36 protein-coding genes and 4 pseudogenes are annotated in these 46,620 nt (G+C 71.5%); 10 read left to right on the forward strand and 30 right to left on the reverse strand.

Annotated elements, in window-relative coordinates:
- Positions 1-353 (reverse strand): annotated as a pseudogene (locus tag E1294_RS24055) (chorismate mutase); the annotation flags it as partial.
- A 286-nt stretch (positions 354-639) separates the two neighbouring features.
- Here E1294_RS24055 and E1294_RS24060 point away from each other — a divergent pair.
- From E1294_RS24060 to E1294_RS54710, 6 genes are read left to right on the forward strand one after another with little or no spacing between them, the layout of a single operon-like run.
- Positions 640-2,460, forward strand: a complete 1,821-nt coding sequence (locus E1294_RS24060; protein ID WP_165977447.1) for a serine/threonine-protein kinase — start codon at positions 640-642, stop codon at positions 2,458-2,460.
- Positions 2,461-2,470: 10 nt separating this feature from the next.
- Positions 2,471-4,102: a serine/threonine-protein kinase gene (locus tag E1294_RS24065; RefSeq protein ID WP_132511750.1), complete on the forward strand. Its 1,632-nt coding sequence runs from the start codon at positions 2,471-2,473 to the stop codon at positions 4,100-4,102.
- Between the two features lie 10 nt (positions 4,103-4,112).
- Positions 4,113-4,949: an AraC family transcriptional regulator gene (locus E1294_RS24070; RefSeq protein ID WP_246083231.1), complete on the forward strand. Its 837-nt coding sequence runs from the start codon at positions 4,113-4,115 to the stop codon at positions 4,947-4,949.
- A gap of 22 nt (positions 4,950-4,971) precedes the next feature.
- On the forward strand, positions 4,972-5,634 hold the full coding sequence (locus E1294_RS24075) for an AzlC family ABC transporter permease (protein WP_132511752.1): 663 nt from the start codon (positions 4,972-4,974) through the stop codon (positions 5,632-5,634).
- Positions 5,631-5,942, forward strand: a complete 312-nt coding sequence (locus E1294_RS24080; protein ID WP_132511754.1) for an AzlD domain-containing protein — start codon at positions 5,631-5,633, stop codon at positions 5,940-5,942. Before E1294_RS24075 ends, E1294_RS24080 begins: the two co-directional genes overlap by 4 nt.
- Positions 5,943-5,952: 10 nt before the next feature.
- Positions 5,953-7,329: a serine/threonine-protein kinase gene (locus tag E1294_RS54710; RefSeq protein ID WP_246083232.1), complete on the forward strand. Its 1,377-nt coding sequence runs from the start codon at positions 5,953-5,955 to the stop codon at positions 7,327-7,329.
- On the opposite strand, the gene E1294_RS24090 is transcribed toward E1294_RS54710, so the two are convergent.
- The 3 genes from E1294_RS24090 to E1294_RS24100 are packed head-to-tail and all read right to left on the reverse strand — an operon-like array spanning position 7,330 to position 9,186.
- Positions 7,330-8,259, reverse strand: a complete 930-nt coding sequence (locus tag E1294_RS24090; RefSeq protein WP_132511756.1) for an RluA family pseudouridine synthase — start codon at positions 8,257-8,259, stop codon at positions 7,330-7,332.
- On the reverse strand, positions 8,252-8,761 hold the full coding sequence (locus E1294_RS24095; protein ID WP_181958546.1) for a signal peptidase II: 510 nt from the start codon (positions 8,759-8,761) through the stop codon (positions 8,252-8,254). Before E1294_RS24095 ends, E1294_RS24090 begins: the two co-directional genes overlap by 8 nt.
- Positions 8,762-8,796: 35 nt before the next feature.
- Positions 8,797-9,186 carry a TraR/DksA family transcriptional regulator gene (locus E1294_RS24100; protein ID WP_132598841.1) on the reverse strand — a complete coding sequence of 130 codons (390 nt, stop codon included), beginning with the start codon at positions 9,184-9,186 and terminating at the stop codon, positions 8,797-8,799.
- 477 nt (positions 9,187-9,663) lie between these two features.
- Between E1294_RS24100 and ileS the strand changes: the two genes are divergently transcribed.
- On the forward strand, positions 9,664-12,807 hold the full coding sequence (gene ileS / locus E1294_RS24105) for an isoleucine--tRNA ligase (RefSeq protein ID WP_132511762.1): 3,144 nt from the start codon (positions 9,664-9,666) through the stop codon (positions 12,805-12,807).
- 99 nt (positions 12,808-12,906) lie between these two features.
- Here ileS and E1294_RS24110 read toward each other — a convergent pair whose 3' ends face one another.
- The 18 genes and pseudogenes from E1294_RS24110 to mraZ all read right to left on the reverse strand — a co-directional run bounded on the left by E1294_RS24110 (position 12,907) and on the right by mraZ (position 35,117).
- Positions 12,907-15,108 carry a hypothetical protein gene (locus E1294_RS24110; protein ID WP_132511764.1) on the reverse strand — a complete coding sequence of 734 codons (2,202 nt, stop codon included), beginning with the start codon at positions 15,106-15,108 and terminating at the stop codon, positions 12,907-12,909.
- 41 nt (positions 15,109-15,149) lie between these two features.
- The gene (locus E1294_RS24115) at positions 15,150-16,043 is read right to left on the reverse strand and encodes a DivIVA domain-containing protein (protein WP_132511766.1); all 894 of its coding nucleotides are present in this window, start codon (positions 16,041-16,043) and stop codon (positions 15,150-15,152) included.
- 104 nt (positions 16,044-16,147) lie between these two features.
- The gene (locus E1294_RS24120; RefSeq protein ID WP_132331012.1) at positions 16,148-16,435 is read right to left on the reverse strand and encodes a YggT family protein; all 288 of its coding nucleotides are present in this window, start codon (positions 16,433-16,435) and stop codon (positions 16,148-16,150) included.
- 80 nt (positions 16,436-16,515) lie between these two features.
- The gene (locus E1294_RS24125) at positions 16,516-17,016 is read right to left on the reverse strand and encodes a cell division protein SepF (RefSeq protein ID WP_132331010.1); all 501 of its coding nucleotides are present in this window, start codon (positions 17,014-17,016) and stop codon (positions 16,516-16,518) included.
- Positions 17,017-17,155: 139 nt separating this feature from the next.
- A complete protein-coding gene (locus tag E1294_RS24130) occupies positions 17,156-17,848 on the reverse strand; it encodes a YggS family pyridoxal phosphate-dependent enzyme (protein ID WP_132511768.1) in 693 nt (230 codons plus the stop codon).
- A 96-nt stretch (positions 17,849-17,944) separates the two neighbouring features.
- A complete protein-coding gene (gene ftsZ, locus E1294_RS24135; RefSeq protein WP_132511770.1) occupies positions 17,945-19,477 on the reverse strand; it encodes a cell division protein FtsZ in 1,533 nt (510 codons plus the stop codon).
- Between the two features lie 336 nt (positions 19,478-19,813).
- Complete coding sequence (locus E1294_RS24140; protein WP_132511772.1) at positions 19,814-20,482, reverse strand: cell division protein FtsQ/DivIB; 669 nt, start codon at positions 20,480-20,482, stop codon at positions 19,814-19,816.
- Positions 20,483-20,558: 76 nt separating this feature from the next.
- Positions 20,559-21,956 (reverse strand): UDP-N-acetylmuramate--L-alanine ligase, encoded by a 1,398-nt coding sequence (gene murC, locus E1294_RS24145; protein ID WP_132511774.1) that lies wholly within the window; start codon positions 21,954-21,956, stop codon positions 20,559-20,561.
- Positions 21,953-23,032 (reverse strand): undecaprenyldiphospho-muramoylpentapeptide beta-N-acetylglucosaminyltransferase, encoded by a 1,080-nt coding sequence (gene murG / locus E1294_RS24150; protein ID WP_132511776.1) that lies wholly within the window; start codon positions 23,030-23,032, stop codon positions 21,953-21,955. Before murG ends, murC begins: the two co-directional genes overlap by 4 nt.
- A 12-nt stretch (positions 23,033-23,044) precedes the next feature.
- Positions 23,045-24,304 carry a putative lipid II flippase FtsW gene (gene ftsW, locus E1294_RS24155; RefSeq protein ID WP_181958547.1) on the reverse strand — a complete coding sequence of 420 codons (1,260 nt, stop codon included), beginning with the start codon at positions 24,302-24,304 and terminating at the stop codon, positions 23,045-23,047.
- Positions 24,288-25,664, reverse strand: coding sequence for a UDP-N-acetylmuramoyl-L-alanine--D-glutamate ligase (murD, locus tag E1294_RS24160; protein WP_132511778.1), 1,377 nt, complete (start codon positions 25,662-25,664; stop codon positions 24,288-24,290). The genes ftsW and murD overlap by 17 nt, the downstream gene beginning before the upstream one ends.
- Positions 25,664-26,722 (reverse strand): phospho-N-acetylmuramoyl-pentapeptide-transferase, encoded by a 1,059-nt coding sequence (gene mraY, locus E1294_RS24165; RefSeq protein ID WP_132511780.1) that lies wholly within the window; start codon positions 26,720-26,722, stop codon positions 25,664-25,666. Before mraY ends, murD begins: the two co-directional genes overlap by 1 nt.
- Positions 26,723-27,440: 718 nt before the next feature.
- Positions 27,441-28,668: pseudogene (locus E1294_RS24175) on the reverse strand (UDP-N-acetylmuramoyl-tripeptide--D-alanyl-D-alanine ligase); the annotation flags it as partial.
- Positions 28,668-30,197 carry a UDP-N-acetylmuramoyl-L-alanyl-D-glutamate--2,6-diaminopimelate ligase gene (locus E1294_RS24180; RefSeq protein WP_132511782.1) on the reverse strand — a complete coding sequence of 510 codons (1,530 nt, stop codon included), beginning with the start codon at positions 30,195-30,197 and terminating at the stop codon, positions 28,668-28,670. The pseudogene E1294_RS24175 and the gene E1294_RS24180, both read right to left, overlap by 1 nt.
- Before the next feature lie 40 nt (positions 30,198-30,237).
- Positions 30,238-31,968, reverse strand: a complete 1,731-nt coding sequence (locus E1294_RS24185) for a peptidoglycan D,D-transpeptidase FtsI family protein (protein WP_132511812.1) — start codon at positions 31,966-31,968, stop codon at positions 30,238-30,240.
- Between the two features lie 1,004 nt (positions 31,969-32,972).
- On the reverse strand, positions 32,973-33,512 hold the full coding sequence (locus E1294_RS24190) for a hypothetical protein (protein WP_132511784.1): 540 nt from the start codon (positions 33,510-33,512) through the stop codon (positions 32,973-32,975).
- On the reverse strand, positions 33,502-34,467 hold the full coding sequence (rsmH, locus tag E1294_RS24195; RefSeq protein WP_132511786.1) for a 16S rRNA (cytosine(1402)-N(4))-methyltransferase RsmH: 966 nt from the start codon (positions 34,465-34,467) through the stop codon (positions 33,502-33,504). The genes E1294_RS24190 and rsmH overlap by 11 nt, the downstream gene beginning before the upstream one ends.
- A gap of 218 nt (positions 34,468-34,685) precedes the next feature.
- Entirely contained in the window at positions 34,686-35,117 is a 432-nt protein-coding gene (gene mraZ / locus E1294_RS24200) for a division/cell wall cluster transcriptional repressor MraZ (RefSeq protein WP_132511788.1), read from the reverse strand.
- 423 nt (positions 35,118-35,540) lie between these two features.
- On the opposite strand from mraZ, the gene E1294_RS24205 reads away from it, so the two are divergent.
- Genes E1294_RS24205 through E1294_RS24215 form a run of 3 tightly spaced genes read left to right on the forward strand, consistent with a single transcriptional unit; the run spans position 35,541 to position 40,263 of the window.
- Positions 35,541-36,563, forward strand: a complete 1,023-nt coding sequence (locus E1294_RS24205) for an AAA family ATPase (RefSeq protein WP_425465220.1) — start codon at positions 35,541-35,543, stop codon at positions 36,561-36,563.
- Entirely contained in the window at positions 36,560-37,822 is a 1,263-nt protein-coding gene (locus E1294_RS24210; RefSeq protein ID WP_132511792.1) for a DUF58 domain-containing protein, read from the forward strand. Before E1294_RS24205 ends, E1294_RS24210 begins: the two co-directional genes overlap by 4 nt.
- On the forward strand, positions 37,819-40,263 hold the full coding sequence (locus E1294_RS24215) for a transglutaminase TgpA family protein (protein WP_132511794.1): 2,445 nt from the start codon (positions 37,819-37,821) through the stop codon (positions 40,261-40,263). Before E1294_RS24210 ends, E1294_RS24215 begins: the two co-directional genes overlap by 4 nt.
- 60 nt (positions 40,264-40,323) lie before the next feature.
- Here E1294_RS24215 and E1294_RS24220 read toward each other — a convergent pair whose 3' ends face one another.
- The 8 genes and pseudogenes from E1294_RS24220 to E1294_RS24255 form a co-directional block, all read right to left on the reverse strand.
- The gene (locus E1294_RS24220; protein WP_132511796.1) at positions 40,324-40,740 is read right to left on the reverse strand and encodes a DUF3040 domain-containing protein; all 417 of its coding nucleotides are present in this window, start codon (positions 40,738-40,740) and stop codon (positions 40,324-40,326) included.
- A gap of 229 nt (positions 40,741-40,969) precedes the next feature.
- Positions 40,970-42,211: a DNA polymerase IV gene (gene dinB / locus E1294_RS24225; RefSeq protein WP_132511798.1), complete on the reverse strand. Its 1,242-nt coding sequence runs from the start codon at positions 42,209-42,211 to the stop codon at positions 40,970-40,972.
- A 128-nt stretch (positions 42,212-42,339) separates the two neighbouring features.
- Positions 42,340-43,059 carry a methyltransferase domain-containing protein gene (locus E1294_RS24230; RefSeq protein ID WP_132511800.1) on the reverse strand — a complete coding sequence of 240 codons (720 nt, stop codon included), beginning with the start codon at positions 43,057-43,059 and terminating at the stop codon, positions 42,340-42,342.
- A gap of 332 nt (positions 43,060-43,391) precedes the next feature.
- Positions 43,392-43,736 carry an MmcQ/YjbR family DNA-binding protein gene (locus tag E1294_RS24235; RefSeq protein WP_132511802.1) on the reverse strand — a complete coding sequence of 115 codons (345 nt, stop codon included), beginning with the start codon at positions 43,734-43,736 and terminating at the stop codon, positions 43,392-43,394.
- Between the two features lie 156 nt (positions 43,737-43,892).
- Positions 43,893-44,303 (reverse strand): transcription antitermination factor NusB, encoded by a 411-nt coding sequence (gene nusB / locus E1294_RS24240; RefSeq protein WP_132511804.1) that lies wholly within the window; start codon positions 44,301-44,303, stop codon positions 43,893-43,895.
- Between the two features lies 1 nt (position 44,304).
- The gene (efp, locus tag E1294_RS24245) at positions 44,305-44,865 is read right to left on the reverse strand and encodes an elongation factor P (protein ID WP_132511806.1); all 561 of its coding nucleotides are present in this window, start codon (positions 44,863-44,865) and stop codon (positions 44,305-44,307) included.
- A 25-nt stretch (positions 44,866-44,890) separates the two neighbouring features.
- A pseudogene (locus E1294_RS58160) lies at positions 44,891-45,923 on the reverse strand (M24 family metallopeptidase).
- Positions 45,924-45,982: 59 nt separating this feature from the next.
- A pseudogene (locus E1294_RS24255) lies at positions 45,983-46,620 on the reverse strand (hypothetical protein); the annotation flags it as partial.

The following is a 46,620-nucleotide window of genomic DNA, read 5'->3' on the forward strand; positions in this document are numbered from 1 at the left end:
GCGCAGTAGTCCGCCAGCCCCAGCCACTCCTCCAAAGTCCCCAAGGCCCGTCGCTCCACCACGACCGGCAGGCCCAGCCCGGCCGCCGCCCGCACCAGCGGGATGTCGCGCGTCCACGACGAGCCCACCACCACCGCGCCGGCGAGCGCGGCGATCGCCGGCAGGTCGGCCGCCGAGAGCGGCTCCACCAGCAGCGGCGCCGCCCGCGTGGCCCTCTCGCGCAGCACCTCGTGCGCGTCCGCCCGCCCGTGGCGCTCCCGCAGGCTCACCCGGCCGTCGATCACCACGGCGGGCCCCTCGCCCACGAGCAGCCCGCCCACCGCCACCGCGTGCCGTTCCAAGGTCGATGACATCTCGATCCCTCGCTCGGGCCGGCTCTCTGGAACCGGCAGGAAAACCAAAAAGGCAGAGACCGGGCGTCTCTGCCTTTGCCGACTCCAGGTGGTCGCTAGCCGCCGACCGGCCCTCCTGGAGCCGGCTCGATAAACGCGTAGCGACAAGTCATGTCTGAAACCTTACACCCATGCCTCCACCTGCTGGACAATGCTTCTCACATGGCGGACTAGCCCTCCGGCGAGTCGCCGTTGATCCCTGCCTATGGGAGTATTTCTTGGCCTAGAGGAGGGTTTGAGGCCGTTGATGTCGGATCGCAAGCAGGACGGACGCCGCATCGCCGGCCGCTACCAGCTGCAGGAACCCATCGGCAGGGGCGGAATGGGCATCGTCTGGCGTGCCCACGACGAGCTCCTTGACCGCACGGTCGCGGTCAAGGAGGTCAGGTACGCCGCCGCCCTGGGCGATGAGGTGCAGCTGCTGAACCGGCGCACCATGCGCGAGGCGAGAGCGGCGGCGAGGTTCGAGCATCCCAACGTGATCGTCGTGCACGACGTGATCGAGGAGGATGACAGGCCCTGGATCGTCATGCAGCTCGTCCAGTCGCGTTCGCTGGGCACAGTGATCAAGCAGGACGGGCCGCTGCCGCACAAGCGGGTGGCCGAGATCGGCCTGGCCGTGCTCGACGCGCTGCACCGCGCCCACGAGGCGGGTGTGCTGCACCGCGACGTCAAGCCGGAGAACGTGCTGCTCGCCGACGACGGCAGGGTCGTACTGACCGACTTCGGCATCGCCACGCTGGAGACGGAGACGCAGCTGACGGTGACGGGGCTGGCGGGCACCCCGGCCTTCATCGCGCCCGAGCGGCTCAAGGGGCTGCCCGCGCGGCGTGAGTCGGACCTGTGGTCCCTGGGCGCCACGCTGTACACGGCCGTGGAGGGCCGCTCCCCGCACGAGAGGGGGATGGCGCTGGCCACGATGCACGCCGTGCTCACCGACGAGCCCGATCCCATGCCGCACGCCGGCCCGCTCGCCGATGTGATCAGCGGGCTGCTGGTGAAGGAGCCGGTGCAGCGGCTCACGTACGAGGAGACGCAGCGGCTGCTGCGCGCTGCCATCGCGCAGGCGAGTCCGCCGCCGACGGCGCAGTTCCCCGCCGCCCAGCCGCTGGATGTGCCCGCGCGGGCCGGCACGCCGGCCAAACCGCGCAAGGTCCCTTTCCCGCCCGTGTCGGCGAGCAGGCCGCGGCCGGCGCCCGCTCCAGCCGTGGACGAAACCCCGACCGACCCGGCCCTGGTGGCAGCGGCGGCCCAGGCCGTCCCGGAGACCGGTGCCCGGATCTCCCCCATGACGGAGGAGCCCCGGCCGGCGGCGGAGCCGACGGTGGACGCGGCGAGGCCAGGCCAGGTGCGGGCCGGGATGGTCGTCGCGGCCGCCGCGGCCGTCGTTCTCGTCGCCGGCGTGGGCGGCTACCTCGGCCTGCGCTCGGCCCCCGACGACCAGGCGTCGGGCGGGCCGCTCTCCTCCGCGGCCGCGACGCTCTCGCAGGCGTCGCCGAGCGCCTCCCCGAGCGCCTCGCCGTCGGAAAGCCCGTCCGGGGATCCCACGGCGAGTCCCAGCGACAGCCCGAGCTCCGAGCCGGAGCCCACCGAGACGGCGAACGCGCTGCCCGACGGGTGGAAGATGTACAAGGACAAGGAGCTGGGCTTCTCCATCGGCTTACCCAAGGGCTGGGACGTATGGGACCGCGGCGGCAGGCAGGTCAAGTTCAAGGGGCCGGGCGCGGCGTCCAACGCCTATCTGATGATCGAAGAGGCGGCCAAGCCAGGGAGTGACCCGTACAAAGATTGGAAGAAGCAGGAGCCGCGCCTCAAGCACAACTTCGGTGGCTACGAGAAGATCGACATCAAGAAGGTCGACACCGAGAAGTTCGGCTACATGAAGGCCGCGGCCGACTGGGACTTCACGTGGAACACCAACACGGGCAAGACCCGCGTGCGCAACCGGGGCTTCGTCACCGACAACGGACGGGCGTACGCGATCTACTGGCACACCCTGAACAGCCACTGGAAGGCCGACTACGACTTCTTCGAAGGGTTCTGCGCGACGTTCAAACCGGCGAAGTAGGCTTCCCCGCGTGGAGAGGCAGGTCAGCAACCGATACCACCTCCTCGAGCCCCTCGGCGAGGGCGGGATGGGCGTGGTCTGGCGAGCCTACGACCAGCTGCTCGACCGCACGGTTGCGATCAAGGAGGTCCGCTACTCCGGCGTCGGTGACGCCCGGCTGGCCGAGCTCACCCGCAGGACCATCAGGGAGGCCAGAGCTGCGGGCCGCCTCGACCACCCGTCGGTGATCGTCATCCACGACGTCGTCGAGGAGGACGGCCGCCCGTGGATCGTCATGCAGCTGGTGCCCTCCCGCTCGCTGGCGGAGGTGATCCGCGAGAGCGGTCCGCTGCGCGTGGGGCAGGTCGCGGTGATCGGCGGCCGGGTGCTCGGCGCGCTGCGGGCCGCGCACGCGACCGGGGTGCTGCACCGCGACGTGAAACCGGAGAACGTGCTGCTGGCCGACGACGGCAGGGTGGTGCTCACCGACTTCGGCATCGCCTCGCTGGAGGCGGAGGCGGGGCTGACGGCGACCGGCAACGTGGTGGGCACCCCCGCCTACATGCCTCCCGAGCGCCTGAACGGCGATCCGGCCGGGCCTGAGTCCGACCTGTGGTCACTGGGGGCGACGCTCTACGCGGCCGTCGAGGGCGAGCCGCCGTTCAAGCGCGACTCGTGGGCCGCGACGGTGGCGGCGGTGCTGCGTGACGAGCCGGAGCCTCCGATGCGGGCCGGAGCGCTGGAGCCGGTCATCATGGGGCTGCTGCGCAGGAACCCCGCCGCCAGGATGCCCGCGGAGGAGGCCGCCAGGCTCCTGTACGACGCCGCCGGCGCACCCGACCGGCCGGCGACGGCCACCGGCCCCGCGGCGCCGGGCCGGGCAGGCGGCACTGCCGAAGCGCCCGGCCTGGCGGACGGCGCCCGCACGGCGACCGGCGACCGGTTTCCCACCGGGGAACGGCGGCCCACCGTCACCGGCCGACGTGAGCGTGCCCGGACCTGGTGGATCGCAGTGCCTGCGGCGGTGATCGGGCTGGCGGTGCTGGGCACGGCGGGCGTGCTGCTGTCCGACGGATGGACGGCGACACCCACGACCGGGCCTGCGACCGGCCCTCCAGGCGGCGAGCCCCCCGCGACGCCCACCCCCACGCCCACCACTGGGCCGTCCACTGGGCCATCCACTGGGCCGGACCCCACGAGAGCGCCGGTGCCGGAGGGCTGGCGGACGTACACGAGCGCCGCGGGCCGCTTCTCGATCGCCCTGCCCCGGCAGTGGAGGGCCGAGAAGCACGCCACCAGGGACAGCGTCTCCTTCTCCCGACCCGGCGCCGCCGGCACGATGATGGTCGAGTGGACCGTCCCCGACATCCCGTGGGACGACCCGCGCGAGCACTGGATCGGCCTGGAGAAGGAGATCCTGGCCAAGAAGCTGTTCAAGGGCTACGAGCGCATCCGCATCACCCCCACGAGGTTCCTCGGGCTCGAGGCCGCCGACTGGGAGTTCACCCGGGAGCGCGACGGGTTGACCATCCACGTGCTCAACCGCGGTTTCCACACCAGGGACGGCCGCCCGTACGCCCTGTACTGGGAGACCACCCAGTCGCGCTGGCAGCGTGACCGGCACTACTTCGCGGCGTTCGCGAAGACGTTCAGACCCGAATGACCATGCCCTGATGACCATGAAGGAACAGGCACACTTCTGGCGGCACCCGGCGGTGCCGGAGACCGACCTGCTCAAGGCCCGCTACGTCACCCACCGTTTCTCCCGGCACGCGCACGACGGCTACGCCATCGGGGTCATCGTCGGCGGCGTCGAGGAGTTCGACTACCGTGGCACCCTGCACCGGGCGGGCACGGGCGAGCTGGTGCTGGTCAACCCCGACTCGGTGCACACCGGGCAGGCGGGCGCGCCCGGCGGGTGGGCGTACCGCATGCTTTATCCGTCGATCGACGCGCTGGCCGCAATCGCCGCCGAGCTGGGCGCCTCCTCCGCGACGCCGCACTTCCCCGAGCAGGTGGTGCGCGACGACGAGGTGGCGGCCCTGCTCGGGCGGGCGCACCAGGCGGCCGAGCGCGGCGACGCGCTGGCCGCCTCGACGTTGAGCCGCACGCTGTTCGCCCGGCTGGTGACGCGCCACGCCGCGCCCAAGCCGGCCGCGGTCCTGCCCGCCGAGGGCAGGCGGGCCGTGCGGGAGGCGCTCGACCTGCTCCACGGCAGCCTCGTCGACCCGCCGACGCTGGACGATCTCGCCGGCGCGGTGGGGGCGCGGCCGTTCGCGCTGCTGCGGGCGTTCAAGGCAGCGACGGGCATGCCGCCGCACGCCTACCTCACCTCGCTCCGGGTACGCCAGGCGCGCAGGCTGCTGCTGTCCGGGGTACGCCCTGCGCAGGTGGCGGCCGAGGTGGGCTTCACCGACCAGGCCCACCTCAACCGGCATTTCAAGCGTGTCGTGGGCGTACCGCCCGCCGCCTACCAGCGCGCTGCAGGAACGTACAAGACCGGCGCTTGACTCCACTCCTAGCCTCGGCGGCATGGAACAGACAACCCACCGTTCCGCCGCCGTGCGGGACGGCCTCGGTGTGGGCCTGGCCGTGGGGCTGTCCGGGGTCGCCTTCGGTGCCGCGGCGGTCACCGCGGGCCTGAGCGTGCCGCAGGCGTGCGTGCTGAGCCTGCTGGCGTTCACCGGCGCCTCGCAGTTCGCGCTGACGGGCGCGGTGGGCGCGGGCGGCGACCTGGTGGCCGCCACCCTCGGAGCGTTGCTCCTCGGCGGCCGCAACACCCTGTACGGCCTGCGCCTGGCCGACCTGCTGCGGGTGCGCGGGCCGCGCCGCCTGGTCGCCGCGCACGGCGTGATCGACGAGACCGCGGCCGTCTCCCTGGCCCAGCCGACCCCGGAGGCGGCGCGCACCGGCTTCGCGACCACGTTCGCCGGCCTCTACGTCACCTGGAACCTCACCACCCTGGCGGGCGCGTACGGCACCTCGTTCCTCGGCGACCCCGACATGCTGGGCCTCGACGTGGTGGGCCCGGCCGCGTTCCTGGCCATCCTGTGGCCCCGGCTGGCGAAGAGCGCCGAGCTGCGCCTGCTGGCCGCGACGGGGGCGGTGATCGCCCTGTGCGCGACCCCGTTCCTGCCGCCGGGCGTCCCCGTGCTGCTGTCGGCCACGGCGGTTCTGGTGGTGCTGGCCCGATGACGTTGTGGTGGGCCATCGCCGCCCTCTGCGCGGGCTGCTACGCGCTCAAGCTGGCCGGGCTGGCCGCGCCGCGGCGGGTGCTGGAGCATCCGGTGGTGAGCAGGTTCGCCGAGCTGGTGCCCGTGGCGCTGCTGGCGGCGCTGATCGCGGTGCAGATGTTCACGGAGGAGGGCGGGCTGCGGTTCGACCCGGCCCGTACGGCGGGTCTCGGCGCGGCGGTGATCGCCCTGCTGCTGCGTGCGCCGTTCCTGGTGGTTCTGGCGGCCGCGGCGGTCATTACCGCGCTTGTCCGGATTTTTACTGGGTAGTCGCTCGTGCATGACCGATGCAGCGGGGATGGTCGGTGGACGGTATCGGCTGGTCAGGACGATCGGCCAGGGCGGCATGGGCACGGTGTGGCAGGCGCACGACGAGGTGCTCGGCCGGGACGTGGCCGTCAAGGAGGTCCTGCCGCCCCCCGACCTGACGGGTTCCGAACGCGAGGTGTTCGCCGTACGCACCTTCCGCGAGGCCAGAGCCGCCGGCCGGGTGGCGCACCCGAGCGTCGCCGCCGTGTACGACGTCCTGGAGGAGCGCGGGCACCCGTGGATCGTCATGCAGCTGGTCCGCTCACGCACGCTCGGCGAGGCGATCCGCGAGGATGGCCCGATGCCCCCGCTCCAGGCCGCCCGTATCGGGCTGCAACTGCTGGAGGCGCTGCGCGCGGCCCACGCGGCGGGCGTGCTGCACCGGGACGTCAAACCGGACAACGTGCTGCTCACCAAGGACGGCCGGGCGGTGCTGACCGACTTCGGCATCGCGACCACGGAGGACGAGGCCCCGGTCACGAGGACGGGCATCCTGATCGGCACGCCCGCCTACATGGCTCCGGAGCGCGCCGCGGGCGGCCGGGCGGGACCGGCCTCGGACCTGTGGGCGCTGGGCGTGACGCTCTACCTGGCGGTCGAGGGCGAATCGCCCTTCCAGCGGGAGAACGCCCTCGCCACGCTGGGCGCGGTCATGCACGCCGAGCCGGAACCGCTGTCGCGGGCGGGGGCGCTGGCTCCCGTACTGCTCGGCCTGCTGCGCAAGAAACCGGCCGAGCGCATGTCGCTGGAGGAGTCCGAGCAGCGGCTGGCCGCGATCATCGCGGGCGGGGCGCCCGAGCCCACGGGTCCCTTCGCCGCGCCGGGAACGCGCGGAAGCGCGCCGCCCCGGACGGTCCCGGGGACGGCGCGACGGAGGCGCGAGCTGGAGCTGGCCGCGATCGCGGGAGGCGCGCTGCTCGTGGGGCTCGTCACGGGCGGCGCGGCGTGGTTCTCGCACCGGCCGCAGAACGTGCCGGCGCAGCAGCAGCTGCCCGCCGTGGTCACGACCCCCGGCGAACCGACGCCGACGGAGGCACCGTCGGACGTGCCATCGGAAGCGCCGTCGCGGGCGGAGCGATCCTCGGAGAACGCGGAGAAGGACCCCGTCTCCAGGCCGGGCCCGCTCTCCGAACCGGGCGGGAAGACGCCGGCGGCGCGTGAGCACCCGAGGACCCCCGGCGAAGAACGGAACCGCGTCACGCGCGCGCCCACACCCACCGAGTCCGCGGAGAAACCGCGCGAGGACGAGGAGGTGGAGAGCCCCAGCCGGACGCCCGGCCAGGTCGAGGGCTCCGAGGACGGCGGGGCGTCCGCCGACGAGAACCAGGAGAGCGGGACCGGGCCCTGATCAGGACTCGGCGCGGACGATGTCGAGGGCCTTCTGCAGGTCCTGCGGGTAGTCGGTGCTGAACGACATCCACTCGCCCGTCGCCGGATGCTCGAACCCCAGCGCGACCGCGTGCAGCCACTGCCGGGTGACGCCCAGCCTGGCCGCGAGCGTGGGATCGGCGCCGTAGAGCAGGTCTCCGACGCACGGGTGGCGCAGCGCCGACATGTGCACCCTGATCTGGTGGGTGCGTCCGGTCTCCAGCTTGATGTCCAGCAGCGACGCCGCACGGAACGCCTCGACCGTGTCGTAGTGAGTCACCGACGGCTTGCCGCCCGCCACCACGGCGAACCTGCCGTCGCCCGCCGGGTGCCGGTCGATGGGCGCGTCGACGGTGCCCCTGAACGGGTCGGGGTGCCCCTGGACCAGCGCGTGGTAGCGCTTGTCGACCGTGCGTTCCTTGAAGGCCCGCTTGAGATGGGAGTAGGCGTGCTCGCTCTTGGCCACCACCATCGCGCCGGTGGTGTTGGCGTCGAGCCGGTGCACGATGCCCTGCCGCTCGGCCGCGCCGCTGGTCGCGATCGTGTGCCCGGCCCCCATCAGCCCGCCGATCACAGTGGGGCCCGTCCAGCCGACGGTCGGATGGGCGGCCACCCCGATCGGCTTGTTGACCACCACGATGTCGTCGTCCTCGTGGACGATCGTCATGCCCGGCACCGGCTCGGCGACCGGCATGGGCGTGGTGACCGGCGGCGGCATCGTCACGTCGAGCCAGGCGCCCGCGTGCACCCGGTCGCTCTTGGCCGGTTGCCTGCCGTCGACCAGCACCTCACCAGCCCCGATCAGCTCGGCCGCGCGCGTGCGGGAGAAGCCGAACAACCGCGAGAGTGCGGCGTCGAGCCGCTCGCCCTCCAGGCCGTCGGGGACCGGCATGCTGCGCTGCTCAGTCATCCCCGGCCACCTCCTTGGAGCCGTCGATCTGCACGTTGCGCCAGGCCAGGAGCACCGCCAGGATGCCGCCACAGACGATCGCGGAGTCGGCGATGTTGAAGACGGGGAAATAGTCGATCACGGGGAAGTGCCCGGGGAACACCTCGATGAAGTCGACGACGTGCCCCTGGAACTGCGTGGGGCGCCCGATGCCCGACGGGTAGCGCAGGAGACGGTCGGTGAGGTTGCCGAACGCCCCGCCGAGCAAGAGGCCGAGCGTGACCGCCCAGGCCCTGCTGCCCAGTTTGCGGGCGGTGCGCACGATGGCGACCACCACGCCCGCCGCGATGATGGTGAAGATGAACGTCATCCCGGTGCCGATGCTGAAGGCGGCTCCGGGGTTGAAGATCACCCGGAACTGCAGGACGTCCTGGATGACGACCAGCGGCGCCTCGCCCTCGAGCGTGCGCAGCGCCACCGTCTTGGTGACGAGGTCGGCCGCGTAGATCACGGCCGCCAGCACGATGAGGACGGCGAAGAGGCGCCGGCGTGGGCTGCCTACCGGCGTTCCTCCTTCTGCTTGCACTTGACGCACAGCGTCGCCCTCGGGAACGCCTGAAGGCGTTCCTTGCCGATCGGCTTGTGGCACGATTCGCACACTCCATAGGTCCCTGCGTCGATCCTGGCGATCGCACGTTCGTTCTGCGCGACCAGATCGCGCGCATTCAGGGTAAGGGCGATCTCGCGTTCGCGCTCATACGTCTTCGCGCCGGCGTCCGCCTGGTCGTCGCCGGCTCCTTGGGTGACGTCTCCAGAGGCTATCTCGGACTCGTGGCGGAGGATGTCCGCGTTGAGTTCGTCGATCTCGCTCTGCAGCCTGCCGCGTACCTCGGCCAGCTCCTCGTCCGACCACATCGACGGTGTAGCGGTCTGCGTGACTGCCGCCATGCCTGCCTCCATTGCTGATCAAGGTCGTTAATGGTGCGGGCAGCTTAGGATCCGGATAACGGAACGGCAAACGACCCGCCGGACGGTTTACCTCCCCCGTACTATCCCGCCTCGCGCATTCAACTCCTCCTCAGCGGCGTCCATTCCCACAACTTTGTCGCCGTTTACGACTTCAGGACCGACATGTCTGGACATCCTCGGCCGTAACGCGTCCCGCCAGGGAAACCGGGAAGCCTTCGCCCCCCACTCTGCGTTATGGTTTGAACCTGCAAGGCGTTGATGGGGCCCCACTGTGAGGGATATCACCCCGGAGCCGCCGGAAGAACGGCTCACCCGAGCCCATTAGACCCGGCAGCAGAGCGAATGAAGAGGGCCCCGCCACAGCGCGGAGCCAAGAAGGGTGGTACCGCGGAGCCGCACGGCTTCGTCCCTTCACGCCAGCCATCCGGCCGATCAAGCGTGGAGGTCACGCCCGAGATGTCCCCAACATTCCGCTCTCTTCCCGCGCAGGTCGACCTGCCCGCGCTCGAGCGCGAGGTCCTCGACCGCTGGCGGGACGGGAAGATCTTCGAGCGGTCCGTCGAGCAGAACGCCGGCAACCCGCCATGGGTCTTCTACGAGGGCCCGCCCACCGCCAACGGCCTGCCCGGCGTCCACCACGTCGAGGCGCGCGTCTTCAAGGACCTCTTCCCGCGCTACAAGTCCATGCGCGGGTTCAGCGTCCCGCGCAAGGCCGGCTGGGACTGCCACGGCCTGCCCGTCGAGGTCGGCGTCGAGCGCGAGCTGGGCCTGTCCGGCAAGAAGGACATCGAGACGTACGGCATCGCCGAGTTCAACGCCAAGTGCCGCGAGTCGGTGCTGCGGCACGTCGACGCGTTCGAGCAGCTGACCGAGCGCATGGGCTACTGGATCGACCTGTCCCAGGCCTACCGGACGATGGACCCGTCCTACATCGAGTCGGTGTGGTGGTCGCTGAAGGTCGTCTTCGACAAGGGCCTGCTGTTCCGCGACTTCCGCATCACCCCCTACTGCCCGCGCTGCGGCACCGGCCTGTCCGACCACGAGCTGGGCCAGCCCGGCGGCTACGAGACCGTCTCCAGCCCGTCGGTCTACGTCCGCATGCCCGTCACGTCCGGCCCGCTGACCGAGCTGGGCGCGGCGCTGCTGATCTGGACGACCACGCCGTGGACGCTCGTGTCGAACACGGCCGTCGCCGTGCACCCCGACGTGACCTACGTCGCCGCCCGCACCGCCGGCGGCGAGGTGCTGGTGGTGGCCGAGCCGCTGCTGTCCGTGCTCGGCGAGGACGCGACCGAGGTGGCCCGCTACACCGGGCGCGAGCTGGAGCACACCTCCTACTCCCGCCCGTTCGACCTGGTCGACATCCCGGGCGCCCACTACGTCGTGCTGGGCGACTACGTCACCGTCGACGACGGCACCGGCCTGGTCCACCAGGCTCCCGCGTTCGGCGCCGACGACCTGGCCGTCATCAAGCGGTACGCCATGCCGATCGTCAACCCGATCGGCCCCGACGGCCGCTTCCTCGACGACGTGCCCATGGTCGGCGGGCGCTTCTTCAAGGACGCCGACGAGGAGCTGACCGACGACCTGCGCGCCCGGGGGCTGCTGTTCCGCGGCGACCACTTCGACCACAGCTACCCCCACTGCTGGCGCTGCCACACGCCGCTGCTCTACTACGCGCTCCCGTCCTGGTACATCCGCACTACCGCGGTCAAGGACCAGATGCTGGCCGAGAACGCCAGGACCAACTGGTATCCCGACACCATCAAGTGGGGCCGGTTCGGCGAGTGGCTGCGCAACAACGTCGACTGGTCGTTGTCGCGCTCGCGCTACTGGGGCACGCCGCTGCCGTTGTGGGTGTGCTCGGCCGACGAGTCCCACGTGACGTGCGTCGGGTCGCTGCAGGAGCTGGGCGTCCTGGCCGGCCAGGACGTCTCGGTCCTCGACCCGCACCGCCCGTACGTCGACGACGTGACCTTCGCCTGCCCCGACTGCGGCGCGGAGGCCCGGCGCGTCCCCGACGTGATCGACGCCTGGTACGACTCGGGCTCCATGCCGTTCGCGCAGTGGGGCGAGCGCGGCAGGCCGGAGGGCGTCTACCCGGCGCAGTTCATCTGCGAGGCCACCGACCAGACGCGCGGCTGGTTCTACTCGCTGATGGCCGTCGGCACCCTCGTCTTCGGCCAGTCCTCCTACGAGAACGTGCTCTGCCTCGGCCTCATCCTGGCCGAGGACGGCCGCAAGATGAGCAAGCACCTGGGCAACATCCTCGAACCGATCCCGCTGATGGACCAGCACGGCGCCGACGCCCTGCGCTGGTTCATGGCCTGCTCGGGCTCGCCGTGGGCATCCCGCCGGGTGGGACACAACACCCTTGAGGAGATCGTCCGCAAGGTTCTGCTGACGCTCTGGAACACCGCGTCGTTCTTCACCCTGTACGCCAACGCCGAGTCGTGGTCACCGTCCCGGCTGCGGGAGGCCACACCGGCGGCCGAGCGGCCGCTGCTCGACCGCTGGGCGCTGGCCGAGCTGCACCGCACGGTGGCCGAGGTCACGGCGTCGCTCGACGACTACGACACCCAGCGCGCCGGGCGCAGGCTGGCCGACTTCCTCGACGACCTGTCCAACTGGTACGTCCGCCGCTCCCGCCGCCGCTTCTGGCAGGGAGAGCAGGACGCGTTCGCCACCCTGTACGAGTGCCTGGAGACGGTGCTGCGGCTGATGGCGCCCGTCACGCCGTTCGTCACCGACTACCTGTGGGACATCCTCCGGCCGGGGGACGCTCCCTCCTCGGTGCACCTGACCTCGTGGCCCGAGGTGCGTGACGACCTGCTCGACCCGGCGCTGTCGGACCAGATGGCCCTGGTTCGCCGGCTGGTGGAGCTGGGCCGCTCGGCCCGTGCCTCGTCGGGCGTCAAGACCCGGCAGCCGCTCCGCCGGGCCCTGGTGGGCGCGCACGGCTGGCCGTCGCTGCCCGCCGAACTGCGCGGCCTGGTGGCCGACGAGCTCAACGTCCAGGCTCTGGAGGACATGTCCGGCTTCAGCGCCGATCTGGTGTCCTACTCCGTCAAGCCCAACTTCCGGGCCTTGGGCAAGCGCTTCGGCTCCCAGACCAAGCTCGTGGCCGCCGCGGTGGCCGCCGCCGACCCCACCCACGTGGCCAGGGCCCTGCGCTCGGGCTCCACGGTCACGGTGGAGGCGGGCGACCTGGGCGAAGTCACGCTCACCCCCGACGACGTGATCGTCAACGAGCAGCCCCGCTCGGGCTGGGCGGTGGAGACCGGAGCGATCGGCACGGGCACGGGCGAGACGGTCGCCCTCGACCTCGAGCTCACCGACGACCTGCGCCGCGCGGGTCTGCTGCGCGAGGTCATCCGCCTGGTCCAGGAGGCCCGCAAGTCGACCGGCCTGTCCATCACGGACCGGATCGAGCTGTGGTGGACCGCGTCCTCGCCTGACCTGGCCGCGGCGTTGCGGTCGGGCTGGCACGTCGTGGCGGAGGAGGTGCTGGCGACGTCGGTCACGGAAGACACCACGGCCGGCCTGCCGTCCCACACGGACGAGGACCTCGGGCTGACCTTCCAGCTCCGCCGCACCTGACACAGGGCCGGGCCACGTACGGGCCCGGCCTCTGCCCGCCTGTGCCCGTTCCTCACAGGGCCCGCGCCGTGCGCCCATGGGCCGTGGAGGTGTCGGCGGTCAGCTGACCGATTCGCGGTCGTGCCGGCAGACCGAGCAGCTCGTCAGCCCGGCCGCCTCGGCCGCGGCGACCGCCATCGTCTCCACCCCCGACTCGCCCGCACCTCTGATCAGCGGGCAGTTGGTGCTGTGGTAGCGGCGGGTGCCGACGATGACCTTCACCGTGCGCACGTCGCCGCCCGTGGGTTCGTCGCCCGTCTTCTTCTCGGAGCCCTCAGCCGTGGAATCGGCGGCCTGAGCCTTGGAGCCGGCAGCCGGAGTCTTCGCGGGCGGACCCCCGGAGGGCGGCGTACTCTGCCGAGGTTTGCCCGGCCCCTGCTCGCCCTGCCCTTGGCGGGGGTTGCCCGGCTCCTGCTCGCCCTGCCGTTGCTGCTGGGGCCCTTGCTGGGGCTTACCGGCACGCTGGGCACCCTGCTGCGGTGTGCCGGACGGCTGCGGGCGAGCAGCCGGAGAGCCGCCCTTGGGCGTGCCGGTGCCACCGTTGGAGGGCCCTGATGCCGGAGCCGCCCCCTGCGTGCCAGACCTGGAGCCGGTGCCGGACGTCGCGTTCTTCGGGCCGGTGCCGGAGGGCTCGGCCGACGCTGCGGGCGTTCCCGTCTTCGGGGCCGTGCCGGGCTTGGCGGGCGGACCCGAGGGACGACCCTCCGCCGCGGACCTGGCCGTGGCGCCCGTGGGCAGCGGCCCCTTGGGCTTGGCCTCCGACTCGGCCGAGGACGCGGGCCGCTCAGGAAGGATGAGGGTCTGCCCCACCGTTGCGGAGGTGTCGCCGCCCCCGGACGGACGCTCCGACGGCCCGGACGCTCCCGGACGGCCTGGCGTGGCGGAGGAAGGCACCCGGGGCTGGGGCGCGGTCGCAGGACCCGAGGAGTCGTCGTCCTCCGCCCCGCCCGTGGCGCCCTGAGGAGGCTTGGCACCACCCGCAGACTGCCCCGCCTTACCACCGGATCGCTGCGAACTCGCGGCGGACTGCCCCGGCCTGCCCGCGGCCTGTGCCTGTTTTCCCGCGGCCTGATCGGGCTTGTCCGCGGGACGCTCAGGTGCCGGGGGGTGAGGGCGAGCGCCGGTCGGCTGCCCCGACCCGGCACCGGGCTGCTCGGGTGTGCGGGCGGAGTGCGCGGTGCCGGGAACGGGCCGGCCGGACGAACCGGTCTGCGCGGACGTGGGCCGGCCGGACGGGCCGGTGGCCTGCGCGGGGCCGGGCCGGCCGGACGGGCCGGACGTCTTCGCGGGCGCGGACTGGGGTGCGGACGGGCCGGACTGGCCGGACGTTTTCGCGGGGATGCCTGACGGGGTCCCGGTCTTGCCGGAGCCGGGCTTGGCGGGGAAGCCCTTGCCAGGGGAAGGCTTGTCGGTCGACGGCTCGGGCGGCGCGCTGGAAGGCGGCGTCTCGGCCCTGAGCGTGTGCGGCCGGAAAACAGAAGTCTGGGTCTCCGCCTGCTCCTCATCCGAGTCGGGGGCGGCGGAGGTGGGGTGGCCGAACCACCCGGCGCCTTCCTCGTGGGCGACGGCGGGCTCCGGGCTGGGGGTGGAAGCCTTCGTGTCGGGCTTCGGCGGTGCGACCGGCGGACGTAGGTCGCGGGTCTCCGCGGAGTTCTCCGTCCGGCTCTCCGCGCTGATGGCGGAGCCGGGTGCGACGGCGGGCTCGGGGTCGGCGGCAGGCGGCAGCTGCCGTCCGCCGAGCGCTGCGTCAGGCAGGCACGCCGTGCAGGGCGTGAAGCCCTCCTCGCGGGCCTCCTCGTAGGTGAGCTCCTCGTTGGGCCGGCCGCTGAGCTGTCGGCAACCGGGCACGTGATATCTCTTGCGTCCCGGGATCACCAGCACGATCGCATCCGGCGAGATGCCCGCGGCCGCCGGACGGCGCGGGGCGGAGGCGGCGGGAACGGTCGCCGCCCGCTGGGGTGTCCGCGGGTGCGGACGCGGATGCGCTTGGGGTTGCGGGGGTGGCTGGTGAGCCATGGCACCGGTCTGGGTGTACGGCATGCCGGGCGGGGTGAGCCCTTTCGGGGGGGTGGCCGGCGCAGCGGCCTGCCCACCACCGGGAAAAAGCTCGTTTCGCCGCAGGAAGGCCCCGATCACCAGGAACAGCGCGGACAGCACGCTGACCACGATGGACCACATGATCAGGAACGGCTTCGCCAGTACGAAGCCCGCGATCAGCAATACCACTGCCGCGAGCACCAAACCAGCACTGATGAGGATCACAGAGGGCTCTTTCGAGTGACAGGTCCTAGTGACCCTGTACTTTACCGGCGGTCGTTGTGGGGACCGTCACCGCCGGGGAAGGCACCCTGCGGAGCCGCCTCGCCGCCGAACGGGTTGGGGCCACCGGGCAGGGGCTGCTGGCCACTTCCCTGAGGCACGGCGTGCGACATGGCAGGCGCCGCCGCCTGACCCTGCTGGGGACCGCCGGACATCACCGGGAACCCACCGCTGCCCTCGGCCGCGACGTTGAGCTCGGCGAGCTGGTTTTCCAGGTAGAGCTTGAGCCTGCTGCGATATTCGCGCTCGAAGCTGCGCAGCTCCTCGACCTTGCGCTCGAGCTCGTCGCGGGTCTGCACCAGCGAGCCCATCGCCTGGCGGTGGCGCTCCTGGGCGTCGCGCTCGAGCGTCTCCGCGCGGGCCCTGGCGTCGCCGATGACCTGCTCGGCCTGGCGGCGGGCCTTGGTGAGGATCTCGTCGGCCTCGCGCCGGGCGCGGGTCACCGTCTCGTCCGCCTCCCGGCGGGCGTCGGAGATCGCCTGGTCGGCGGTCTGCTGAGCGAGCGCGAGCACACGGGCCGCGGTGTCCATGTTGTCCTCCGTCGGAGGCATGTTCATGGCCACGGGGACCGGCTGCTGCTGCACCGGAGGGGGCTCGGGGGCCCGCATGGGCTCCGGCTGCGGCGGCGCCATCATCTCGGGCTTGGGCTGCTGCTCCTGGACCGGGGCGGAGGCCATGGGCATGTTCATGCCACCCGGCACCTTCCCCCGCAGGCACTCGCCCAGCTTGGCGCGGAGCTCCTCGTTCTCTTGGATCAGGCGGTCGAGCTCAGCCTCCACCTCGTCGAGGAAGGCGTCGACCTCTTCCTCGTCGTAGCCCGGCCGCAACCGGGTGGTACTGAACTGCTTGTTCCGCACATCAGCGGGCGTCAGCGGCATTTTTGGTCTCCTTGGCGCGCTTTGGAGTCTGTCCTGAGGACGGTAACCCGAATCACTTCAGCGCGGACACGAGTTGGATCACGACCGGCACGACATCGGCCCGTTCAGCGAAGCGCTCCTGCGATCTGGATCAGGATCAGCACGACGATGAACAGGACAGTGAAGCTTAGGTCAAAGGCCACCGTACCCAACCGGAGCGGGGGAATGAAACGGCGGAGGAACTTGAGTGGTGGGTCTGTTGCGGTGTATGTGGCCTCCGCCAGCACCAGGACGACGCCCGTAGGGCGCCACTGGCGAGCGAAAGCCTGCACCGTCTCGAAGATCATCCTGCCGATGAGCAGCACCAGGTAGAGAGACAGGACAACGACCAAGATCTGACTGACGATCCCCACGGCCCGGCCGCGCCTCCACTTCTGATGTGCCCTCCCGGTCTCGGCGAGACCTGGTTGGGTGCGATAGACATACAGAGACTCTAACTCTGATTGAAGAACCCGCGTTCCGCGATTCGGGCCTTGTCCTCGGCGGTCACCTCGACATTGGCAGGGGACAACAGGAACACCTTGTTCGTAACACGTTCAATGCTGCCATGTAGGCCAAAGACCAGACCTGCCGCGAAATCCACAAGGCGCTTCGCATCACTATCGACCATCTCGGTCAGGTTCATGATGACCGGGGTGCCGTCCCGGAAGTGCTCCCCTATAGTACGCGCTTCGTTGTACGTGCGAGGGTGAAGGGTCGTGATGCGGGCAAGATCGGTCGTGCGGCGCTCCACGATCGCCGTTGCGGGCCGCGGCGCGGGCACCCCGGCCTCCGCGTCCTCGTCGCGGTCCTGGACCGCGACAGGCCGCTCTTCGCCAGTTCGCTGCACGTCGTCCTCGTAGGCGTACTCGTCCGGGTAGGTCTCATACCTCTCGTAGCGGTCGTCCTCCACGAGACCGAGGTAGACCGCCATCTTGCGCATCGCGCCGGCCATCGCTACGTCGTCCTCCTGCTCATGGTCGCACTCGCTCGGGCCCGTTTCCGGGTGCCGAGGCGGTAGGCGTACCCCCCTGGAGCTCACCGCTGATCGACCTCTACTCGGTCATGGTCCTGAAGACCCACTTGAGGGGACATTACCTGACGAAGGGCTTGCGACGACCGAGCAACGCCGTACCGATCCGCACGTGTGTCGCGCCGTAGGCGACGGCCTCGGTGAGGTCTTCGCTCATACCGGCCGAAACCATCGTCGCCCGTGGATGCTGCTCCTGTAGGCGGGTCGCCACCTCCCGCAACCCGGCGAACGCCTTGGCCGGCTCCTCCCCCAGCGGAGCCACCGCCATGACGCCGCCCAGCCACACGCCGTCGGCGAGCGCCACCTCGTCGGCGAGCGCGAGCACGTCGCCCGGGCGTGCGCCGCCCCTGGCCGGGTCGTCGTCGAGCGCGACCTGGAGCAGGCAGCCGATGGTGCGGCCCTGGCGCACCGCCTCCTTGCTGATCGCCTCCACCAGCCTGAGACGGTCGACGGAGTGGATCACGTCGGCGTACCCGACGACAGAGCGGACCTTGTTGGTCTGGAGCTGGCCCACGAAGTGCCACGTCAGCGGCAGATCGGCGAGCTCACGCGCCTTGGGGGCGGCCTCCTGGTCGCGGTTCTCCCCGACGTCGCGTACGCCCAGCTCGCACAGGATGCGGACGTCGTCGGCGGGTCTGGTCTTGGTGACGGCGATCAGCGTGACCTCGCCGCGATCGCGCCCGACGGCCCGGCAGGCCGCCCCGATGCGCGCCTCGACCTCGGCGAGCCCGGCCGCGATCTCGTCCCTTCTCACTGCCTCTTCCTCTCGTTCCCGATCCTGTGGCACGTCCGCCGTGAACACGACGGCGCCGCTCCCGTTTCCCTTCGGGGAGCGGCGTCAGGCGACCGGCTATTTGAGGAAGTCGGGGACGTCGAGCTCCTCCTCCTGCTCCTCGAAGACCACCCGCGGACGTTTGGCGGGCTCCGACATGCGGGAGGTGATGGGCGTGGGCGGGTTGGCGGGCTCCGGCGTCGGCCGGGGGATGGAGACAGGGCCGGACGGTTCGTCGGCGATGGCCTCCCCGGCGTCCTGCCCGGAGGTCGGCGCGGAGGCCTGCGCGGGCTCCACAGGGCGCACCGGCTCCGGACGGGGCTCGGGGCGCGGCTCCGGGGCCGGCTCGGCCCTGAAGTCGGAACGCGGCTCCGGCCTGAACTCGGCGCGCGGCTCGGGCCTGAACTCCGCGCGCGGCTCCTGCCGCGGCTCAGGGCGGAAGTCGGCACGCGGCTCTGGACGGGCCTCAGGACGGACATCGGCGCGCGGCTCGGCCCTGAAGTCCCCGCGCTGCTCCGAACGCTGCTCAGCACGCGGCTCAGGGCGCGCCGGAGGCGACTCGGACTTCACGCTGGGCGCCGAGACGCTCGGCCGGGTGGGAGACGACACCGGCGGCGCGGCGGGACGCCCCGCCGGACGGGCCGCCGGCTTGTCGGCCGCGGTCGGCACGTCGTCGAAACCCGCCGCGATCACCGTCACGCGCACCTCGTCGCCGAGGGCGTCGTCGATGACCGTGCCGAAGATGATGTTGGCGTCGGGCGCGGCCGCCATGGACACGAGCTGGGCGGCCTCGTTGATCTCGAACAGGCCCAGGTCGGAGCCGCCCGCGATGGACAGCAGCACGCCGTGGGCGCCGTCGATGCTGGCCTCCAGCAGCGGGCTGGAGACCGCCATCTCGGCCGCCGCCACCGAGCGGTCGTCGCCGCGGGCGTGGCCGATGCCCATGAGCGCCGAACCGGCACCCGACATGACCGACTTGACGTCGGCGAAGTCGAGGTTGATCAGACCAGGGGTGGTGATCAGGTCGGTGATGCCCTGCACACCGGAGAGCAGCACCTGGTCGGCCGCCTTGAACGCGTCGAGCACGCTCACCTGGCGGTCCGAGATGGACAGCAGCCGGTCGTTGGGGATCACGATGAGGGTGTCGACCTCGTCGCGCAGCGTCTCGATGCCGGCCTCGGCCTGCGAGGCCCTGCGCCGTCCCTCGAAGCTGAACGGCCTGGTCACGACGCCGATCGTCAGCGCGCCGAGCGACCTGGCGATGTTGGCCACGACGGGCGCGCCGCCGGTGCCCGTGCCACCGCCCTCGCCCGCCGTGACGAAGACCATGTCGGCCCCCTTGAGGACCTCCTCGATCTCCTCACGGTGGTCTTCGGCCGCCTTGCGCCCCACATCGGGGTTGGCGCCCGCGCCCAGTCCGCGCGTGAGCTCGCGGCCCACGTCGAGTTTCACATCGGCGTCACTCATCAGCAGCGCCTGGGCGTCGGTGTTTATCGCGATGAACTCGACGCCCTTGAGTCCCTCTTCGATCATCCGGTTGACGGCGTTCACTCCGCCGCCGCCGATGCCGACGACCTTGATGACCGCGAGGTAGTTCTGCGGTGCTGCCACGACGAGGGGCCTTTCCGCTCGTTGACTTGCCATTTCGGTGCGGATCGTCTCCGCTTTTTGTCAGTTCGGGTAACTCTCAACCTCAGGTTGAGATTTAGATTTATGTCAACCTGAGGATTGATACGGACAGTAGGAGTTACGCTCCAGGCGGGTCAACTAACCGCGCCGCAAGCACGTCCGGCGTGTCGCGGGCTGTCCGTTTCGCTCCGAAGTCACGCCTGGTCGGGGCCCTCCTCTGCCGAACGTCCGGTCTACAGGCTCTCACGTCGCGCCCCCCACCCCGCACAGGCTCGGCGATGCTCTTGCCGGGCGGTTGCCAGACCCTGACGATCACCGTCACTTCAGCGTCACCACGTCCGGGGAGCTCACGTCGTAGCGGGTGGCATCGCGCTCGCGCCGGAGCAGCGAGGTGAGGATGCGCCCCTTCTCCTTGGGCCGGTCGGCGCCACCCCAGATGACGGTACGCCCGTCGGACAGCACGAGGGTGACTCCCTCGGCCGTGCCCGCGCGCACCTCCTTGACCCTGACCGCCACCGACCCCGGCACCACCTGGATGACCTCGAGCGCCGCCATCAGCGCCGGATCGCCCTCGGCGGGGCGGTCCACCTTGATCTGTGGGAGCAGGGGCGGCACCGTCGTCTTGACCTCGATCACCACGCCCTGTTTGTCGACGACGGCCACCTGGTCACCCACGGGGACGGCCGCCACGGGCCTGCGCTCGACGACCTCGATCTTGAGCGTGCCCGGCCAGACGCGTTCGGCCTTCGCCCCGGCGAGCCGCCTGATGCCCCTGACGCGGGTCTCGACGCCCGCCAGGTCGACGGTGGCGAGAGGGTGGAGGTCGGCCACCCCGGCGCGCTGCTTGATCTCCTCGCCGGGCACTGTGACATTTCCCACGATCTCGATCGACCGCACGCCCAGCACGGGAGAGAAGAACACCAGCCACGCCGCCGTGCCCACCACTCCCGCCGTCAGCAGCACCAGGAACGCCGTCCGCGCCTTCATCGCCCTCCCCTGCATGTCGGGACAACCTACGCCGCCGGGTGGGTGAACACCGCACGCCACGCCCAACGGCGGCGGCTCAAGACAGGCGGGCGACGATCTGCGGGCCGAGCTCGGTGATGTCGCCCGCGCCCATGGTGAGCACGATGTCACCCGGCCTGGCTCGCTCGGCGATCATCCCGGGCACCGCCGCCCGGTCGGGCGCGTACGCCACCCGCTCGGCCGGCAGCGGCACCCGCCCCGCCACCATCGCGCCGGACACGCCGGGCTCGGGATCCTCGCGGGCGCCGTAGACGTCGAGCACGATGGCCTCGTCGGCCAGCCCGAGCGCCGCGCCGAACTCGTCGGCGAAGAAGCGGGTGCGCGAGTAGAGGTGTGGCTGGAAGACCGCGATGACCCGGCCGGTGCCGGAGTAGGAGGCGACCACGTCGCGTGCGGCGCGCAGGTCGGCGGTCAGCTCGGTCGGATGGTGGGCGTAACTGTCGAACACGGCGATGCCGCCGGCCTCGCCCTTGGCCTCGAAACGCCGCTTGGCCCCGGTGAAGGCCCCCAGGCCCTGCCTGATCTCCTCGAACGGCAGCCCCAGCTCGTCGGCCACGGCGATCGCCGCGGCCGCGTTGAGCGCGTTGTGCGCCCCGGGGACGGCCAGTCGCACGTCGCCTTTGCCCTCGATGGCGAACACGGTGCCGAACCCGTCGGGCGCGACCCCGGTGACGCGGTAGTCGTCACCCCGCAGGCCGTACGTCTTGACCCGCAACCCCCGCTCGCGCGCCCGGCCGGCCAGCTCGGCCGCCCCCGGGTCGTCCGCGCACACGATGAGCAGCGAGCCGACCCGGTCGGCGAACCTGGCGAAGCCGTCGTGCACCGCCCGTGGGTCGCCGTAGTTGTCGAGGTGATCGGCCTCGACATTGGTGACCACCGCGATGTCGGGCGCGAGCATGAGGAACGAGCCGTCGCTCTCGTCGGCCTCCGCCACGAACACCGTGCCCTGGCCGTCGTCGGCGCCGAGCCCGGTGGTGACGAGCTGGCCGCCCACGCAGTAGGACGGGTCGGCCCCGCACTTCTGCAGCGCCACGGTCAGCATCGAGGTGGTGGTGGTCTTGCCGTGGGTGCCCGCGATGGCCACGGCGGTGCGCCCTGCCATGACGCTGGCCAGCGCCGCGGCCCGCGGGATGATCCGCAGGCCCTGCTTGAGCGCCTCACCGAGCTCGGGGTTGGAGTCGCGGATGGCGGTCGAGACGACCACGGTGTCGACGTCTCTGATGTGGGAGGCGGCGTGCCCGATGTGCACCGTCGCGCCCAGCTCGCGTAGCTCGGTGATCAGCTCGGAGCTGCGCGCGTCGCTGCCCGACACAGGGACGCCCCGCTTGAGCAGGATGCGGGCGATGCCCGACATGCCCGCGCCGCCGATGCCGATGAAGTGCACCCGCCCCAGATCGTCGACGGCGACGGGATCGACCAGCTTCACGAGACTCATCGGGCTATCTCCAACACTTTCCTGGCAAGCATGAGATCGGCGTCCTTGCGCCCCAGCCGGGCGGCGGCCTCCGACATGACGGCGACCCGCTCGGGGTCGTGGAGCATCGGCAGCACGTTCTGGATGATCCAATCAGGGGTCAGGCCCGCGTCGTCGACCAGGATGCCGCCGCCGCCCTGGGCGATGCGCTCGGCGTTCATGCGCTGCTCGCCGTTGCCGTGCGGCAGCGGCACGTAGGCGGCGGGCAGCCCGACCGCGGTCAGCTCCGCGCACGTCAGCGCGCCACTGCGGCACAGCGCCACGTCGGCGGCGGCGTAGGCCAGGTCCATGCGGTCGAGGTAGGGCAGCAGCACGTATTGCGGATCGCCGGGCGGCGGCTCGTGCTCGACGGTGTTCTTCGGGCCGAGCACGTGGAGCACCTGCACGCCGGCCCGGCGCAGGACGGGCGCCGCGGCGAGCGCCGCGTCGTTGACCGACCTGGCCCCCTGCGATCCGCCGAACACCAGCAACGTCGGCCGGTCGTTCTCCAGCCCGAACCAGGAGCGCGCCTTGTCGCCCATGGACAGCCGGTCGAGGTTGACGATGTCGCGCCGCAGCGGCGTGCCGAGGTATTCGGCCCTGGGCAGCAGCTGCGCGTCGGGAAAGCCGGTGAACACGTGGTCGGTCAGCCTGGCGCCCAGCCGGTTGGCCAGGCCGGGGCGTGGATTGGCCTCGTGCACGACGATCGGCAGGCCGCGCCGCTTGGCCGCCAGATAGGCGGGGGTCGCCACATAGCCGCCGAAGCCGACGAGGATGTCGGCCTTGACCCGGTCGAGTATGGCGGCCGTGGCGTTGATGGCGCCGGCCAGCCTGCCCGGAACCGTCAGCAGGCTCGGAGTGATCGACCTGGGCAGGGGCACGGCCGGCACCAGCTCAAGCTCGTAGCCCCTGGCGGGCACGAGCCGCGTCTCCAAGCCGCGTTCCGTGCCCACGCAGGTGATGCCGACGCTGCGGTCAAGATGGCGCAGCGCGTCCGCAAGGGCAAGCGCGGGCTCGATGTGCCCGGCTGTCCCCCCTCCGGCGAGGACCACCCTCATCTCGGTCACTCCCTAACGTGTCACTCGGCCTTTGGTCATAGCCCCCAGGCCCAGCCAGCTTAGGGCCCGGGCGGCGGGCCCGGGGCCACGAGCCGCCAGGGCTTCACGCGCGCCGGGCTCGCGTTTGGCGAACGACAGCAGCATGCCGAGCGCGGCGAGCGTGGGCAGCAGCGACGATCCGCCGTACGAGACCAGGGGCAGGGGGATGCCCGTGATCGGCAGCACGCCGAGCACGGCACCCATGTTGACGGTGGCCTGGCCGACGATCCAGGCCACCATGGCGGCGGCGGCCAGCCTGATGAAGGAGTCGTGGACCCGCACGGCCACCCGCAGCCCGGCGTAGCCGAGCAGCCCGAACAGCGCCACCACCACGAGCGTGCCCATCAGCCCCAGCTCCTCGCCCAGGATGGCGAAGATGAAGTCGCTCTCGCCGTGCGGCAGCCAGCTCCACTTCTGCCGGCTGCTGCCCAGGCCGAGCCCGAACCAGCCGCCGGAGCCCATCGCGATCTGCCCCTGGACGGCCTGGTATCCGGCGCCCTGCGCGTCGGCCCACGGGTCGAGGAAGGAGCTGATGCGCGCCATCCGGTAGGGCTCCACCTTGATCATGATGAGGGCTGCCAGGACCGCCAGCGACAGGATGCCCCCGAACAGCTTGACCGGCGCCCCCACCACCCACAGCAGCGCCAGGAAGATCATGAAGAGCACGAGCGTGGTGCCCAGGTCGCTGCCCAGCATGACCATGACGGCCAGGATCGCCGTGCCGGGCATGAGCGGGATCAGCATCTGCCGCCACTCGATCTTGCCCTGCCGCGCCCGCCGGGCCAGCAGGTCGGCCCCCCACAACGCGAGCCCGAGCTTGGCGGGCTCGGACGGCTGGAGGGTGAACGGACCGATGTAGATCCACCGCTGCGCGCCCAGCTCCGACGAGCCGATGAACAGCACCATGACCAGCGCCAGGATGGACAGCGCCATCAGGGGATAGCCCGCCCAGCGGAAGAACTTCGTCGGCAGCCGCGAGCAGGCCCACATCACCGGCACGCCCACCGCGGCCGACAACGACTGCTTGATAAACCACGAGAACGGGCTGCCGGTCTTCTGCAACGCCTCGATGCTGGAGGCCGACAACACCATCATCAACCCGAGCGCCAGCAGCAGGGCACTGCACATGATGATCAGGTAGTAGGTGGTGAGTGGCTTGTCGAGCAGCTCCTTCAGCGAGCCGAGCTGCTCACGGGCCCAGTTGCCCGGCCCCTCCTCAGCGGTCGCGCTCACGTCGCAGCCTCAGCTCGCGTACGGCACGCGCGAAGGCCTCCCCCCTCGCTGGATAACCGGCGAACATGTCAAGGGAGGCCCCCGCCGGGGAGAGCAGCACGGTGTCCCCTGGCGAGGCCAGCCGCGCGGCTTCGGTGACGACTCTTTCCATCACCCCAGTGTCGCGATCGGCGATGTCCACTACGGGGACATCCGGGGCGTGTCGCGCGATGGCTTCGGCGATCGTGACCCGATCGGCGCCCAGCAGCACCGCGCCGCGCAGCCGTGGGGCCGCCTGACGCACCAGGTCGTCGACGTCGGCGCCCTTGAGCTGCCCGCCGGCCACCCACACGATCGACGAGTACGACGCCAGCGCCGCCGCGGCCGCGTGCGGGTTGGTCGCCTTGGAGTCGTCGATGTAGTCGACCTCGCCGACCCTGTCCACGTGTGACAGCCGGTGCGGATCGGGCACGAAGTCGCGCAGGCCCCTGGCCACGGCCTCGGACGGCACGCCGAGCGAACGCGCCAGGGCGGCGGCGGCCAGCGCGTTGGCGACGTTGTGCGGCGCGAAGGGCCGTACGTCGTCCAGCGTGGCCAGCTCTTCCGCGCCCTCCACCGGGTCGGTGACGAACGCCCGGTCCACCAGCAGATCCTCGACCACGCCGATCTCGCCCCGCTCGGGCACGCGCAGGGTGAACCCGACCGCGCCGGGATAGGGCGCGGCCAGCCTGGTCGCCTCGGGATCGTCGGCGTTGAAGATCACGGTGCCGGCGCGTTCGTAGACGCGGCCCTTGGCGGCGGTGTACTCCTCCATGGAGCCGTGCCAGTCGATGTGGTCGGGGGCCACGTTGAGCACGGCGGCCGCGTGCGGGGCCAGCGTACCCGACCAGTGGAGCTGGAAGCTGGACAGCTCGACGGCCAGCACGTCGTACGGCTCGGCGACCGCTCGCACGACGGGGACGCCCACGTTCCCGACCGCCACGGCCTTCTGCCCGGCCGCGAGCAGGATCGAGGTGAGCATGCGCACCGCCGTGGTCTTGCCGTTGGTGCCGGTCAGCGCCAGCCACGGGGCCGCCTGCGCCGGGCGCAGCCGCCAGGCCAGCTCCACCTCTCCCACGACCTCGACCCCGGCCGCGAGCGCGGCGGCGATCAGCGGGTGGTGCGGCGCCCAGCCCGTGGTGACGAGCCGGGTGACCCCCTCGGGCAGCACCATCTCCCCGAACCGGGTCTCGACGCCGAGCCTGGCCAGCTCGGCCGCCGCGGCGAGCTGCCGCTCCCCCTCAGCCGCCTCCACGACCACGACCCGCTCGCCGCGACCGGCCAGCACCCTGGCGACGGCCGTGCCGGAGACGCCCAGCCCGGCGACACAGGTGAGACTCATCACCTGGGCATCCATTCGACGTAGAAGAGCCCGAGACCGAGCGCCGCGCAGAGCATCGCGATCAGCCAGAACCGGACCACGATCGTGGTCTCCGCCCAGCCTTTCAGCTCGAAGTGGTGCTGCAGCGGCGCCATCCTGAACACCCGTTTGCCGGTCATCTTGAAGGAACCGACCTGAATGATCACCGACAGCGTGATGATCACGCACAGGCCGGCGAGAATGATCAGCAGCAGCTGGGTACGGGTGGCGATGGCCAGCCCGGCCAGCACGCCGCCCAGGGCCAGGGAGCCGGTGTCGCCCATGAAGATCCGGGCGGGCGGGGCGTTCCACCACAGGAAGCCGATGAGCGCCCCGAGCACGGCGGCGGCCACCACGGCCAGGTCGAGCGGATCTCGTACCCAGTAGCAGTTGGGGCCGAGCTGGTCGATGCAGTTGTTGCGCAGCTGCCAGTTGCCGATCAGCACGTACGCGCCGAGGACCACCCCGGTCGCGCCGCTGGCCAGGCCGTCGAGACCGTCGGTGAGGTTCACCGCGTTGGAGAATCCGACGATCATGATGAGCACCCATATGGTGAAGCCGACGATGCCGATCGACGGGCCGATGTCCCGCAGGAACGACACCCTGGTCTCGGCGGGGGTGATGCCGTAGACGTTCGGGTGGCGTACCACCAGGAACGCGAAGACGGCGCCGACGACGAGCTGGCCGAGGGCCTTCGCGCCGCTGCGCAGGCCCAGGCTGCGCTGCTTGTAGATCTTGATGAAGTCGTCGAGGAACCCGACCGCGCCGAGCCCCGTCATCAGGAACAGCACCAGCATGCCCGACACGGTCGGCGTCGAGAGCATGGCCAGGTGCGACGCGCCGTACGCGAGCAGGGCGGCCAGGACGATCACGGTGCCGCCCATGGTGGGGGTGCCTCGCTTGCTGTGGTGTCCGCCCTGCTGCAGCTCCTCGCGGACCTCCTGGCCGTAACCGCGCCGCGAGAACAGCCGGATCGCCAGCGGGGTGCCCAGCATCGAGAGGATCAGGCCCACCGCACCGGCGACGATGATGTTGGTCACTGGGGGGCACCTCCGAGCACGAGCTCGGCCGTCCGCTCCAGACCCATCGCCCTGGGCCCTTTGATCAGCACCGCGTCACCCGGCCGCAGCCACCCCGCCAGCTCGGCGGCCGCCGCCTCGGCGTCGGGCACGTGCACGATCCGCGTCACGTGCTGCGGGCATGCCGCGTCACCGCCCGGGCCCACGGCCGACCCGCCCGGGACTCCGGCCGGAGCAGCGCCGGCGGGGGCACCGGCCGCGGGAGCCACCGGTGGACCGCCTGAGGGGGGACCGGCCGCCTGGACACCCTCGGCGGAGTGCCCGCCCGATGGCGGGGCAGACGCCTGCCACCCTTCGTGCGCTCCGGCCCCGTCAGGCCCATGCCATCCGTGTGCCGGGACACCCTGCGCGGGGGCGGGCCCCTGCCCTGCGGGCTGCGCTGCGCCCCCGCCGCGCCACTCCTGCGCAGCCTCACCCTGCGCGGGAGCCTGCCGGCTCTGAGGACCGATGACCGGGCCCGCGGCGATCTGCGGAAAAGTGATCGGACCGGCGCTCTGAGAGCTCAGGGTCCGCGGGCCGGTGACCGGCCCACCGGCACCCTGGGGACCAGCGGCCTGGGGGGCCATGACCTGCGGACCTGGAAGCGGACCTCCCGCGCCCTGCGGGCCAGGAGTCTGCGGGCCCGCAGCCTGCGGGCCGGGGTGCGGGGGCAGGGCGCGGGCCGTCGTGGCGGCTTGGGCGGCCGCGTGCGCGCCCTGGAGCACCGGCTCCGCGTCAGGGCCCGCCACGATCAGCCCGGCCAGCCCCGCGCCGCCGGCCAGCCGGCCGAGTTCGGCGTTGAGCGCCGGCCCGTCGTCGCCGAGCTCCCGCAGCGCCGCGATGACGGCGAACCGCCGCCGCCCGCGCCCCAGCACCTCGAACGCCTCGAACGCCGCCCGCATCGAATCGGGGTTGGCGTTGTACGCGTCGTTGACGACCGTCACCCCGTCGGCCCGGTCGGTGACCTCCATCCGCCACCGGCTGCGCGGCGTCGCCTCGGACAGCTCGGCGGCGATGGTGGCGACGGGCAGCCCGAGCTCGTATCCGGCCGCGGCGGCGGCGAGGGCGTTCTCGACCGCGTGCTCGCCGAACAGCTGGAGCGACACGTGCGCGCTTCCTGACGGAGTGCGCAGCGTGAAGGATGCGCGCCCGCGGGCGTCGAGCACGACGCCCTCCGCCCTGATGGCCGCGGACTCGCCCCGCCCGAAGTAGGTGACCCGGGCGTCGGTGCGCGTGGCCATCGAGCGGACCAGCGGGTCGTCGGCGTTGAGCACGGCCACTCCGGTGCGCGGAAGCGCCTCGACGAGTTCGCCCTTGGCCTTGGCGATGGCCTCCTTGCCGCCGAACACGCCCAGGTGCGCTGTGCCGACGTTGAGCACCACGCCGATCTGCGGCGGCGCGATGCGGGTCAGGTCTTTGATGTGGCCGATGTTTCTGGCGGCCAGTTCGAGGACCATGAACCGCGTGTCGGCGTCGGCCCGAAGCACGGTGAGCGGGTGGCCGAGCTCGTTGTTGAAGCTGCCGACGGGGGCGATGGCGGGCCCGATGCGGCCGGTGAGCCTGGCCAGCAGGTCTTTGGTGCCGGTCTTGCCCGCCGAGCCGGTCACGCCGATGACGGTGACCTTGGGCAGCGCGCGGACCTGGGCGGCGGCCAGCGCGGCCAGCGCGGCGGCGGCGTCCGGGACGATCACCGCGGGCGCCTCGACGGGCCTGGTGGCCAGGACGGCGACCGCTCCTGCCCTGATCGCCTGCTCGGCGTAGTCGTGACCGTCGACCCGCGCGCCCTTGAAGGCGACGAACAGGGATCCCGGTTCTACGGCCCGTGAGTCGATCACGACGGGCCCGCGCACCACGGAGCGGGGATCGGCCATGCCCGACAGGGCGCCCGAGGTTATCTCGGCGATCCTGGCCAGAGGCAACGGGATCATTAGTGCTTCCTGCTTTCCTTGCGTGCGTCGATCGCTCCGGCGACCACTTCGCGGTCGTCGAAGGGGATCACCTCGCCTGAAACGTACTGGCCCTGCTCGTGGCCCTTGCCGGCCACGACGATCACGTCGCCGCGCCCGGCCCGGGCGATCGCCAGGCCGATGGCGGCCGCGCGGTCGGGCTCAATGATCACATGAGCGCGGTCGTGCTGCGGAACGCGGAGCGCTCCCTCCATCATCGTCGCGAGGATGGCGAGCGGATCCTCCGAGCGAGGATTGTCGTTCGTGAAAATAGCCATATCTGCCAGCTGCGCGGCGATTTCCCCCATGATGGCTCGTTTGCCCTTGTCGCGGTCGCCGCCGCAACCGAGCACGATCGTCAGGGCGCCCGCCGTGACCGACCGCAGCGAGCGCAGCACCGATTCCACGGCGCCCGGCTTGTGGGAGTAGTCCACGAGCGCCTGGAAAGCGTCGTCAGCGCCCGTGATGCGCTGCATGCGCCCGGGAACTTCGGTGAGGGATCCGACGCCGTGCACGGCCGTCTGCAGCGGCACCCCGGCCTCGACCAGGGTCACGATGGCACCGAGCGCGTTGGCCACGTTGAACGGGCCCGGGAGCGCGATCTGCGCGTCGGCCTCGACCCCGCCGGGGCCCACCACCCGGAACGCGCTGCCGTCGGCGCCGAGCCTGGCGTCCATCACCCGCCACTCGGCCTCCTGATCGCCCTCCGCGGAGAACGTGGTCATCGGCACCTTCGCCAGGCCGAGCAGCTCACGCCCGTAGCGGTCGTCGATGTTGGTCACCCCGGCACGGCTGAGCTCGGGCTGGAACAACCGCGCCTTGGTCGCGAAGTAGTCGTCGAAGTCCTTGTGGAAGTCGAGGTGGTCCTGCGAGAGGTTGGTGAACAGGGCCACGTCGTAGAAGATGCCGTCGACCCGGCCGAGCGCGAGCGCGTGGCTGGAGACCTCCATCACGGCCGCGCCGACACCCTCCTCGCGCATCAAGGCGAACAGGCCGTGCAGATCGCAGGCCTCCGGCGTGGTGAGCGTGGGCTCGAAGTGCTCCTCGCCCACGTGGATCTCGACGCCGCCCACCAGGCCGGCCGTGTGCCCGGCCGCCCGCAGGCCGGCCTCCAGCATGAACGTGGTGGTGGACTTGCCGCTGGTGCCGGTGACGCCGAGGATCTGGACGTCGTGGGCCGGCTGGCCGTACACCCAGGAGGAGATCTGCCCCAGCAGGGCGCGCGGGTCGGGCACGATCAGCACGGGCAGCCCCGTCGCGACGGCCGCGTCGCGGCCAGCCCGGTCGGTGAGCACCGCGACGGCGCCGCGGGCCATCGCCTCGGCGGCGAAGTCGGCGCCGTGCACCCGGCTGCCGGACAGCGCGACGTAGAGATCTCCCCGCCGGACGGCGCGGGAGTCGATGGTGACGCCGGTCAGGGCCGCATGGGGCGACCGTGACGTGCCGGAATCGGCATCGATCATGGTCGCGAGCCCGGTCAGCGGGCGGGGCGGGCTGGTCGTGGGACGCATAGACGACGGGGGACGCACGGCGAGAGCGTACCTTCCCTGGTCACTGTCCCGCGCGCGTCCGCACCGGCGGCGCGGCGGAGCCTGTGGGAGGAATCTTCCTGCTCTTGATGGCGAACGTCATCACATCCTTGAACACGGGGGCCGCCAACTGCCCGCCGAAATGGCCGTTCTTCGGGTTCTGCAGGACGGAAAGCACCACGAGCCGGGGGTTGTCCGCGGGGCTGAACCCCACGAACGAGGCCGTGTAACCGTCATAACGGCCGAGCTCGGCATCATAGCGGTTCGCCGTGCCCGTCTTGCCCGCCACCCGGTAGCCGGGGATAGCCGCGAGTTGCCCGGTGCCCTCCTCGCCCACCGCACCCTCCAGCATGGCCGTGATCTCCTTCGCCGTCGTCTGGCTCACCACCCTGGTCTGCTTACCAGCAGGGGCGGGGACGAACCTGCCCGAAGGGTCGGTCGTGCCCGCGACGATCTGCGGGTCGATCTTGACGCCGCCGTTGGCGATGGTCTGGTAGACGCTGGCCATCTGCAGCGCGGTCACCGACACGCCCTGCCCGTAGGCGACCGTGCAACTCTGGCTGCCGGACCACTTCTTGTAGTCGGGCAGCAGGCCGGCCTCGGCGCTGGGCACGCCGCCAACCGGCCGCGTGCCGAACCCGAACGCCTTGAGCATCTCGTGCAGGGCCTCGCTGCCGACCTTTCGCGCGGCCATGATCGTGGCCACGTTGCTGGACTGCGCCATGGCCTGCCGGAACGTCATCGACTCCGTCTTGTGCGCGTGGGCGTCGCGCAGGATTTGGTCGGCGCACCGGATCCGGTCGGGCACCTCGAACACCGTGTCGGAGCGCACCACCCCGGCCTCCAGCGCGGCGGCGGCGGTGATCACCTTGTTGGTGCTGCCCGGTTCGAAGACGTCGGCGGCGGCCTTGTTGACGTAGCTGCTCGCCGGGGCCTTGCGCCAGTTGTCCAGGTCGAGCTCGGGAGCGTTGGCCATGGCGATGATCTGGGCGGTCCGCACGTCCATCACGATCACGGTGCCGCTCTCGGCGCCCGACTCGCGGACCTGCTCGCCGATCGACTTCTGGGCGGCCCACTGGATGTCGCGGTCGATGGTGAGCCGCACGTCACGGCCGTTCACGGGGGCGGTGCGCCGGCTGCTGGTCATGGGGATACGCAGGCCGTCACGGCCGGTCTCGACGCGCATCTCGCCGTCGCGGCCGGCCAGCAGCGAGTTTCTCGCCTGCTCCATGCCGCCCAGGCCCTCACCCTCGTCGCCCACGAACCCGATGAGGCTTCCCGCCAGGTCACCCGCCGGGTAGAGCCGGCGATAGGTGTTCTTCGCCGACAGCGCGGGCACGCGGGCCTGCAGCAGGCGGCTGGCCACGACGGGATCGACGCCCCTGGCCAGGAGCTGGTAGCGGGTGTCCGTCCTGGCCAGCTTGGCGGCGATGTCCTGCTGGTCCTTGCCCAGGTGCTTGGCCAGGACGGCGGCCACGTTGGCGCGCGCGGCGGTCGGCACCTTGGTCGGGTCGATCGACACGTCGCGCGCCTCGACGGTCACGGCCAGCTCGTGGCCGTTGACGTCGGTGATCGAGCCCCGCTTGGCGGGGATGTCCTCGGTGTGCTGGCGCTGGTCGGCCGCCGCGGCGGCGTACACCTTGGTGTCGAGCCCCTGCATCTGGATCAGCCGCCCGGCGAAGATCGACAGCACGAACGTCATGCCGATCAGGCCGATGTTGATGCGCCTGCGCGGGCTGCCCAGCCGCAACATCAGCGGCGGCCTGGGCGGACGCGGCGGCGTTGGGGGCCGGCGCGGCCCTCTGGGTGGCGGCACGTCCCCGCCGCGGCGCGCGGCCACCCGCTCGCGGCCGCCTCGCGCCTGCTCCGGTGCGGTGCCACCGGCCCGCGGCCTGGCTCCCCCCGCCTGGGTACGGCGCGGCGGCCCGTCCTCCTGCCGGCTGGTGCGCCGGGGATCGCCGGCGTCCGGCCGGGCCCCGGCGCGGGGCGGGCGCTGCGCCGCGTCGGGCGCCTCCCGGCGGTCGCCTCGGCCGCGCGAGCGCTCGTCGCGCCCTCTGAGCCGGTCGGCGGCATCGCGGCCCTGCGCGGGACGCCCTCTGGGACGCTCTCCCTCATCGCGCCCCGGCGTGGAACGCCCTCGGGGACGCTCCTCCTCCCGGCCCGGCACGGCCCGGCCGCGGGGACGCTCCCCCTCGTCCCGGCCTGGGGTGGGACGCCCTCTGGGCCCCTCATCACGACCCCGCGCGGCCTGGCCGCGGCGGCGATCGTTCTCCTCACGCCCCTGAGGCGCCCGCCCTCTCGGAACGTCACCACCGCGGCCGCGGGGAAGGCGGCCCCTCGGGCCGTCGCCGTCGCGTGACGCGCGGCTCCTCGGCGGGTCGCTTTCGTCCCGAGGCCGCCGGCGCGCGCCGGCATCGCCCGCGCTGCCCCGGCCCGAGTCACGACCGGAGCCCCGGCCCGAGTCACGGTCGGAGTCACCGGGGCGGCGTCCGCGCGGGGAGCCTGGCTCCTGCGGCGGGCGCTCCCTGCTCGCGTCGTCGCGCCCGAACGGCAGGTCGAACGGGTCGGGCTTGCGTGGCCGGCGGGGCGGCTCGTCCGGTGAGGCCGGGCGGCCCGTGCCCTCGGAACGGGCGGAGCCGCCTTGGCGTCCTCCCCGTCCCGGCCCTCCCGGCGTACGACGAGCGGCGCCTGGCCCTCCCTGAGAGCCGGCGCCGCCAGCGCCGCGGCCGGGTCCCTGCCCCCTGCCGCTGGAGTCCCTCACCGTTCCCTGTCCACCCGGCTGGCCCGGTCTCCTGCGCTGGTCCAGGCGTTGACGTCATCCCAGTCGGCCTGGTGGCCCTGCTTCTCGGCCATCTCGGCGATGACGTTGGGCTGCGTCTTGCGCTGGTATTCCTGGTTGATCTTCTCGTTCTCCTGGCGGGCCACGGCGATCTCCTCGCGCAGATTGGCGTCGGTGATCGCGTCCTTGGCCAGCATGGTGTTGAGCAGCAGCAGGCTCACCAGGCCACCGCAGAGCAGCCCGACCACGAGCAGCACGAACGGCGCGCGCTGCCGGCGCGCGGGCCGCCGTCGCGGTATGGGGCGGCCGGGGCCGGTCTCCGCGCGGGAGCCGTCGGCGAGCCGCTTGACCTCGGGACGCACGCGGCCGGTGACCGCCCCCGCGCCTCCGGCGTGGGGGCGTGCGTCAGGACGGGGCCGCGGCTTGGACTGGTGCTGCGCTCCGGACCGGCGCGTGCCCGTCTTGGGCACGGCGCGGCGGACGGGCGCACCCCGGCCGAACTCCTGCTCAGTCGTCAACACGGATCCTCTCTGCCGCCCGTAGCCGGGCCGAGGCCGCCCGCGGGTTGCGGGCGAGCTCTTCTTCGCTTGGGAGCTCTGCTCCCCTCGTCAGCAGGCGGAACCTCGGCTGGTGCGCCGGCAGCGGGACCGGCAGCCCTGGTGGGCTGGTGTCCTTGGTTCGCGCCGCGAGGGCCTGCTTGGTGAGCCGGTCCTCGAGTGAGTGGTAGGAGAGCACGACGACTCGCCCACCGAGCGCCAGCGCGCCGAGGGCCGCGGGAAGCGCCGCCTCCAGGGCGGACAGCTCCGCGTTCACCTCGATGCGCAGCGCTTGGAAAGTCCTCTTGGCGGGGTTTCCCCCGGTACGCCGGGTCGCGGCGGGGATCGCCTCTCGGACGATGTCCGCCAGCCGCTTCGTCGAGGTTATTGCCTCTTTGGCCCGTTCTCTGATGATCAGCCCCGCGACACGCGGGGCGAATCGTTCTTCGCCGTAGTCACGCAGGATGCGAATCAGCTCGTCCGCGGCGTAGGTGTTGACCACCTGCTCCGCCGTCAGCTCCTGCTCGGTGTCCATCCGCATGTCGAGCGGCGCGTCGTAGGCGTAGGCGAACCCGCGCTCGGCCTCGTCGAGCTGCGGCGAGGAGACCCCCAGGTCGAACAGCGCTCCGTCGACCGTGGCGCGCCCGGCGCGGGCGAGCACCTCGGCCAGGTCGGCGGAGGACGCATGGACCAGGGTCGTCCTGTCGGCGTAAGGGCTCAGCCTGCGGGTCGAGTGTTCGATCGCGAAAGGGTCGCGGTCGATCGCGATCAGATGGAGGGAGGGAAAGCGGGCGAGCAGGGCCTCCGAGTGCCCACCGAGGCCGAGGTTGGCGTCGACGACCGCCGGCGCGGGACCGGACAGCGCGGGACCGAGCAGTTCCAGAACGCGCTCGAGCATCACCGGAACGTGACCGCCCGTGCCGACGTCGTTCTGCATCTCCAACCCCCCTCTCGCGCCCTGCTCGCGGATGACGCGTATCGATCGTCTCGCCGGTCTTCCTGGGTCCCCACCCGGCGCCGCCCGGCCAGGTCCCCATCCGCACCCTCTTCGTGGACGCCTGTCATCTGACACCGGGGAAGGTGCATCAGCTGGCAGACAGTGGTTGCGGGTGGAGACCTCGCCGAACGACATCACCGACGGATCGACCGTGGTCACTACAAGATCCCTGGCAGCACCTCCTCCGACAGATCGGCGAACGCCTGCTCCTGCGCGCTGAGATAGGTTTCCCAGGCCTGCGCGTCCCAGATCTCCAGCCGGGTGTTGGCCCCGATGACAACGCAGTCACGCTCCAGCCCCGCGTACTGGCGGAGGCTCTGCGGGATCGTGATGCGCCCTTGTTTGTCTGGTTTCTCGTCGGACGCGCTGGCGAAGAAGACGCGGCTGTAGTCACGCACCGCCTTGGCGGTGACCGGGGCGGTGCTGAGAGCCTCGGTTATGCGCTGGAACTCCTCCACGGGAAAGACGTAGAGGCATCGCTCCTGGCCTTTGGTGATCACAAGACCCTCCGCCAGCTCCTCACGGTACTTAGCCGGCAGGAACAGCCGTCCCTTGTCGTCCAGACGCGGTTGATGGGTGCCGAGGAACATCGGCCCCACCTCCCGTGCCTCGTGAAGCGCTCAGCGCTGGCGCACCGGGCCCTCCACTGCGCACCACCATACTCCACTTCTCCCCACCGTCAACTGATTCGAACCGTCTTCATCATCAGTTTCCCTTGCGTTACCGCAGGTCAGAGCGGTGGAGTGGGGTGGAGGGGGTGAGCGGCCGGTCAACCCTCATGGGCGTGTCGAGGGTTGAAAAGATCGTGGAATTAGGCGGTGGGCGCTTCACGAAGGCCGCAGTGGGGGAATGTGGGGCGGATCATGGTCCGCCCTGTCACTGGATTCGCACCCCTATGCCACAAGAACAGGAACATCGCCGAGGTTCGCTGGAATATCTACAAATGTCGCTCGCGAACCCACAGCGTCGTAGGGTCGTACACACAATGGAAAAGGAATGGCATGGCTCCCGCAATGGCACCAACGGGACAGCCGTCGCACTTCTCTCATGGAGGCCTGGTGGCAGTTACCCATGACGTCCCTCCCCAGCTCGACGAGCTGGTCTCCACCGCCCACCGGATTCGGCAGGCCATCGAATCGGTGATCGAGGGCAAGAGCGACGCCGTCCGCCTCACGCTGACCGTCCTGCTCGCCGAGGGGCACCTCCTCATCGAGGACGTGCCCGGGGTTGGCAAGACCATGCTGGCCAAGGCTCTCGCCCGGTCGATCGACTGCCCCGTGCGGCGCGTGCAGTTCACCCCCGACCTGCTGCCCAGTGACATCACCGGAGTGAGCGCGTACAACCAGCAGACCAGAGAGTTCGAGTTCAAGCCCGGGCCGGTGTTCGCCAACATCGTCGTGGGCGACGAGATCAACCGTGCCTCCCCCAAGACGCAGTCCGCGTTGCTGGAATGTATGGAGGAGCACCAGGTGACGGTGGACGGGGTGACGTACCAGCTGGATTCGCCGTTCATGGTGATGGCGACCCAGAACCCCATTGAGATGGAGGGCACCTACCCCCTGCCCGAGGCACAGCGTGACCGCTTCTCCGTGCGGATCGCGATGGGCTATCCGGAGCCGAGCGCCGAGTTGGAGATGCTCGACGTGCACGGCAGCGCCTCGCCGCTCGACAAGCTCGAACCGGTGGCGACGACCGCCGAGGTGCGGGCGCTCATCGAGGCCGTCCGCGGGGTCTACGTCTCCCAGGCGGTCAAGAAGTACGCCATCGACCTGGTGGTGGCCACCCGCCACTCCCCCGACCTGCGGCTGGGCGCCTCACCCCGGTCCACGCTCCAGCTCGTACGGGCCGCGCGTGCGCACGCGGCCCTGGCGGGCCGCGACTACGTCATCCCCGACGACGTGCAGGACTTGGCCATTCCCGTGCTCGCGCACCGGCTGCTGCCCAGCATCGAGGCGCAGGGACAACGCCGGCTGCCCGAACAGGTGGTGGCCGATCTGCTCAGGCGCGTACCGGTGCCCGAGTCGCGAGCGTCGTGAGAGCCGGGCTGCAGGCGCTGACCTCCAGAGGCAGATCGTTCCTCGCCTCGGGGATCGCGGCGCTACTGATGGCCGTGCTCCTGGGCGAGAACGACCTGTTCAGGATCGGGGTGCTGGTGACCACGCTGCCGCTGCTGGCCGCGCTCGTGGCGGCGCGCACGCGCTACCGCCTGAGCTGCGCCAGGCGGCTGGATCCGTCAAGGGCTGAGGTGGGCGGCGAGGCCACCGTCACCCTGCGGCTGGAGAACGTCACCAGGCTGCCCACCGGTCTGCTGCTCATCGAGGACACCGTTCCCTACGCCCTCGGCGTGCGACCCCGGTTCGTGCTGGACCGGGTGGAGTCGCGGGGCGTACGCGAGATCGACTACCGGGTGCGCTCCGACCTGCGCGGCCGCTACACGATCGGCCCGCTGTCGATCCGCATCGCCGACCCGTTCGGCCTGGTCGAGCTGACCCGCTCGTTCACCATCAGCGACACGCTGGTGGTGACGCCGCACGTCGCGGCGCTGCCGCACGTACGGCTGTCGGGCGAATGGACGGGCGGCGGCGACAGCCGCACCAGGAGCGTGGCGGCGGCCGGCGACGACGACGTGGCGCCGCGCGAGTACCGGCAGGGCGACGACCTGCGGCGGGTGCACTGGCGCTCGACCGCCCGCCGCGGCGAGCTGATGGTGCGCCGCGAGGAGCAGCAGTGGCAGAGCCGCGGCGCGCTCCTGCTCGACACCCGCAGGCACGCCCACCGCGGCGAGGGCCCGCGCTCGTCGTTCGAGGTGGCGGTCTCGGCCGCGGCCTCGATCGGCGTGCACCTCGCCCGTGAGGGGCTCGGCCTGCGGCTGGTGACCGACCAGGGCGCCGAGCACCTGACCGACACGGGCCTGAGCTGGTCGCTGCTCGACACCCTCGCCATGGTACGGCACAGCCCCGCCCGCTCGCTCGAGATGGGCGTCTCCGCCCTGCGCCAGGGCGGCGGCGACGGGCTGATCGTGGCCGTGCTCGGCTCGATGGACGCGGAGGAGGCGAGGGAACTGGCCAGGCTGAGACACAGCGGCATCACCGGAGTGGCGGTCCTGCTCGACGTGGCGACCTGGGACGACGGCGACCGGAAGGCCGCTGAGGACCTGGAGGCGGTGCAGACCGTCCTGGCCGGGTACGGCTGGCGCATCGTACGGCTGCCCGCGGGCACCTCGATCGCCTCCATCTGGCAGGACGCCGCCAACCACGGCAGGTACGCGGTCGGCCCGGCAGGAGGTGCGGCATGAGGCTCACCGGCGCCTCCGGCGTGGCCGTGTTCACCGCGGCGATCCTGCTCTACCCGCTCTTCCAGGGCGGCGCCTGGTTCTGGGCGTCGCTCGGCGCCGTGCTCGCGGTGATGATCGCGGGCCTGCTCACCAGCCGCCTGTCGTGGCCCGCGTGGGCGGCTCCGCTGGTCGCGCTGGCCGCGACGTGGATCTATCTGACCGTGACCTTCGCCTCGTCCAAGGCGTGGGCTCTGGTGGTGCCGACGAAGGGGTCGGTCGCGGAGCTGGCCCGGCTGCTGGGCGTCGGCTGGGCCGACATCCAGCGGTTCGCCGCCCCCGTACCGGAGACCGACGGCATCACGCTCCTGACCGCGGGTGGCGTGGCCCTCATCGCGATCACCGTGGACCTGCTGGCAGCGCGGCTGCGGCGGGCGGCGCTGGCCGGGCTGCCGCTGCTGGCGCTGGCCACGGTGCCGGCCACGATCTTGGCCGAGCCGATCAGCTGGCCCGCGTTCATCGTCGCCGCGCTCGGGTTCATCAGCCTGCTGATCGCCGACGGGCGCGAGCGGGTGGGGCACTGGGGCCGGGCCGTGCTGGTGCGGCGGACCACCCGCGCCGCGCAGTCTCGTGACGGCGCCCGTTCCACGGCCGACACCAGCGGCCTGCGCCTGTCCGGCAAACGCATCGGGTTCGCCGCGATCGCGCTGGCCGTGCTGGTGCCGGCCGCGCTGCCGGCGATGGAGCCCGTGTCGTTCTTCACCTTCGGCGTGGGCGGCAACGGGTCGGGACGGGGCAACTCGATCAGCATCCCCAATCCGATCGCGAACCTGAAGGGCCAGCTGGAGCTGCCCGAGCGGCGGGTGGTCCTCACCTACAGCAACAACGACGACCAGGCCAGGTATCTGCGGATCTACTCGCTCGACAGGTTCGACGGCCAGCAGTTCGGCATGACCGAGCCGAAGGGCGCGCCGCAGAACAGGACGGACAACGGCCCGCTGCCCGATCCACCCGGGCTCAGCCGGAGGCCGAAGGTCAACAACGTGATCACGAACGTCCAGATCAGTGACGAGATCGCCCGGCTGTCGTTCCTGCCGCTGCCGTACCCGGCCCGGCAGATCCGGGTGGACGGCGACTGGCGGGCCGACGTCGACACGCTCATGGTCTTCTCCACCCGTGACGAGGCCGCCGGCCTGGAGTACGAGGTGGCGACGAGCGAGCCGGAGCCGACGCCGGACCTGCTCGACTCGCTCGACGGGGAGCAGCCGAGGGTCGGCGACCGGTATCTGGCGCTGCCGGACAACCTGCCGCCCGAGATCGCCGCGCTGGCCGAGCGGGTCACCCGTGACGCCTCGACCACCTACGATGCGGCGGTGAAGCTGCAGCGCTTCTTCACCACGGACGGCGGTTTCACCTACAACCTGCGCACGCAGGGGCACGGCAACTCGGCGCTGCGGGACTTCCTGCTGCGTGACCGGGCGGGCTACTGCGAGCAGTTCGCCGCGTCCATGGCGGTGATGGCGAGGCTGGTGGGCATCCCGTCGCGGGTGGCGATCGGCTACACGGGCGGCATGAAGATCGGCGATCGGTGGACGGTCGGCACGAACGACTCCCACTCCTGGCCCGAGCTGTACTTCGAGGGCGTGGGCTGGCTGCCGTTCGAGCCGACTCCTTCGGGATCGATCGGCCAGGGCAGCGCGCGCGTGCCGCCGTACTCGGTGCCCAGGCCGAGCACCACCACGGGCGGGGAGTCGACACCGTCGACGGGAGAGAGCAGCTCCCCGGCCGACGAGCCGCAGGACCCGCAGGCCCGGCGCAACGAGCGGCAGCTGGACCGGGAGGCCCAGGCCGCGACCGGCGGGCTGCCCCCTGACGACTCGATGCCGCTGATCGGCCAGCTCGGCATCGGTGCGGGCGCGCTGCTCGTGCTCCTGCTGATCCCCGCCGGCGTGCGGTTGGTCGCGCGAAGCAGACGCGTGCGCACGCTGAAGGGGAAGGCGCCCCAGCCGTCCGCGACGCCGGCGACGACGCCGGGGAGGACACCGCGCGAGCGTGGGGACACCGTCCCCTGGGTGACGGCCGTCTGGGCAGAGCTCGACGACGTGCTGTACGACTATGGGATGGTCCGCGAGGACAGCGAGACTCCGCGGGCGCTGGCCCGGCGGCTGACCCAGCAGTACGAGTTCGATGCCGACTCCGCGGCGGCCATCTCGGCCATCGCCTCGGCGGTCGAGCGTGTGTTGTACGCCAGGGAGCCGGGCCCGATCGCGCCCATGAGCAAGGACCTGCGCCAGGTGCGGCAGGCCCTGGCGGCCACGGTGTCACGCGGCAGGCGGATCAGGGCGGTGCTGCTGCCTCCGTCGACGCTGCGCCGGTTGCGGCGCATGGGCGAGGGCCTGCTTGACGGGTTCGACCTGCTGGAGAACATCAGGTTGCGGCGGACGGCGGCGCACAAGGGATCATGACCGCATGAGCCAGCGTGCGGCCGCTCCCCTCGTCAGGGAGCGGCCGCACGCTCAGGTGCGTCAGCGCTCGTCGTGGCGACGGCGCCAGCGCTCTTCCATGCGCTCCATGAAGGTGCCACGGTTGCCTCTGCGGGGCTGCTGCTTACCCCCAGGAGCGGCCGTGCCGCCGGGGGCGGCCGGGGGCGACTCTCCGAACCCATTCATACGTTTCCAGCTGGACAAGCCCCACAAACACGCGGCGAGCATGACCACGAAACCGCCGACGCCGAGCGGGATCAGGGCACTGCCACTGACGACCACGCCGACCATCATGATGACGACGCCGAGGGCAAAGCCGATGGAGGCTTTGATCAGGCGACGCTTGTAATGGCTGCGGGGGTCACTGATCCTTACGGTGTTGGCCCACTTCGGGTCCTCGGCGTAGAGGGCCTGCTCGATCTGGTCGAGCAAGCGCTGCTCGTGCTCAGAGAGCGGCACGGCGCCTCCCAAGGACGGCCCCAGGACGGGGAAGACGGCAACGGACGACACGGGGTGTCCGAACCTCGCGGTCGGTCATCCCCAGGATACGAGGCTGTAGACGCAGGCGAAAGCAAACGTCCAACGCAGACCAAACCGGAGGTGACGTCATGGCTCCATTGTGACCCATCTCGTCCCCCTTCCCCCAAAACTGGGACACTGACGTCCCCCTAAATCTGGACATCGAACGTCATGTCTCTATTTCATCAAGCTTGCCACGTACTAGCGAGGCTGGGAGCACCGCGTCGGGACCGAATCTCCGGATCGCCTTGTCCATGGCCTGTTCGGCCTCGCGCCAGCCGGTCTCCCGCTCGCCCAGACTGAGCTGGCGCACGGCTTCGCCGGCTGGTCGCAGACTTTCCATTCGCACCCCCACCAGGCGCAACCTCACACGTTCGAGGCCGGCGGCGGCGAACAGCTCGCACGCGGTGGCATAGATGACCTGGGCCACATCAGTGGGCTCGCGAAGCGTGCGCGAGCGGCTGATCGTCGTGAAATCGGCGCGGCGGAGCTTCACACTTACCGTTCTTCCCACGTGGCCGCCCTTACGCATCCGGGCGGCCACCCGCTCCGACAGACGCAGCAACTCACGCTTGATCACCTCGGGATCGTCCACGTCGGACGCGAACGTCTCCTCGTTGCCGATGCTCTTGTCGGGCACGTGGGCGGTCACCGGTCGCTCGTCACGCCCCCAGGCCAACGCCGCGAGATGGCCGCCCGCGGCCTGCCCCAGCTCCCGCTGCAGGGTGCTGGACGGCACCCTGGCCAGGTCTCCGACCGTACGGATGCCGAGTCGCACCAGCGCCTGCTCGGTGCGCTCCCCCACACCCCACAAGGCCGACACGGGCAGCGGATGCAGGAAGCCGACCACCTCGCCGGCGGGCACCACCAGCAGCCCGTCGGGCTTGCACTGCTTGGAGGCGAGCTTTGCCACGAATTTACTCGCGGCGACGCCAACGGAGCAGGTGATGCCGTAGCGGTCGAGGACCTGCTCCCTGATCATGGCGGCGATGGCCGCGGGCGGGCCGAGCCTGCGCCTGGCTCCCCCGACGTCGAGGAACGCCTCGTCGGAGGCTATCGGCTCGACCAGCGGGGTGATCGCGTGGAAGATCTCCATGACGCCCTTGGAGACCTCGGAGTATTTGCCGTGGCTGGGCGGGATGACCGTGGCCCGCGGGCAGAGCCGGCGCGCTCTGCTCATCGGCATCGCCGAGTGCACGCCGTGCGCCCTGGCCTCGTAGGTGGCGCTGAGCACCACGCCGCGCCCGGCGGGCGAGCCCACGATCACGGGCCGGCCCCGCAGCTTGGGGCGGTCGAGCAGCTCGACGCTGGCGTAGAAGGCGTCCATGTCGACATGGAGGATCGGGCAGCCGCTGTCGTCGACCCCGGTTTGCGGAGCGGGGCCGATGCCGGTGATCTGCTTGCGAGACACGCCGTCGATTCTATCCGAACAGGCGTTCTACACCGAGGGGGGCGGCCATCGATCTTTTTCCTTCCTGACGCTGAGGCGTCGGAGTGGTCGGGCGCGATCTCCGCCGCGCCCATGCCGGCGGTCGGGGCTCAGGTCCTGTGACCGAGCACGTGCAGCTGTGTGGCGATGTCTCTCAGCACCGGGTGGGTCGACGCCGCCTGCTCGAGCGCCACGAGCGCGTCCGCGGAGCCGGGCTCGCCGTCGACGAGCCTGCTCGGCACCAGATCGGCGAAGACGCGGACGCCGTGGACCGCCCCGATGGACAAGCCGGTGGCGCCCAGCAACTCGACGAGCGTGGCGGCGGCGAAACGCCGGGGCGTGGGATCGCGCTCGCCCCAGCTCCCCTTCGGGTCGTCGAGCACGGACCTGGCCTCGTCGAACTGGCCGGCGAGCGCCCGGTGGATGGCGCTGGCGACCGGGTTGGCGGCCAGCACGCTCACGGCCCCGCCCCTGCGCAGCACGCCGGCGACGGCGGTCAGCGCGCTGATCGGGTCTTCGACGTATTCCAGCACGCTGTGGCAGAGCACCAGGTCGGCGCTGTCGCGGCTGAGCAGCTCGCCCAGGTCGGCGGCGTCACCCTGCAGCGCGCGCACGCCCACGCCCTGCTCCTTGGCCCGGCGTTCGAGCGCGGCCAGGGAGTCGGGGCTGGGGTCGACGACGGTGACGCCGTGGCCGAGCGCCGCCAGGGGCACGGCGAACCCGCCGGTGCCGCCGCCCGCGTCGACGATGTCGAGCCTCTCGCGCCCGGTGGACGCGGCCCGCTCCGCCAGCACGGAACGCAACGCGTCCCAGACGACGGCGGTCCGCACCGCCGGGGTCCTCGTGACGCCTTCAGCACGCAACGTCGGCTCGCCTCCCTTTCCCTCGCGACCGGCGCCCTCGCGAACGCGCACTTCGCGAACGGCTTCTTCGCGGATGCGCCCAGCCTACGCCGTGCGCGCGATCGCCCGCTCCCCACCGGGGAGACCCGCGGGAAACCCCTGCCGCGACACGTCCGCCGCTCCCGCCCCCGCGCGCCCGGTCACGGTCAGTGCGCGAACCGCGGGCGGCCCGGACCCGGTGGTCAGGCCCGGTGGTCAGGCCCGGTGGTCAGGCCCGGTGGTCAGGCCCGGTGGTCAGGCCCGGTGGTCAGGCCCGGTGGTCAGGCGCGGTCGCCGAACTCGGCGGCCAGCCGTTTCGGTGCCCGCAGCCGCCAGGCCTCGGTCAGCAGCTCGCGCATCTCCTCGGCGTCCACCGCCCCGAACCGCGCGAGCACGATCGCGTGCCCGTCATAATGCGGCGTGGTGAAGAACTTGGCGGGCTCGGCCGCGATCAGCCCCGCCTTCTCCTCCTCGGCGGGCACCGGCAGGACGAGCACGTCGCCCTCTTCCCTGATCCGGGCGAACCACTTGCCGCGCACGTAGAAGGCGGGCGTGCCGTACATGGTCTTCTCGGTCGTCTCGGGCAGCGTCAGTGCCAGCCTGCGCACGTCCTCTTCCGTCACCATGGTGGGCACCCTAGCCGGGCACCGTGGGAAAGGGCGCGTCGCGGCTGGTGACGCGCCCTTACTCCGGATGCCGGACGGGCCCGCACGCGTCGTACGGGATCGCCGTGCTTGGAACGTACCCCGAACTCGCGGCCATGACGGCGGGCAAAAGGGTGTCTAAAGGGTGAGGCTTGGCTTGAGTTGCTTGAAGCGGGCCAGCAGGCCGTTGACGAACTGGGGCGACTCGTCGGTCGAGAGCTCCCCCGCCAGGTGCACCCACTCGCTGATGACCACGCCCTCGGGCACGTCGGGCATCCACAGCAGTTCGTACGTGCCGCCGCGCAGCAGGTTGCGGTCGACCGCCGGCATGCGGTCGAGGCTCCACCCCTCGGCGTAGGTGGTGATCAGCTCGTCGATGCGCTCGTTGTGCCGGGCGACGCCCTCGACGAGGGCCGAGGTGTATTCGTTGACCGGAGGCTCCTGCCGCTCCACCCGCTCGGCGAGGATCTTCAGCGGATCCTCGCCGCGCAGCTCGGCCTCGAAAAGGATGTCGAGTGCCCGCCTGCGTGCTTTGCCGCGTGCCGACACCTCAGGCCCGGCCGAGGTATTCGCCGCTGCGGGTGTCGACCTTGACCTTCTCCCCGGTGGTGATGAACAGCGGGACCTTGATCTCGGCGCCGGTCTCCAGCGTGGCAGGCTTGGTGCCGCCGGTGGAGCGGTCGCCCTGCAGGCCCGGCTCGGTGGTGGAGATGGTCAGCTCGACGGCCGCGGGCAGATCGACATAGAGCGCGGAGCCCTCGTTGAAGGCCACCGTGGCCAGGGTGTTCTCCAGCATGTAGTGGGCCGCGGTGCCGACCGTCGCGCTGGGCACGTTGACCATGTCGTAGGTCTCGGTGTCCATGAACACGAACTCGTCGCCGTCCTTGTACGAATATTGCATCTCGCGCTTGTCGACGTTGGCCACCTCGACCTTGACGCCGGCGTTGAAGGTCTTGTCGACGACCTTTCCGGAGAGGACGTTCTTGAGCTTGGTGCGCACGAACGCGCCGCCCTTGCCCGGCTTGACGTGCTGGAATTCCACAACGGCCCAGAGCTCCCCGCCGTCGAGCTTCAGCACCATGCCGTTCTTCAGGTCGTTGGTCGTCGCCACTCGTTCTCTCCCGCGTGTGGCCGCTCTAAAGGACGAGCAGCTCCTTGGTCGTCTTGGTGAAAAGTTCCGGCCCGCCCTCGCGTGTCACAAGCGTGTCCTCAACGCGAACGCCGCCCCGGCCCGAAAGGTAGACTCCGGGCTCGACGGTGATCGGAACTCGATCCTCTAGTCTACCGGTCCGAGAGGGACCCAGGAACGGCTCCTCATGGATCTGCAGCCCGACTCCGTGGCCGAGACCGTGCCTGAAATGCTCACCGTGACCGGCGTCGGCGATCACGGAGCGGGCGGCGGCGTCCACGTCGCCGCCCGGCGCTCCGGGGGCGAGGGCGTGCCTGCCCGCCCGCTGCGCCGCGACGAGGTCGTACAGCTCGCGCTGCCAGGCGGCGGGCGGGCCGAGGCAGACCGTTCTCGTCATGTCGGCGTGGTAACCGCGGTAGCGGGCGCCGAAGTCCATGGTGACCAGGTCGCCGGCGCGCAACTCCCGGCCGGTGGGCGTGGTGGGGGATCGCGCCGTTCTCGCCGGCGGCCACGATCGTGTCGAACGCGGGCTTGTCGGCGCCCAGCTCGGCCATGCGGCTGTCGAGCAGGCGGGCCAGGTCACGCTCGGTCATGCCGGGGGCGATGCGCCGCGAGACGTCGGCGAAGGCCTGGTCGGTGAGCTCGCAGGCGGTGCGCAGGAGCGCCAGCTCGGCGTGGTCCTTGACCGCCCGCAGCACCTCCACCACCGGCCCCAGCGGGACCAGCCCCTCGCCCAGCCGGCGATAGGTGGCCACGCTCATGCTCGCCGCCTCGATGCCGGTCCCCGGCGCCGCCAGGGCGCCCGCCACGTCGGCCGCCTCGATTGCGGGCACGTCAAGGGCGCGTGCCACGTCGATGTAGCGGTTGTCGGTGGCCAGCAGCGCCGAGCCGTCGGCCCTGACCAGCACGGCCGCGTTGGAGCTGGCCAGCCCGGTCAGGTAGCGGACGTTCTCGGGCGAGGTGACCAGCAGGGCCTGGACCTCGTGGGCGGGCAGCAGCCCGGCGAGCCGCTCCCGGCGCGCCGCGTGGTCGAAGGTCATTTCGCCAATGTACGTGCTACGTCCCCCCCGTATCACGATCGCCCGCCCTGCCGCGGCGGTCAGCGGCCCGGCAGGCGCCACTCCCCCATGAACTCGGCCAGCGGCCCTCCCGGCGCCATGCGGCCCTTCTCCTGCGCGCGCATCAAGTCGCGGTAGACGCCGGCCACGTGGTTGAGTGCCGGATCGAGGTGGCCCTCGCCGAACTTCCTGCCCGCCTTGCCGATCTTCTCGCGGGCCTTCGCCGCGACGGCGGGATCGATCCCGCCCATGGCCTGCTGGGAACTCAGCGCCTCGTCGAACGCATCCAGCCACCTGCCCCATCCCCCCGGAGGAATGGCCTCCCCCAGCGTGGCCTTGGGCGGCACCGTCCCGAGCAGGGTGGTCGGTTCGGTGTCGAGCGTGGTCACGACACCGGGGGTCGGGTCGCTGGAGGGGGTGTCGAACGGCGTCTCGGCCGGTATCTGTATCGAGGTGCTGGGTGCGGGGGAAGGCGTGGAGACGGCCGCCTGCCGCTCCCCCGACACCGCCCACACCACCATGACCACGGTCACGACCGCGATGATCGCCACGGCCGCGCCGAGCACGACCCCCAGGAAGACGATCTGGAGGACGTTCACCTCGGTGAAGGCGGTGACCACGTTCGTCGGCACGACGCCGGTGACGAAGTCGAGCCAGCTGCCGGAGCTCTCCGGCGCCT

The sequence above is a fragment of the Nonomuraea diastatica genome, from assembly GCF_004349015.1.
GTDB lineage: Bacteria > Actinomycetota > Actinomycetes > Streptosporangiales > Streptosporangiaceae > Nonomuraea > Nonomuraea diastatica.

Excerpts from the sequence above, each read along its gene's own strand:
- E1294_RS24180 (WP_132511782.1), bottom strand. The coding sequence starts at position 30,197 with ATGCGTCCCACGACCAGCCCGCCCCGCCCGCTGACCGGGCTCGCGACC.
- E1294_RS24125 (WP_132331010.1), bottom strand. The coding sequence starts at position 17,016 with ATGGCCGGCGCGATGCGCAAGATGGCGGTCTACCTCGGTCTCGTGGAG.
- E1294_RS54710 (WP_246083232.1), top strand. The coding sequence starts at position 5,953 with ATGACCGATGCAGCGGGGATGGTCGGTGGACGGTATCGGCTGGTCAGG.
- E1294_RS24090 (WP_132511756.1), bottom strand. The coding sequence starts at position 8,259 with ATGACTGAGCAGCGCAGCATGCCGGTCCCCGACGGCCTGGAGGGCGAG.
- E1294_RS24235 (WP_132511802.1), bottom strand. The coding sequence starts at position 43,736 with ATGGTGACGGAAGAGGACGTGCGCAGGCTGGCACTGACGCTGCCCGAG.
- mraZ (WP_132511788.1), bottom strand. The coding sequence starts at position 35,117 with ATGTTCCTCGGCACCCATCAACCGCGTCTGGACGACAAGGGACGGCTG.
- E1294_RS24205 (WP_425465220.1), top strand. The coding sequence starts at position 35,541 with ATGGCACCAACGGGACAGCCGTCGCACTTCTCTCATGGAGGCCTGGTG.
- murG (WP_132511776.1), bottom strand. The coding sequence starts at position 23,032 with ATGAGGGTGGTCCTCGCCGGAGGGGGGACAGCCGGGCACATCGAGCCC.
- E1294_RS24100 (WP_132598841.1), bottom strand. The coding sequence starts at position 9,186 with ATGGCGGCAGTCACGCAGACCGCTACACCGTCGATGTGGTCGGACGAG.
- ileS (WP_132511762.1), top strand. The coding sequence starts at position 9,664 with ATGTCCCCAACATTCCGCTCTCTTCCCGCGCAGGTCGACCTGCCCGCG.
- E1294_RS24080 (WP_132511754.1), top strand. The coding sequence starts at position 5,631 with ATGACGTTGTGGTGGGCCATCGCCGCCCTCTGCGCGGGCTGCTACGCG.
- E1294_RS24060 (WP_165977447.1), top strand. The coding sequence starts at position 640 with ATGTCGGATCGCAAGCAGGACGGACGCCGCATCGCCGGCCGCTACCAG.
- E1294_RS24140 (WP_132511772.1), bottom strand. The coding sequence starts at position 20,482 with ATGAAGGCGCGGACGGCGTTCCTGGTGCTGCTGACGGCGGGAGTGGTG.
- E1294_RS24115 (WP_132511766.1), bottom strand. The coding sequence starts at position 16,043 with ATGCCGCTGACGCCCGCTGATGTGCGGAACAAGCAGTTCAGTACCACC.
- E1294_RS24075 (WP_132511752.1), top strand. The coding sequence starts at position 4,972 with ATGGAACAGACAACCCACCGTTCCGCCGCCGTGCGGGACGGCCTCGGT.
- E1294_RS24185 (WP_132511812.1), bottom strand. The coding sequence starts at position 31,968 with ATGTTGCGGCTGGGCAGCCCGCGCAGGCGCATCAACATCGGCCTGATC.
- rsmH (WP_132511786.1), bottom strand. The coding sequence starts at position 34,467 with ATGCAGAACGACGTCGGCACGGGCGGTCACGTTCCGGTGATGCTCGAG.
- murD (WP_132511778.1), bottom strand. The coding sequence starts at position 25,664 with ATGAGTCTCACCTGTGTCGCCGGGCTGGGCGTCTCCGGCACGGCCGTC.
- E1294_RS24215 (WP_132511794.1), top strand. The coding sequence starts at position 37,819 with ATGAGGCTCACCGGCGCCTCCGGCGTGGCCGTGTTCACCGCGGCGATC.
- E1294_RS24070 (WP_246083231.1), top strand. The coding sequence starts at position 4,113 with ATGACCATGAAGGAACAGGCACACTTCTGGCGGCACCCGGCGGTGCCG.
- murC (WP_132511774.1), bottom strand. The coding sequence starts at position 21,956 with ATGAGTCTCGTGAAGCTGGTCGATCCCGTCGCCGTCGACGATCTGGGG.